Origin of the sequence: Gymnodinialimonas sp. 57CJ19 (assembly GCF_038396845.1) — a bacterium.
Taxonomy (GTDB): Bacteria; Pseudomonadota; Alphaproteobacteria; order Rhodobacterales; family Rhodobacteraceae; genus Gymnodinialimonas.
This window is the reverse complement of record NZ_CP151587.1, coordinates 1,823,680-1,880,277: the sequence shown is the minus strand read 5'-3', so window position 1 is coordinate 1,880,277 and position 56,598 is coordinate 1,823,680. Positions and strand designations below refer to the sequence as shown.

Sequence of the window (56,598 nt, the reverse complement as noted above, 5' to 3'; positions counted from 1 at the left end):
CCAAAGGGTCAATGCGGGCAGAAGGATCACCAGTGCAAGGCGGACAAAGTCCGAGATCAGGAACGGCACGATTCCTTTGTAGATGTCCCCCAAACGGCTGTCGGGTAGCATGGATTTGATAATCAGCGCATTGATCCCGATGGGCGGAGTGATCATTCCGATCTCGATCACCATCACCATGACAATCCCCCACCAGATCGGGTCGAACCCGAGATCCAGGATGAGTGGAAAGACGAACGGCATGGTCAGAACCATCGCCGAGACCGTGTCAAACAAGGCACCCAGGATGATATAGATCACCATGAGGCCCGCGATGATTATCAGCGGATGAACCTCCAGTGCGCCGAGAACCTCGACAATACCGTCAGGCAATCGGGACAATGCCAGCGCATAGCCGAAAACCGTGGCACCGATCAGGATTACGTAGAGCATCGCGCTTGTGGCGGCGGTGGAATAGAGGTTTTGCCAGAACACCTCGAGGCTGATCTTCTCTTTGAAGATGGCGATGGCAACCGCCAATAGCGCCCCGACGGCGGCGGATTCGGTGACTGTGAAAATCCCGGAATAGATGCCGCCCGCCACGACGCCACCCAACAGCAGCGTGGACCAGCTTTCCTTCAGGGCTTGGCCCCGCTCTCGCCATGACGACCGCTCACCAGCCGGCCCGGCATCAGGATTCAGGCCGACGTAGACCCGGATCGCAATCATGTACCCCACCACGGCAATCAACGCCGGAATAAGTGCTGCGGTAAACAACGTCAGAATGAATTGCTCGGCCAACACGGCATAAAGCACGATAATGACCGACGGCGGCACCAGGATCCCCAACGTGCCCCCCGCAGCGATACTGCCGCTGGAAAGCGCCGGAGAATAGCGCCGCTTCACCATTTCCCCATGGGACACTTGCGTCATGGTCGATACTGTCGCGATGGAAGAGCCACAAACAGCGCCGAAGCCCGCACATCCGCCGATGGTCGCCAGCGCGAGTCCGCCCCGATAGTGGCCAAGGAAGGCATAAGCCAGCCGGTAAATATCACGCCCCATGCCACCGGAGGCGGCAAAGCTGCCCATGATCAGGAACAAAGGGATGATCGCAAACTCCAGGCTGGCAAAAACGGTCGACGCTTCGGTGCCAACGATGGAGAACGCCGCGTCCCAGTTGCGCAACACGGCGAAGGTCACAACGCCTGCCACGCCCATGGCAATGCCGATGGGGACGTGAAGGGTGATCATCAACAGCAACCCAACAACGCCTAAAAGGCCGATCATTTCCGATGTCATACGTGATCTTCCTTGGCATCTCTTGTGGATGTACCTGCCGCGATCCGGAGCGTCACAATGACCTGCATCGGAACCGATACGCAGACGATAATCGCCGCCGCCCACCACACCGGCCCAGTGGGGATGCGTGCGACGGTCGTGGTGGAGTTATAGGCTACTTCCTGGCCCGCGATGACGGTCATCTGCCAGGCTAGAACGGCGAGCGCGACAGTGGTGATCACTGCCCCGAAAGTGTCGAGGATGCGTGTCCAGCGAGGCCCGAGAGCCCCGCCAAGAAATTCAATCGCCACGTGTTTCCTGAGCAGAACGCCCGTTGGAAAACACGTAGCGACGACGATGATGATAATCAGGCTGGCCGCATCATGGGCCCAGACAATCGCGCTGTTGAACACCGCGCGTGCCGTCACCGACGCGAGCGTGACGCAGGCGATGGCAAGCAACCCGAGGATGCCAATGATGGCGGTCGGCTTGCTGATTTGCGTCACGACGCGGTGCAACGTGTCGACTATCCGGGACATGATGTGCCTCCCCTCAACGCGATCAGTTGGACTGCGCGCGATGCTCTTCCAGACGCGCCATGTAGGCGTCCATCACCGCATCACCGGCAGTTTCGCGGGCGTTCCCCGCCAAGTCGCCAGTGGCCTCGATCAATGCGTTCACCGCGGCATCCTCTGCTTCCACAATGACGTGGCCGCGACCGGTATATTCCTCGATGATGCTGCCGCGCTCACGTGCATAATAGTCGACGACCATCTGCTGCCAGACGTCACCGGCTTGCGTGAATACGGCCTGGCCTTCCGGGGAAAGCTCGGCGTAGCTGTCGGGGTTCATCACCACGGACATGGCCAGAACGCCCATCGGAAGAGTGTAGGTGTTGTCGGCCACTTCGCCGAGTTGGAACACGTCGAAAACCGCCCAATCCGCGAGAGAGCCATCCAGCGTCCCCCGGCTGATCGCCTCGGGCGTTTCCGTGATGCTGACGGCCTGTGGGACACCGCCCAAAGCCAGCACCGATGCTGTCTGGGTCTGGCCCAGAACGCGCAGTTGTTGGCCGGAAATCTCGGAAATGTCGCCCAAAGGCTCGGAGGTGTGAACCATGTAGGGGTCCGTCGTCCAAACGGTCACGACCTGCAATTCGTCACCTGTCTCAAGCGTACCATCAAGGTGCATCTGCCATGCGGCATAGCTGCCTTCATCAGCGCTGCGGGCGAAACCGGGAAGCTCAAACACCGAGTAGTGCGGGTAGGCGCCCAGGTTACGGCCCGGAACCAGAACAGCCATGTCAGCAATGCCAGAGGACACGATCCGGTCCTGCTGGTTCGGGTCACGACCCAGCGTGCCACCGGCGAAGACTTCAACGGAGAACTCGCCATTCGAGTTTTCAGTAAGCCATTCCGCCCAGGGCGTCAGCAAGTCCGTCACGAATGATGTGCTTGCTGGAATGTAGGTAGCGAGGCTAAATTCGCGCTCCTGCGCGCTTGCCATTCCTGCCGAAAGGGCCATCGCGCTGACAGCCATACCTGCTGCAAAAATGTTCCGGGTATTCATGTGAGATTCTCCCTCAGTTGTCCCGTCTGATTGACGGCTGGCGACCTTAGCGATTCGCCCATTCTCCCGACGTCATAGTGCACTTAACGAACCTTTAGTAAAACCTTTTCTGATCGCCGTGCGAACTTTAAAATCACGCACCAGCAGCTAACAACGGCCTTTAAGCGCACTATTTCAACATCTTGAAAACGATGGAGAGAATATGCCCGCTTACAATAGGTCCATTTATTGTATTTCGCCGTCGACTACCCAAGCTTGCAGTTGCTGGCGCTGGTCGTCTGACAGTGCCACCGATGTTCGCGCGATCGCGTCAATCATGACCTGCGTTGAACGCGCCTTGGCGATCAGCGTGTCTTGCAACCAGATTTCTTGCCGAAATCCAAAACTGCTCCGCCCGATACGGGTGACGCCCAAGCGAATATCGACGGTCGCGGGCCAATGAAGTTCCCGCAGAAACTCAACGGACAGCGCGGCAATCACGACAATCTGACCCGCGGCCAGATTGAACCGCTCGGGGTCGGACTGAAAAGCCACGCGGCTACATTCCAACAGCGTGGAATAGACGGCGTTGTTGATATGGCCCTGCACATCCTGATCGCCGAAGCGCAGCGTTTCTTGGGTGTGGAACGGAAGTGGCAACTGTGTCGACATCATCTCAGGCGTCAGTTTTTTCACGGGTCATAACCTGTTCAACCGCCGCAATTCGGGACTTGAGGAAGTCCAGAACACGCATATTGAAATCGTCAGCATCTTCAGCCCAGCCAAAGTGGCCCACATGGTCCATGCACTGGAATTCTGCATTGGCAATCTTGGTGGACAACTTTTCCATCACCTTCGGTGGCGCAGCAGCCAAATCGTGGCCACCGGCGATGCACAGGACTGGCACATTCATACTTGGCAGCACCTCGCGTGCATCAAACCTTGTGATCGCCTCAATCGCGGCGCGGAAGGTTTCGGGCTTCATCTGCGACACGACGCGGACCACCATATCGGTCGCGTCATTGGACAGTCCTGGCGCAAACATCTTGCCCAGCATCTTGGGTGCGAACTCCTCCAGGGTCCGCCCGGCATCCAGGGGGGCAACGCGGGCGCGAACAAACTCTTTCTGCCAGTCGCCCTCGGATTTGCCAAACGCCGCGCTGGTGGCCGACAAGACAAGGCCGTCGATCATCTCGGGCACCATGCCGTAGGTGCGGATCGCGATCATGCCGCCCATGGAGTGGCCGAGGACGATGTTGGTCTCGGTTTTCTCGTGGGCGATCAGCCTTGCCAGCGCCTCGGCCGCAACTTCAACCGAGAAATTTGCGGGCAACGGGCTGCATCCATACCCCGGCGCATCCCATGCGACGACCCGCAGACCCGCATCACTGAATGCGCGCAATTGATTGCGCCAGTATTCCTTCGCGCCAAACGCTCCGTGGAGCATGAAAACCGTCACGGGGCCTTCGCCGGTTACGGAATAGTCGGGGAGTGTTCGTGTCATAGTGTCATCCATTGTCGGCTTGCGGCGCAAACAGCGCACGCACGGCGGAGGGGTCCGTCTTGCCGCTAGGCAGGACAGGCAGCGCGTCGAGCACACGCAAATGTTCGGGCAGTTTGAAAACGGCGATCTTGGCCTCGGTCTTAAGGTGGTCGCACAGGTCCGGCAGGGTCAGACTGGCGCCGGGGCGCAGGGTGACGGCAACGCCAACCTTCTCGCCCATCTTGTCATCGGGAACAGCGACGGCCACAACCTCGGAGACGGCGGGATGCGACTGCACAAAGGCCTGCACTTCCTCGGCCGAGATGTTCAGACCACCGCGCACGATGATATGCTTCAGGCGGCCAACAAACCTCAGGTAGGCGCAGTTATCGCCTGCATAGGCGAACAGATCGCCGGTGCGAAACCAGCCGTCGGCGTCAAAGGCATCCTGGGTGCCTTTGGGATCGTCCCAATAGTGGCGAAGGATGGTTTGGCATTTGACCCGCAATTCACCGATAACGTCGGCAGAGTGGACTTCGCGTTCAGTGGCCGGGTCCACAAGACGGGTCTGATAATTCGCCAATATCCCCAGTGTCGAGGGGCACGGCCCATTGCCGAGGCGCGGAAAATAGTGCGCGCGGTCTTCCGCGTCGGGGATGTCATCCTCGCTGGCCAGCAGCATCACGCCCTCGCTGGAGCCAAAGACATTGACCAGGGCGATGCCGAAACGGTCGCGGAAGTCGATCATGAGCTGCGGGTTGAGTTGCGCAGAACCCGTGGTGATGTGGTGCAGGCTGGACAGGTCCACTTCGGCGCCTGCGTCAATGCGTTGCAACATGGTCGTCAGGATCGCCGGTGGGCAGCTTGTGACCTCAGGCTTCTCTTGCGCGATCTGCTCGAGGAAGACCTCGATGTCGAAAGGATGATGCAGGATGATCCGGGCCGAGGAATATAGCCACGACGCAATCCCGTTTGCGACGGCCCCGATAGTGTTGAGCATACGGGGACAGAGGAACCCGCCCCCCACCGATAGCCGTGCCGCATCGGTCAGGAACGTGCGCATGTCGAACAGGTCCTGTTGGGTGCGTGGGATTGCCTTGGGTGCGGCAGAGGTGCCCGAGGTGAAGACGATAAACGCGTCATCATCGGGCTGCATATCGGCACGGACGATGGCGGCGTCCAAGCGCGCGGCCTCCTGCTCATCAAGCGCAAGCGCCGCGTTTGCATCCAGATCAACCACGCCATCGGGCACATCGCCGCCGTACGCCATCACCGTGACAGGCGCATCATGAGCATTGGCGATCTGACGCAGCATCGCCGCATGGGCGTGCTTCCCAAGCCGCTTGTGGCCGATCAGCACCCGGGGGCGCAGGCGATCCGTGAAACTGGCTATTTCAGCCTCGCGGTACTGGACTGGAACCTGCGCGAGGATCACCCCAAGGCGCAGGCAGGCCAGTTGCACAACCAGCGTTTCATGAAGCGTTGGGGCCACTGACAGGACAACATCACCCTTCCCGACCTTATGGTCCACAAGGGTCAATGCCATCCGGTCGACGCGCTGGCTGATCTGCGCCCAGGTCAGCCTTTGCGGCACGCCCTCCGCAATCCGTGAACGGTCGGAAGGGTCGACAAGGCATTCTGCATCGGGATAGGCGCGGCAGTTCCGCTCGAACAGGTCGAACAAAAGGCGGGCACCGTCATCAAGCGGAGCCTCGGTTTGCAGCTGTGTGTTCATGCGTTCCATCCCCCGCGTTCGACCTAGATGCCAATCAGTACGACAGCCGCAGGCCACCTGTGACCTCCAGCACTTCACCCGTCACCCACGCGGCCTCGGCTGAGGCCAGGAAAACCACCGGCCCCGCCAGATCGGAGGGCAGGCCCAGACGGCCCAACGGTGTCACATCAGCGACCGAGCCATAGTGCTCGGCGGCGGAGACGGCGTGGAAGTCAGAGTCTACCAGCCCCGGCGCCACCGCGTTCACTCGAATACCCTCGGGCGCCAATTCCCGCGCGAGCGCCCGCGTGAAGCTATCCACCGCCCCCTTTGCGGACGTGTATGCAATGCCGCCCGGCACGCCGCCGACCCGCGTGACCGATGAGGAAATGTTCACAATCGCGCGTCCCTGCCCCTTGCGCAGGAGCGGCAGCGCCGCCTGACACATCAACATCTGGGTGTTGATGTTAATCGCCATGACGCGGTTCCAATCGTCGAACGGCACATCTTCCAGCTTGTTCTTCAACGGCGAGGCCCCGGCGCAATTGACCAACACATCGAGCTTTCCAAACCTTCCCAAGATCCGTTCGATAATCGCTTTCGGTATGGCGGGATCGGTGAGGTCTCCGTCGACCTCCAGCACCTGCACGCCTGCCGCCTGCATCTCCACCGCCAGTTCAGCGGTCTTGGCCGCCTCCCCCATGCCGTGCAGCACGACGTTCGCACCCGCCTTCGCAAAGCGCTGAGCAATCGCGCGACCGATGCCGGATGCGCTTCCTGTGACAAGAACTGTTTGACCGTTGAAGTCCATTCTCAATCCTAAAGTTGAGGGTGTTATGACGGTAGGTATCCTGCCCGAGCGTCAGAAATCGAAGGGTTGCGCGGGCAGTACCGGGGTCGGGTCAGCTGTCGAGGCTGACGCCGTTTTCATAGAGCATGTGCGAGCCCGCCCAGAAGGCATGCGCGCCCGTGGGCACCTGATAGGGCATGATGATCCGGCAGATCGGCCCCTTCTCGATGTTTTGCGCATCGAACAGCACGCATTCGCCTTTGCCCGTGTTCTCGTTCGTCACGAAGGTGACGATGTAGCCGTCATCTTCGGACTTGGCGTTGATGCGGGCGGCAAAAGGCGCCTCGCTGACGAACTCGCCCTTGGGCATCATGAATGTCTTGGTCTCTCCGGTCTGGAAGTCGTACTTCTTCAGACCATCCAGCAACCACTCTCCCCGCACCGGCAGCGCGTTGTAGCTGTAGCGCGTGGGGCGCCCGTTGAAGAGGCCGTTGACCATCGGGAATTCCGAGATCTGGTCGTCCAGCGTTTCTTCCTGCGTCTCACCGGTCTTCATGTTGAAGCGCCAGCGGTGCATGTGGGTGCCTTGCGTGTGCATGTCGAGCATCCGGCACAGGCGGTCGTAGCCTTCCTTGGGCAGATCGCTCATGTCCGGCACAGGATTGGGCATGATGCAGCCTTCCTGCACGACCCAATCGCCATCCTCGTAGCAGTTGGCGAGGTGCAGGATGTAGCACGGCTCGGCGTCGAACCACTTCACGTCCTCATTGGTGCCGAAGCGCGGGATCACGCCGAAGCGCGCGGGGATATCCTTCCAGAACCGCAGGCGGTGGCCGCCTTTCTTCAGGCTCTCCGGGTCGAAGAACATCGGCAGATCGTGCAGGATCGAGTAGTTCTCGGTCATGCCCATGTCATGGGGCCAGCGCGGCCCCGGCAGGTCGATGGGCGCATAGTGAACAAGGTTGTTGTCCCCATCGACGACGCCATAGTTCATGTAAGGCGGCTTTTCGGAGAAGTTAAAGAACATCATATGGCCGGTATGCTCATCCACCTTGAAGTGAGAGCAGATGCCCCGATCTCCAAGCGCAGCGGCCCAGTTGGTGTCCGGCCCGAGGGTCTCCAGCGTTTCCGCGTCGATCCGGTACGGCTCGGAGCATTGGGACATCGCCACGATGATCTTGCCCGCGTGCACGATCACATCGGTGCCGGTGTTGTCCTTCATCGCGTTGATGCTGCCCCACCCGCGGCGCTGACGGCGGCGCGGCTCGATGATGCCGGGCCAGAGGGACTTGCCTGCGCCCTTCTCGGCCAGCCAACCCGTGGTCTGGGTATAGCGGTTGCGGTATTCGACCTTGCCCTCGTTGAACCAGATGGCGTGCAGCATGCCGTCGCCGTCGAAGGGGTGATATTTACCGATGGGCTCATGCACCTGATTGTGGCCGTTGCGCACATACATGCCTTGCAGGTCCTTCGGGATGTCTCCGATCACCTCAAGGTCCGGGCCTTTGGCGGTGTATTCCAGATCAATCGGCTTGTGAGGGCCGTTCAGGTAGGGGTTGTCGTTGGGGTATTCCAGGGTCGAATGACCGTGATTGAAAATATCTACCATGGGTCTTTCCTCCGATGAATTCTGTTCAGGCTTATTGGGGCAAACGTTCGATCACGCAGGCCGAGGCGACACCAGCGGCCCCGGCGATTGCGGCAACCCCATAGCGCAGATCGCGCGCGTCCATTTCGTCCAGCAGCGTGCCGACAAGCATTCCGCCCGTGGCGCCAAGCGGGTGACCCAGGGCGATGGAACTGCCGTTGACGTTGAAGCGGTCAAGGCTCAGGCCGAGGGTGCGGATGTAATGCAGGGTGACGGCGGCGAAGCTGTCGCGTGCCTCCCACAGGTCGATATCCTCGACGCTAAGACCCGCGCGTTTCAGCGCCTTCAGGGTCGCGTCGACGGCGCCCGTCTGGGTAATCGCGACGTTGGCCTCCGCCGTTGCCAAAACGCGCGCCCGGGGGCGCAGGCCGTTTTGCTGCGCGGTCTCGTCATTTGCCAAAAGGATCAGCGACGCACCATCCGCCATGGCAGGTGAGCTGCCGGGGTGGTGGATGTGGCGGATGTCGTCAAGGTCCGGGTATGCGCTTTTGAGGCGCTCCACCTCTTCAGGGTTGCCGATCTTGGGGAAGCTGGCCTCCATGGCGGCCATGCCTTCGGCCGTCGCTCCGGCGCGGATGGTTTCATCTTGCTCCAACAAAACAGTTCCGTCGGCACCCCGCACCGGCACGATTGACGTGAAGCGTCCAGTTGCGCGCGCAGCTTCCGCCCGTTGCTGCGACATCGCGGCGTAGGCATCGCAATCCTCGCGATTGATATCATGCAAAGTGGCGACAAGGTCCGCACCCAGGATAGGATGGACGAACTTGGCAGAGGCAGCCACGTCCTTATCAACGAACAACGCCCCTTTGTCGGCGAACATGGGCGTGCGCGACATCATCTCGACTCCGCCCGCAAGATAGCAGGCATCATTGGCATGAGCTTGCGCGGCGGCGATATTCAACGCCGACAGGCCCGATGCGCAAAAACGATTGACCGTCAGACCTGACACGGTCGCAGGCCAATCCGCGCGGATCGCTGCCGTCTTGGCAACGTTACCCCCCTGATCGCCGAACTGCGTGGCGCAGCCGATGACTGCGTCCTCAACGGCGTCTTCCACACCGGGATGGCGCCGCGCGATTTCGGCAAACAGACCCGCAAGAAGGTCCGATGCACGGATTTCCGTCAGCGCGCCCCCTTTGCTACCGCCGCGCCCACGTGGTGTCCGAATTGCGTCGATGATGAGTGACTGCATGAGCGTGCTCCCTCCGATTCTGACCTTGTTAGTTCAATTAATGGACCATTAAAAATAGACGATCAAGCATTATGTGAGGCGATCACCCCTTAATTACTGAGATTTAATCGCCCTCTCACAGCCATCACGTTCACAACTAAGTCTTTTAAATGAATTCATATCCGCAACGCCGATGACGCAGGCCGCGCTACAGATCAGGCCCGCGCTGCGCCCACCTGGCACTCAACGCTTTGGCAGCCCCGGGAAGAACATCGGCACCCGGCGCACATAGTCATTCCAAGCCTCGCCTCTCGTCTTGGCCATGTGCCGCTCATTCCCCGGCGTGGCCGATCCCCACCCCATGAACCACGTCGTGTAGATTGGCCCGATGATGCTGAGCCAGCCCCACGGATGCGCAAGCGCAAACATGAAATAGCTGAACCAAACCAGCGACTCGCCGAAATAATTGGGGTGACGCGAATACGCCCACAGGCCGCGATCCATGATCCCGCCCTTGTTGGCCGGGTTCGCCTTGAAGGCATTCATTTGACTGTCACTGACGACAAGAAAGCCAAAACCCACAAGCCACACCACCACACCGATCCAGTCCGTCGCGCGCAGTGCCGAGCCTTCGACCGAGGCCGCGAAAGCGAAGGGCATGCACCAGATCCAGATCAGGATGCCCTGCAACATGTAGACAGCAAAAAAGCTCCACAACGGCCAGCGCTTGCCAAACCGCTTGCGGTGCGCGGCGTAAGGCTGCTGCTCGGCGCCGACGTTGGTGCCGTAGGCGTGGTGCACCATGCGCAGCATCCAGATCGCCATCAGCCCCAAAAGCACCACAAGCCGAAGCGTTATCTCAGGGGCGGCCAGCACAACAACCGTCAGGGCGATCCCCAAGCTGATGCACGGATAAACCACATCCATAATGCTATGGTTCTTCTTCGCCATCCCGATAGACCAGCCGATCGCACCGAGCACGCCCATCGCGAGCACACCCCAGAGCCAGAAGCTCAAAGGTTCAGCAAGGGAAGCAGGAGAAGCGTAGTAAACGCAAAGCGCCACCCCCGGCACCGCCATATGCGCATAGCTCCAAGTACGGCCACGGGCCTCTGCGGGCATGGCAATGCGCCATATTGCGGCGAAAACGAGCCAAAATGTGAAAGCGTAAAGCATATCGGACCTCTCCCCGAACCTCATCACGCCCAGGAAAGACCCCGAACGAATGCACGCCTTTCCCCAAAGGCGAATCCCACTTGCTTCACTTATTGAACTATCATCGCGGCTCCGTCAATTACCCCCCAAGGCCTTGGTCGCTTTCGGTGCGCCCATGTCTGGGGACCCTGCCCATCCGACGCCCGGTGAGAAAAGCTGCCAAGCCCCACACCGGCGTCTTCCCGCATGACTTCTTGCAACCGATCGGGCGCTGACTGGCGGGCCGGATCATCCATTTAGTGAAGCGGACTCTCTTTCCGTTTCCAGAAACGCTCGGACCGAGATTGACCGATTTTCGGCTGCGGCGTTGCAGGGCAGCGGGTCCGAGATCATGGGTGGCTGTCTCAAGGATCGCCTTGGCTTCCGCAGGCAGCTACAGGCAATGATTGACGAGAAGGCGCAGAGGTTAACGCGCAAATGGCGGATTGAGCCCTACCAGCCTCCGAACCGCGGCCACACTTTGAGGGCCGCGTCCGTGTTTTTCGGGATCACGTGATACTGGCCGTGCTGAGCGCCCGTGGCACAGGCATGGTTGGGCAAGATGCGTAGCTTGGTTCCCACGGGAAAGTCAGGGATATCGCCGGTATAGTCCGGACGACGCGCGATCACGCCGTGTTCCTGATTGGTTTGGGTTACAATCAGGCCGGGGATCACCCGACCGTCTGCGTCGCACACGACACCATAACCCTGATCGACCCGTTGCGCCGCTGTGCCCCGGTCACGGGACATGGCCATCCATCCGGCATCGCAAATCGTCCAGCCACGCGCCTTCTGGTGGCCGATTACCGTTGTCAAAACACTCAACGCGATGTCGTCGACGTCACAGACCTCGATGCCCGTCATGAACAGGTCGAACATCGCGTAGACGCCGGCGCGCAACTCTGTCACGCCGGTCAGGTCCTGTGCCGCGTGGGCCGTGGGGGTGGAGCCGACGCTGACCACGGGGCAAGGCAATCCGGCGTCTCGCAGCACGTTGGCCGCATTCACCACCGCTTGCCGTTCCTGTTCGGCGCACTCGGCGTGGGCCGCGTGGCCTACTGCGGCGTAGCTGTCGCCTGCGTGGCATAACACACCGCGCAGATCTGCGCCGCCGTCATGCAGGATACGCCCGACTTCGATAAGCGCCGGATCGTCGGAAGTCAGCCCGCTGCGATGGCCATCACAATCAATCTCAATCAGAGCCGGTAGTTTCAAGCCAGAAGCCTTCGACGTTTCAGCGACGGCGCGTGCTTGTTCCGCGTTATCCAGCAGGACCGTCAGGGTGCAGCCCGCGCGGTGCAGGGCCACGACGCGGTCCAACTTGTCGGGGCTGATGCCCACGGCGTATAGGATATCGGTGATGCCCGCGCGCGCAAAAACCTCCGCCTCCGCGAGGGTAGAGACCGTAGCCGGCCCGGTGCCGCCGGTCAGCGTAAGACGCGCAGCATCGACGCTTTTGGTCGTCTTCAGGTGCGGCCTCAGCGTCACGCCAAGATGCGCGGCGCGATCAGCCAACCGATCAATGTTGCGCACCATACGGGCTTCATCCACGAGCAGGCAGGGCGTGGGCAGGGCATCAAGGCGTGAGTCTGTCATGGGTGCACTCTAATAGAGCTGGCAGGCGCCGGAAAGGCCCAGATCAGCGTTGATAAACGACGGGAAACCAGTCCTCTCGCAGTACCTGGCCCGGCGTCATGTCATGGCCGGGAAACGGCGGAGAGGTCGGGCCGGGGCGTTCCCCATAGCGGGCATCATCGCCCAAAAGCCGCAGCGAAAATGCGCGGCGCCGCGTGTCGGTCGTGTTGCCCCGCGCCCCGTGCAGGGTGCCGTAGTTGAAGGCCACCGCGTCGCCCGGCTCCATTTCCCATTCCCGGATATCCATGCCCTCCGCATCGGGGTCCGGGACGGGCATATAGTCGTCCTCATTGGGGTAGAAGCTGGTCTCGGCCAGCCAACGGGTTGGCAACACTTGCTTTTCCCAGGCATGGCTGCCCGCAACGCAGCGCAGGCTGGCGCCTTTTACCGGGTCCATGGGCGACCAGAAGCTGACATTCTGGATGCCATCGACGAAGTAATACGGCCCGTCCTGATGCCAAGGCGTAGGTTTGGATGTGCCGGGCTCTTTCACCAACACATGGTCGTGGAACACCTGCACGCGGCTCGATCCCATCAGGTCGGCGGCAACTTCGGCGGCCGGAGAGGTGCGAATGACCTCCTCGAACTCGGCGATGCGAGTCCAGTTGCAGTAATCGTCGAAGAACCGCCCACCCTCGCCCGCTTTCAGGTTCTCGGCCGCATAGGGGCCGGGCTCTGCCATGTTGCGCTCGATGCCCGCGCGGATCGCGTCGACATGATCGGCGAACAGCCCTTTTACAAGCACAACACCGTCGCGCTGATAGGCATCAATATGGTCTTGGGTCAAAAGGGCGTGCATGGTGGGTTCCTCCGATTTTTATCGTTAGTATGCGGGCCTCTTTTTAGTTTCAAATAATATTACGGCATACTAATATTAGCTTTATGCTATACCTCACCTTGCGCCAATACGAATACATCATCGGAATTGCCGAGGCTGGAAGCCTCACCAAGGCGGCCGCTACGCTTAATGTATCGCAGCCTTCGCTTTCGGTTGCGATCACGCGGGTTGAAGCACGCCTGGGTGCTGCGATCTTCGCGCGCGGTAAAGGCGCGTCAATCACGATCACGCCGTTTGGTCATGGTCTGATTGCGAACGCTCGCAAAGTGTTGGACATGGCGACAGCGATTGAACGAAAGCAGGACGCGCAACCGATTTTCACCCTCGGATGTTTCGAGGATCTGGCCCCGTGGTTTCTGGCGCCTGCCATGGCAACCCTGTCAAAACGCTTCCCGGAAACTTCATTCAAAAGCGCCGAGGGTCGGTTTGCCAGCATTTCCTCCGATCTGGCTGAAGGACGGATGGACCTGGCGATTTGCTACGATGTGGGCTTCGACGCGGCTTTCCAGCGCCGCGTTATCAAAAGCGCACAACCGGTTGCATTCCTCTCGCCGGACAACCCGCTTTCTGATCGCGCGTCATTGGAACTGGACGAAGTTGCACGCCACCCGGTCATCTTGTTCAGCGAGGGACGATCCGACGCGCACATGCGCGATTTATTCGCCCAAGAACACTTGGCGCCAACCGTTTGCCAACAGGTCACATCGTTGGAGCTGATGCGCTCGCTCGCGGCCTACGGCGGCGGGATCGGCATCAGCTATGCGCGTCCACCGTCCGACATCACCTACGATGGCAAGCCGCTTGTAACGATCCCGATCGTGACGCCCGCCGCCAGATCCGACATCGTTCTGGTTTGGTCCGCTCTGCGCGAACGGGACGCTCAGTTTGATGCCATTGTTGATATGCTCTCGTGACCGTCAGCCAAATTTTTCCGTCAGCTGATCCGCGTAGTCGCGGCAATCGCCGATGCACTCGCTGACCCAATCGGCGTTGTAATGGGTGTCGAGGTAGCGCTCTCCACTATCGCAAAGCAGCGTCACGATGGCCCCCTCCTGCCCTGCCTTTTGCATGCCTTCCGCCACTTGCAACGCCCCCCACAGGTTCGTGCCGGTAGACGGCCCCGCCTTGCGCCCGATCAGGCGCTCGAGCCAGCGCATCGCGGCAATGCTGGCGGCATCGGGGACCTGGATCATATGGTCGATCACGCCGGGCTGAAACGAATGCTCTACCTTGGGCCGCCCGATGCCCTCGATCCGACTGGAGGTGTCAGACGTCAGGCTTCGGTCGCCGGTCATGTAACTGTCGTAGAACACCGAATTATCCGGGTCCACGACGGTCAGTTCCGTCCCGTAGCCCTTGTACCGAATGTAGCGCCCCAACGTGGCGGAGGTGCCGCCGGTACCTGCGCTCATGACTAGATGCGCGGGGATGGGATGGGGCTCGCGCTCCATCTGGGTGAACAGGCTTTCAGCGATATTATTGTTGCCGCGCCAGTCCGTCGCGCGTTCGGCGTAGGTGAACTGATCCATGAAGTAGCCGTTCAGCGATGCCGCCAGCGCGACGGCAGCGTCGTGCATCTGCGGAGCTGCATCAACCAGATGGGTCTGGCCGCCATAAAATTCGATCTGCCGGATTTTGCTGCGCGCTGTGCTTTTGGGAACAACCGCAATAAAGGGCACGCCGATCATGCGGGCGAAATAGGCCTCGGACACCGCCGTGCTGCCGGAGGATGCCTCGACGACAGTCGTCGTTTGGCCGATGTGGCCATTGCACAGCGCATAAAGAAACAGCGACCGCGCAAGGCGATGCTTGAGGCTGCCGGTCGGATGCGTGCTCTCATCCTTGAGGTAAATGTCGACATCCAATAGCCGCGGCAGAGGCAGTTTGAACAGATGCGTATCCGCCGAGCGATGCGCGTCGGCGTTGATCTGAGCGATGGCGTTTGCAATCCAGGTGTTCATTACGTGTCCAATCAGGCGCGGTGGGCAATCTGCCGGTGGGGTGCATGTGGTCAGATCGACCGCATCAAAAGCAAAACCGCGCCAGCCGATGCAATGGATAACATCAGGATGCGGCCGATACGGGCGGAAAGATAGCCGCGCACGCGTTTCCCGATCCAAAAGCCCACTGCAAGACCGGGGAGCAATAGCAAGCCAAGCAGCGCCAGACCGACGGAGAACATCCCCGCAACGGCCAAGGCGATCAGCGACACGACATAGGAGAAGGTGAAAACCACCGCCATGGTGGGACGTGTCTTGGAAAGCGGTTCGTGCTGGTACAACACAACCAACGGTGCGCCAGGGATGCCCGTCGTCGTCCCCATGAGACCAGCCGCCGCGCCGCAGATGCCAAGATTGCGGGGCGTCAGCGCAAGGGCGCGGGCGAAAATGGTGATGGCTACGGTCACAAGCACCAAGACGGAAAACAGAATGCCAAGGGTATCGGCTGGCACCAGCAACAAGATCGCAGCGCCCAACATTGTCCCGGCCAAAATCATTGGCAGCAAAACCTTGACCTCTGCCCGGACCACGTGGGCACGTCCGTCACCCAGCATCAGCAGCGAGAGGAAAAGGTTGATGAACAGCATCGGGCCGGGCACGTACTCAAAGCTCACCAACGCAAGCATAGGTGCGGCGATCATCCCGAACCCCATGCCCGTGGAGGTCTGGACCACTGCTGCCAACACGACCACGCAATTGGCGATAACAAGGGACGGGATGGATTGCGTGAGGTCCATGATTGGTTCCATTAGGCCGATGCTGTCCAGTTCATCGTTAGTACCGTGCCGCGGTCAGCCCCTCCATCGAAATCTCAGGCGTTTTGCCAAGCACGACGTCCGCCACAGCGCGGCTCGATCCACAGGCCATGGTCCAACCAAGCGTGCCGTGGCCGGTGTTCAGGAACAGGTTATCGTATTGGGTCGGCCCCAGAACCGGCGTGCCGTCCGGTGTCATCGGGCGCAGGCCCGTCCAGCCTTCGGCCCGAGAGATATCGCCGCCCTTGGGGAACAGATCGCCGATCACGTGCTTCACCGTATCGGTCGCATGGGGGCCAAGGCGGTTGGAATAGCCCGCAATCTCGGCCTGCCCGGCCACACGAATGCGGTCGCCAAGCCGGGTGATGGCGACCTTGTGGGTCTCATCCATGATCGTCGATTGCGGCGCAAAGCGATCGTCGGTGACGGGGAGCGTGACCGAGTAGCCCTTGACCGGATACACTGGCAGTTTGATCCCGATGGGGTTGAGCACATTCACCGCGAAGCTGCCCATGGCGCAGACGTAGGCATCCCCGGTGACGCGGCCCGCAATCTCGGTATCTACGCCTGCAATCTTGCCGTCTTCCACAGCGATAGACTTGATAGACTGGCCGTACTGGAACTCCACCCCCATTTCGACGCACTTTTCAGTCAGGGCGATGGTGAACATCCGGCAATCGCCGGTGCGATCCGCGGTCAGGCGCAGACCGCCGACGAACTTGTTGCGAACCTCGGACAAGGCCGGTTCTGCGGCGATGCAAGCGTCGCGACCAAGCACTTCGTAAGGAGAGCCATATTCCGCCAGCACGTCCTGATCTGCCTTGGACCCCTTCATCTGCTTGGCCGTTCGAAAAAGCTGCAAAGTCCCCTGCTCGCGCCCGTCGTATTCGATGCCCGTATCCGCTATCAAATCCGGCATCACGTCGCGCGAATAGCTAGAGATGCGCACCATGCGCCCCTTGTTGGTGGCATAGGCGTCTTCATTGCAGTTGCGTACCAGTTGCACGCACCATTTCCACATCGTGGGGCTCATCAGTGGCCAGATGAAAAGCGGACGGCGCTTCATGAACATCCATTTGAACGCCTTCATCGGAATGCCCGGTGCCGCCCAGGGCGAAGTCATGCCGTAACTCAGCTGACCCGCGTTGGCGTAGCTGGTCTCCAACCCCGGCCCGGTCTGGCGGTCGATCACCACCACCTCTGCGCCTTGCTTGGCAAGATAATACGCAGTGGTGACACCGATGACGCCCGCGCCCATTACAACGACTTTCATGGATAATGCCTTTCGAGTGCAGCGGCCGACCGAGGGGGCGCGACCGCTGCGTAACAACCTTTGGTGCTGCACCATGGCACGGGAACGATGTCCGCTAAAGGGGCCTAACTGCCTGCGGTAGGTTGCTCCACGCTGATAATGGTCAGCAAGCGCCGTTCATTCTCGCGCGTGTCCCAGTCAAAACTGGACCCCTCGGCCAAACCCAGCAGCGCCACACCAATGGGCGTCATGACAGAGACGCGAAGCTGCGCGATATCCGCCTCTTCGGGGTAAACCAGCGTGACGGTCTTTTCCTGCTGTGTGGTCTCATCGCGGTAGGTTACGGTGCTACCCATGCTGACGACATTGGCCGGCATCTTCGCGGCCGAGACAACGCGCGCACGTGCGATCTCGCCAAACAGACGATCCGCAAGCGCCGCGTTGCGTCTTTGCAAACCGTCTGCCAGCCCCTCCAGATGTTCCATATCATCGGCATTGATGACGACACGGGGGCTGCGCTTGCGCGGCTTGGCGCGCACTTTGGTTTCGGTGGACATGGGAGATATCCTTTCAAGAAATTGGAAAATTGTAGAAAATTCAGACCGATTGGTTGACGTAGGTCACACGCAGTCGCGCAATCGAACCGTCTTCGCAAAGCAGCGCCGCACGCTCACCTTTCCGCATCCCGATCAGCGTCGCGCCAAGCAGGGACGCGACGGGGATGACACCGCTTGAAGCGCCTGCCCTGGCCCGGTGAGTCAGCAACCCCATATACGACGCGCCCGAGTCGATCGCGTAGGTCACAAGGCTGCCGCCCACCACGACATCACGGTCAGACATATCGACCGCTGGCCGCGCGTTCATAAGCTTGTTAGCCAGAACATAGCGCAGGAGCGTCGCGCCACGGTGCGAGGTTCCTTCGAACGCTTCGAGGTGTTCTTGCAATTTGAGGTAGTCCGCCTCGGGCAGAGACAGCGACCTGTTGGCCAACGCCTTCAGGATAGAGGGGGAATGGGTTCGAGTGTCGTTGTGCTGCACAGACAAAAGCATTGTAATCTCCTCGGGCGAAGATCGCCGCGTTCACGTTTCTGGAATGTGAGGAGGCCCCGGGGGTGTGGCGGGCGCACACGCGCCCAAACCGCCCGGGGTTACGGGCGGTTCAGCAGTAGAAAGCGAAAATGATCTACGTGTTCCAACATGCAGCAAATGTAGGCACGACCATGGCAGGGGTCAATCTGGTGGCGTGGAAATCACGCAAACCGGCTGTTTGTGACTTTAATGGCCCAGTTCAACACCGAACGTCGCATATCTTCGGGTGGCCATTGAAAGCCTCCGCGCTTCGGCCCACCTCAGGCCCATGATGTTGGGCAGCTTCCATATAAGGGCTTTGGCTTTCGCCGGGCAGACACTGAACCGCCGGTAGCCCCGGGCGGGGCGCATATCCGTGCTGCCTACGCTTCGGGGCCCCTCAGACCCCTACGGTCTAGCTCAGACAACGTCGGGCCACGTGCAAGGCAATTCAGGCAAACGTTCAATCGCCTGCGCCCCATGATGACCCGGACAAAACGTCATAGTTCACCATATTTTGCCATGGAGGATGACATGAACCCTATCGCATCTCACCGTTATGAACTGGCGCAATCGACCAGCGCATGCGCCACCAATATCAACCATCCACCAAGCCGTTCCGGCATGCTGGCCCGTTTGCTGACCTCCGCGAGCCTGCGTTGGAAACGCAACAGGATGATCTCCGCGTTCAACGCAATGGACGATCACGTACTGCGTGATATCGGCATTCACCGCACCCAGATTGAGCAATTCGTTGACAGCCTGAGCACGCGGGAGCTGGACATGGCGCCACTTGCTCAGACGCCGCCGAAGGTCTCGGAGCCGTGGGATCAAGCGGCATAACTACCTGAGGCCGACCCATGCTGCGCCGTTGAAGTTGACGGCGCAGCTCATATAATCCCGGTGACGACAGGCAAACAGCACGCCCGATAAAACCGGTTTTTCCGACGGTGTCGCTTCGACGAAACAAGGACACCTACCATGAGTATGAAATACCATGCGCGGCGATTGATCCTGCCGATTCTGGTTCTTCTGGCAAGCATCGGGCTTGTCTTCACAAGACAGGCTTACCCTGAAATTGTTCCGGACAGTGAGTTGCTGTCCCTGATCAGCACGGCCGCGATCTACTTTGCAAGCGCTTGGGTGATAAGCCGGATCACGGCGATGGTCCTCGACAAGGCTGGCCGCAACCGTCCCTACCCTCGGTTGCTCAAGGACCTGATCACAGCCTTCCTGTTTCTGTGCGCGTTCATCGCGACCGCTTCCTTCTATATAGGACAGGGCGCATTTGGCGCCGTGGCAGGCTCCACGGTCATTCTGGCCTTGATCGGCTTCGCCATCCGCAACGTCGTCGCCGATACTTTATCCGGCATCGCACTGGCCATTGAGGCCCCGTTTCGGATCGGTGACTGGATCGACATTGACACGCTGGCGCAGGCCAAGGTGATCGAGATCGGCTGGCGTACAACCCGGTTGCAGACCCTCGATGTGACCTACGTCATCCTGCCCAACAGCCAGATATCGCGACAACGCATCACCAACTACTCTGCTCCGAAGCGAGAGTTTCGGGCACAGGTAAAGATCACCCTTGATCACGTTCTGCCCATTGAAAAGGCCCGCGCGATCATGGTGGCGGCCCTGCGCGAGGGTAAACTGATCCAGCAGGATCCAGCCCCGGATATAAGGGTAAACGCCTATGAAGAAGGCGGCATCAGCTATACGATCCGCTACTGGGTGCCGAGGTTTGAGCGTGCCGTGGATTGCCGTGATGAGGTTTTCAGCCTGATTGATGATGGGCTTCGCCGCGCGGGCAGCATCGCCCCCTATCGCCGGATACAGTTGGTCAGCGCCAATGACACGGGTGCTGAAACAGCTGATGAGCCTGCCTAATGGGCATCTCACGATCGGCGCTCACGGAGTAACGGACATGACGAATGCCATCATTCTTGCCGCCGTCGCCAACTTGCCTCAGGACGTCTCCGTCCTTGCACGGGCGGTGGAGATTTCTGCGGCACGCGGCGCCGACCTTCACGTGGCCCACGTTCTGGATTTGCCCGGCGACGTCGCGGATCTTCACGATGGGTCAAGCCTTCTTGGGCAAGCGGCTTTGGCCGCCCGCGAGAAGATTGAGGCTGCGCTTTTCACTCTGGGCACCGATCCGCAGGCTGCTACGATACATATCATGTCGGGATCCCATGCCCTGCAATTGATTGACCTGAGTGCAGAACTTGCGCCGGATTTGATCGTCATGCGTGCGCACCAAAAGTTAAAGATCACCGAGCGCCTGCTTGGCTCCACCACCGACCGCGTCATCGCCGCGGCGGATGTTCCGGTGCTTGTGGTAAAAAGACCGGTCGAGCATCCCTATGGACACGTCGTCTTGGCGACCAACGGCGCGGATGGCGCCTTGGCGATGTCCCGTTTCGTGTCCGAGATCTTGCCGGGTGCGGAGTTGACGCTTGTTCAGGCCGTGCAGATACCGCCGCAACTGAAAGAAGCCATGCTGCGGGTTGGATCACGTAAGGCCGAATTGACGGCGCACCGGAAAAAATTGGTCAAGGCCGCCGAAGATTACCTGGGCGATGTCACCTCAAGACTGAAACGGCGCGTTGCTACAAGGGTTTTGCAGGGCGATCCGCTGCGGACCCTGACTCGGCTTTGCAAGACCCCGGATGTTGATCTGATCACCGTTGGCCAAGGGCGCGACAGCCTGATCCGACGCGCCTTTATCGGCAGCGTTTCCCGGCGGTTGCTACGTGATGCCCGGTGCGACGTGCTGATCTGGTGCCCCTCCCCCGCAGACACGCAAGCCCCGTCATAGCGTCAGCACCAATGTGGCGATGGAGAAGTAGATCAGCACCCCCACGCCGTCCGAGATCGTCGTCACCAGCGGCCCGCTGGCGGTGGCGGGGTCCAGCTTCAGGCGGCTGAGCAGAAACGGTAATGACATCCCCACGAGGCTCCCAATGATCACCACGAAAAACATTGTCAGCCCGACCACGAACGCTACATCCGATCCGCCGCGCCAGATGCCCAATGGGACGACGACCAATGCCATCGTGGCCCCAAGGGCCGCCGCGATGGACAATTCCCGCACGATCAAATCGCGCCAGTCCTTCAGCACCACGTCCCCCGTCGCCATGGCCCGCACCATCAATGTGGCCGATTGCGCGCCCGCGTTCCCGCTGCTGTCGATCAGAAGCGGGAGGAAAAACACAAGAGAGACATAAGCAAGGATCGTTTCCTCGAAATAGGCGATGCCTGCCCCAGAGAACAGGTTGCCGAAGACCAGAAGCGCCAACCATACGATCCGCTTGGAATAGAGCACACGAATACTTGCCTCACGCATGTTTTGCGAGAACGGCAGCACGGTCGAAATCTTCTGAAAGTCTTCTGTCATTTCGGCTTGCATCGCGTCGGTGGCATCATCGTGGGTGACGATGCCGACAAGGGCGCCGTGGGCATCAACGACCGGGATCGCCAGAAGGTCATAGCGCGCGATCAGGTGGGCGACTTCTTCACGACGGGTTTCCGATGTGACTGCGATGGGGTGATGTTCCATGATATCGCGCACCGTTGAGGCGTCCTCTGCCATGACCAGCGCGTGCAGGCGCACGGCGCCAACCAGACGGCCGTCCGCGTCCAAAACATAAGAGCGATAAATCGTCTCTGCGGCCGCAGCCTGATCCCGCAAGGCCGTCAACGCTTGTGTCGCCGTCATGTCAGCGTCCAGGGTGGCGAAGTCCGATGTCATCAAGGCGCCCGCCGCGTGCTCTCCATGGACGGCAAGACGGTGCAGGGCAGCTTGGTCCGCGTCGCTGATATCCCGGATCAGGCGTTGTTGCCGCGTCGGCGGGAGCAAGTTGAAAAGATCCACACGATCGTCGGCATCCATACCGGCCCCAATCCGGGCCAGCTCGTCCTCGGACATTGCATCGGCCAGGGCGACTTGCCTCGATGGCTCAATGGCCGAGAACACCGCGGCACTGCGCGTTGGTTCAAGCGCCTGAAGCTGCGCCAATGCCTCCACGGTCGACAGATGGCCGATCCATGCCGCGACGTCTACGGGATGCGCAGTTCTCAGAAATCGGGTGGTATCGTCTGTCGAGGTCGCGTCAGGAACGGTGTTTGCACGGTGGCCTTGATCTTCAGTCGACATGGACGGCTTCCTTGGTCAGATAATTGGCCTCGGAAGATCGAACCGCGACCGATAAGGCGAATGCACGGTGCGGTCCGCACCCAAAAGGCGGCGAGCCGCCGTGCGACACAACGCTATCGCAAGTCTATGCGTGATGCCCGCAACAAACCACACCGCCAAGCCCGCCTAGTCCGCCATGTCTGTCGCCAAGCGGTCATCTCGGGTCAGCCATTTTGCGACGATCCCGAACAATAGCGCCCAGGCGGCACCAATGATCCAACCCGCAAGAACGTCGGTGGGCCAATGCACCCCAAGATAGACACGGCTGATGCCTACGGCGATCACCACAAGTGTCGCCACCGCGATCACGTAGGCCTTCGCGACTTTGCCGTGCAGGGTTCGGGCAAGAAGCACGGCAAGGGTCAGATACACGATGGCCGCCATCATCGAATGGCCGCTCGGGAAGCTTGCGGTGTAAACCGCAGCCTCCTGGGACACGAGATCCGGGCGCGCGCGATCGAATCCAAACTTGAGAAACTGGCTCAGTGCCGTTCCCGTGGCCACCGCGCTGATCAGGACGACCGCCAGCCTGCGTTGTGCACGTAGCCACAAAAAGCCCGCCGATACGATCACCAGAAGGCTCAGGACAGCCAGACCGCCAAGGCCCGTGATGTCGCGAGCCATTTCCTCCACCCAGATCGGGCCGAAAGGGTCGCTCAGATCGGCGGGATTGCGAAACGCGAGCACCACAAGGGTGTCGAACGTATCTGTCTCATTCTCGAACACGGCATCCGCAAGCGAGAAGAACGTCCACGTCAAACCCGCCAGGATCAAAAAAGCCAGAAGAATGCGGTTTGATAACACCGCGGCGCTTTGCCGAACTTGTCTGCGTATGGTCAAGGCCCGCCCCTCATGGTTTCCCTATCCTGCGACCGCCACCCTACGGCCGCCGCCTATCTGTAACTACTGGAACAGGCCCGGCAAGTGCCACCGTCTTCAGAGAGGGGTGACAAGGACGTCGCAAGGCGGCTCAGTCAGGAGGTCTTCTGCCGTGCTCCCAATCAGCGCTTTGGACAGCCACGATCGCGCGTGGGGCCCGACGCTGACAAGATCTGCCCCCATGCGCCGTGTCGTTTGTTGCAGAACTGCGGTGGGATGGCCCTCGACCAGCACCCATTCAACCGGCTCCGCGATTGCCAGATCGTTTTCGAACGCTGCCATTGGTTCCTTGAGTTCGGCCTCTGCACGTTGCGCGTCCTTCATCGACACTTCACCGGAAGCGGTGGTGTTTGCGGTGAGCATCTTGAACGGAATGTGATACGCATTCACCAAGGTCAGCTTTTGATCGGCGGCCAGCTTCGCAGCCAACCTCGCTGCGTTTCCGGAGCAAACCGAGAAATCCACGCCAACCACAGGCCGCTCATATGCGCCACAGACCGGAGCGGCGACCACCAGTGTCGGAATTTGGCTGGCGGCCGCAATCCGCGCGACCGTTGTGCCGCGAAAACGCTCCAGCAAACCAAGAGCGCGTTGTGTTCCCAGCACGATAAGATCGGCTGACTGTTGCTCGGCGAACGTCAGGATCGCGGTCGACGGATCACCCAGCAGAAGATGGATATTGGTGTCGATATTCGTGAAAGCATCCTGCTTGGCGGTTTGCCGGGTCAACAACGCTTTGACACTGTCGCGCTGCAAATCCACCACCGATTTGGGCAGTTCATCGTCGATAACGTGCACAATATGCAACGCCGCCGAGAACTGACGGGCTAGGTTGGCCGCCCTGTCGATCGCACGGTCGGACCGCGCGGACAGATCGATGCCGACTACAATGTTGCGCATGGTGGATCCCCTTATACTAAATAGCGATGTTACCGTCCAACATCGCGAAATCCCTTGATCTGGATTAAATCAAAGAATGCAGTCCGTCGCGCGCGACCCGTACCAATGGCGAATGACCTTGTCGTGGTGACCACAAGGGACGTTAAACAGTAGACCGTGGCACGACCCGGCCTTAATCTGAGAATCAAATCTCAAAGACGCGGGCGCGGGGGCAGAAAATGAAGACCACGACACTCGTGCTGGGGGCCGGCGGCGCCCGTGGCGTTGCCCACATCCATGCGCTGCGGGCCTTCGACGACCTTGGCATCAAACCCACACTTATTGCCGGGACGTCCATTGGATCCATCATGGGGGCGGCCTACGCGGCCGGCATGTCTGCGGACGAAATCGAAGATCATATCATGGAGAGCTTCAACGACAGAAAGCGGCTTGTAACCCAAGCGTTCAAAGTTCGGCCAAATAGCGTAAAGAGTTTTCTGGCCGATGGCGGTTTGCGCTTGGGGGAGTTTAACCTTGAGACCATCTTCGAGGTTTTTCTGCCCAAGACCATTCCCCAGCGGTTCGATGATCTGTCCATTCCGCTGAAAGTCATCGCGACCGACTACTACGCCGCCCGCACGCAGGTGTTTGACGCCGGGCCGCTGCGCCGCGCTCTCGCGGCCTCGTCTGCGATTCCTGCCGTTTTCCTGCCCGTCAACATCGACGATCGCTATTTCGTGGATGGCAGCACGACCGACCCCTGCCCTTTGACATACGTCCAGGGCACCGGTGACACGGTCATTGCCATCGACGTGTCCGGCGGCCCAAGCGGCGATTCAGCGGAGCGGCCGAGCAAGGTCGAGGTCATGTATACGACCGGCCAAATCATGCAGCAGTCCATCACTCGGGCGCAAGCGGCGCAGTATCCGGACACGCAGGTGTTACGCCCCCCCGTCAACAACTACCGCGCGCTAGATTTTCTGAAAGTCTCGGAAATACTGTCCGAAACGGAGGGGCTGCGAGAACTGGTGAAACGACAAATTGATCCGCGTTAATGCGCCCGATCGCCCTTCGCGGCACTGTGCGGGTTGCAAGGAAAGTATCCTCTGTATCAGCCACGGAGATTTCAAATGTCACAGATGAAAGGGCACAACCGTCCTCCCCTTCGGCCAACGCTGCCGGGCACGGACTTGACGTCCACCGGTGTTCCCACCGCCATCATCTACCGTCCTGCAAAAAGTGCGACGCAATCGGGGCCTCGACCCGATCATTGGCTGCTGAAATTTGTGCCCGCCTCCGGCTCGACCCTGGAGCCGCTCATGGGGTGGACCTCCAGCGATGACCCGTATCAGACGATCAACCTGAGCTTTCCGGACCGCGAAAGTGCGATTGCGTACGCCGCGGACAACGACTGGAGGTACCGCGTGACGGATGATTAGCCCCGCGACAGCAGCAAGCGCGACGGGCTTGGCGTGATTGTTCTAGGCGGCACACCAGCGTACAGCTTTCAACGGCTTTCTACCTTGGGTACACAGGTTTTGGGGGGCATAGCCCCTGCCAATACCTTATCCGCCGACACGGCAGCGAGGCGCTGACCCGGGTTAACAAGGGGCCGATCATTGACCGAATTCACACTGGCCAGCTGGAATATCCGCGCGGGCCTGGGCCGTGACCTGAAGCGGCGGCCCTTGCGCACGATTGAGGTGCTTTCAGGTTTGGATGCGGACATCTGCGTCTTGCAGGAGGCGGACTTCCGTCTCCATCCACGGCCCGCCGCGCTTCCCATCACCGGCGGTCGCGTTGGTCCATTTGATGTGGTCGATCTGACGCCAACCGGCGTAGGGCTTGGCTGGCATGGGATTGCAGTCCTCAAGCGGCCGTCCGTGAAGGTGGAGGCAATCACGCGCATCGACCTGCCCGCGCTTGAGCCGCGCGGTGCGGTGATCCTTGACGTAACCATCAGCGACAGCCCCCTTCGCGTCGTGGGCGTGCACTTGGGTCTGCTGCGGGGCAACCGTCGCAAACAGATCAGCCATATTGCAGAGCGATTGGCCGGCATGGACGCGCGTCCGACCGTCATCGCCGGAGACTTCAATGAATGGCGCGACCGCAAGGGGTTTGAGACCTTGCCCGACTGGCTGCGCATCCATAGCCCCGGTGCAACCTTCCCGGCGGGCCGCCCGTTCCTGCGGCTCGACAAGCTTGTCCTCAGCCGCGATGTCTGTGTTTTGGCCAGCGATGTGATCGGCCACCCTGCCGCCAAGATCGCCTCGGATCATCGGCCCATCCGCGCGCAGTTCCGCATCAGCACCAAATCGAACGGGACGCGTTGAATGATCTTGGGCCTGCTGAAAATTCTGATTGCCGCGTCGGTCCTCGTCGCTTTGGCGATCATTTTGGCGCGGCTCGTGTTCCGCGCCCCGCGCCCGCACACACGGCCGATATGTAACGCCCTGCCCCCCGCCACGACCGGGCCCTTGGCCCGGACCCTAGTCGCGCAACAAGGCGCGCAAATACCTGGATCAAGCGGCATCGCGCCGTTGGAAGACGGCATGGAGGCCTTCGTCACTCGCATGGTGTTGGCCGGCGCGGCGACGACTGCCATTGACGTGCAATACTACATCTGGCGCGATGATATGACCGGGCATCTGCTGCTCAAGGCGCTGTTGCGCGCGGCGGATCGCGGGGTGCGGGTGCGGATCCTTCTGGACGACAACGGGATCGACGGCCTTGATGACGTATTGGCCAGCATGGACGCCCATCCCAATATTGAAGTCCGCCTGTTCAATCCGTTTATGCTGCGCCGCTTCAAGCGTCTGTCCTATGGGTTCGACTTTTTCAGGCTGAACCACCGGATGCACAACAAGGCGTTCACCGTCGACGGCCGCGCAAGCGTTCTGGGCGGCCGCAATGTGGGAGACGAGTATTTCGGCACCGGGGTGAACCCGTTGCAGATTGATCTTGATGTGCTGGCGATGGGCGACGTTGTCTCGCAAATCTCCGATGATTTCGACCGATACTGGAACGCAGCGCCGGTACATGAGGCGTCGCGCATTCTGCGCAAGATCAAACAGCCGGATCTGTTGGCGTCACGCTTGGATCGGTTTGAAGACACGCCTCAATTTTCCGAGTACCGCGGCTATCTGGAAAGCTCGGAGCTTGTGCCAAAGCTGATGCAAGGAACATTGGCGTTGGAATGGACGCGCGCTGAGTTGGTCAGTGACAACCCCGCAACGATCTTCGACAAGGTGCCGAAAAAGCATCTGTTTACCAGTCGCCTGCTGGATGCGGTCGGCCCGATAACGCGTCAATTCGATGGCGTGACGCCCTATTTCGTACCCGGTGCGCCCGGCGTCGGGGCCCTCGCAAAGCTCCGTGGCGACGGGGTCAAGATCCGCATGCTGACCAATTCTCTGGAGGCCACCAACATGCTTCCCGTTCACGCGGGCTACGGCAAACGCAGAAAGGACCTGTTGCGCGCCGGTATCGGTCTATTCGAGTTGCGCGCCCATGCGGCGGGGCCGTCCGAAGACGACAAGCTGCCGCGCCTGGGTTCATCCGGATCAAACCTGCATGCCAAGACCTTCGCCGTCGACGGCGCGCGCATTTTTATCGGCTCGTTCAATTTCGATCCACGATCAGCCACGCTCAATACTGAGATGGGGCTGGTAATCGAAAGCGAAAGCATGGCCAGATCGTTGCATCGTGCCTTTGACCACGGCTTGGGCGGGCTTGCCTGGCAGGTGAGGTTGGATGGCGGCAAGCTGGTATGGGCGCATCCGGGTGATCCCGTGGTCACGCGGCAGGAACCGGGCACGAACCTGGCCAATCGGCTGGCATTGCGCGTCGTGGGATGGCTTCCTGTCGAGTGGCTTCTATAGCGCCAAATCCACGCCCCTACCCAAAACCCACCACCTTGCCGGTGCGCCTCAATGCTGACTGTAGATCGTCCGCCTGCGCGACATGGTGCACTGGCAGCGCACCTGATACGTTACTCGCGGTATGGCCACGCAACGGAAGTCGCAGCAGGCGGTGCAAATATTTGGAGAAGGCACAATATGCGATCTCACGGCAAGCTTTTGAAGCTCCCCTTCACCAAAAACCCCCCAGCCCTCGTTCAGGCATTTTTGCAAGCGCGTCCAAACGCGATTATCGAGGTCGCGCACAAGGGCAAAACGTTGGTTCGGGAAGACGATTTTGCCGATCATTCCATGCTCTTTCTAGAAGGCTGGGTTGCGTTCTCGAAAATGCTGCCCGACGGCGAAACGCAGATCATAGACGTTATGCTGCCGGGAGATTTCGCCTTGGTCGGCGCGGCGCGCGCGCCCGTCGCCGCCTGTTCTGTGGAAGCGTTGAGCGATGTGCGCAACATCAACATCCGTCCGGGCGATCCGAATGGCCCCGAGCCTGAAATGGCCGAGTTGCGGGAAATGCTGTCGGCAGAAATCGTCAGGACACAGTCACGCACATCGGAACTATTGCTGCGTTTGGGACAAAGCTCCTCTGCCAATCGTATCGCTTACGCCCTGCTGGAATTCTATGTGCGGCTGGAAGCGGTTGGCCTTACCGAAGGGGCCTGCTTTGATTTCCCCATGACCCAGCACAAGATTGGAGAATTCACGGGCATGACCAACGTTCATGTCAGCCGCACGATGCGGCGCCTGGAGCGGGACGAGATTATTTCTTATCCCACTCCGGGCCGTATTACGCTGACGGATCTGGATAGCCTGTGCGACATCGCTAAAATTGACCTGAACGCATTTCGGCGTGAGATCCTGATCCAGTAGAGGCGCCCGCATTCACAGCGGTTCGACAATCTCGCCAAGGGTTTCTCCGGCGAGCAATTCGCTGGCATCTCGCGCGATGTCACCCAGGGTTATGATGCCCACCAGTTTACCTGACTGGGCAACAACGACGAGCCTGCGAACCTGCGCGTCAGACATGATATGGGCGGCGTTTTCGACTGTTTGCTCGGGCGCACATGTCACCACGCCTGCGGTCATGATCTCTGCAACCGGGGCATCTGATGCCACCTTCGTCGCCCATCGGGTGACGATATCGCGGTCCGTTACCATTCCAACGGGGCCTGTGTCGTCGCAGATCGGTAGTGCGCCGATGCCCAGTTCCCGCATCAAGGCAGCGGCCGCGCGTACGGACGTGTCAAGACCTGCGGTGGTGACCGGCGCACTCATGACACGAGCGACCAAGATATCTGGGTAGATACAACGCATGATGGTTTCCTCATGGGCGAACCTACGCAATGGTTGAGCGGTCCATTTTAACGCAGCGCAATGCCGGCCCTCGCAATTTGAGGGCAGTGACCCGTTCCAGCCCTGCTCTGCCTGGGTTCGGCCTTGTCTTCAGGAGGGCTAGGGCGCTCAATATCCCATCGAGAATGCAATACCTTTGAGGATCACATGCCACATGCCAATTGAAACACTGGTGCCTACGGACACGCCCGTCCCCTCGACAATGATCGCACGTGCGGGTGGCACAACGCCCTATTGTTCGGAGCAGGTCATATGACGGAAGGCGGCGCAATACGCGGACGTGGGTGGTTCGAGCGGACCGGGCTCTATGCCATGCCCCTCTATCTGGGAATTCTGTTTCTCGCGGGGTCGCTGACCCCCAGCCTGATACCGCGTGATTGGCTTGTTCAGGGAATTCTCGGCGGGCTGGTGATGGCGGTAGGTTATCTGATCGGACGCTTCGCCATCGCGCTCTGGCGACTGCTGGAATTGCCAGAGGTCCAGGGACGGCCGGCGGTGTGGGCTCGTGGTATCCTGGGCGTGCCGACGGCGGTGGTGCTTGCCATCTGCCTTTCGGCGGCAAGGGGGTGGCAAAATAGCATTCGTGCGCCGATGGGGATGGAGTTGGTGGAAACGTCCCATACACCTCAGATGCTGGCACTGGCGGTTGCGGTCTTCATCTTTCTGGTCCTCGTGGGGTATCTGCTGCAATGGGTCTTTAACCGCGTGAGGTTGCGTCTTTATCGCTACATGCCCGCCCGCACGGCAGATGTCGCTGGCTTTCTTCTGACATCCCTGATCCTGATCGTTCTGGCCCGTGACGGCGTATTGAACCGTGTGATCGACGGACTGGACAGCTCTGTAACCCTCGCCCAACGCTTGTTTGACGATGCACCGGCCCCGCCTCGGGCGCGAAACCTGACGGGTGGGGCAGCGTCCCTTGTGAATTGGGGCGCGCTCGGCCAACCCGGTCGCGATTACATCCTCAATGGCCCCACCGCGGGCGATATCGCCACCTTCACCGGCCGCGACGCACGAACGCCAATCCGTGTCTACGTGGGCCGCGCCCAGGCCGACACGCCCCAGGAACGTGCCGATCTGGCGCTGGCAGAGTTGATCCGGCAAGGCGGTTTTGATCGTGAGGTCCTGATCGTCGCCATGCCCACCGGAACCGGATGGATGGACCCGGGCGCCGTTGATCCGGTGGAATATATGCACGGCGGAGATATCGCGACCGTCGCGGTCCAATATTCCTACCTGCAATCCCCCCTCGCGCTCATCCTTGAGACACGAAGCGGCCTTGACCAGGCGGAGGCGTTGATCAGCACCATTCATACACACTGGCGCACCCTTCCCCGCGACGCGCGTCCGCGGCTCTATATGCACGGGTTAAGCTTGGGGGCCTGGTCCTCCATGCACGGTACAGACCTATTTACGCTTCTGGATGATCCAATTGACGGCGCGCTATGGGCAGGCCCCCCGTTTCCATCTGTCCGCTGGCAGCATGTCGTCGCATCGCGCAATGCTGGCAGCCCGTTCATCGTGCCCCTCCTTGGGGACGGGCGCTTGATCCGGTTTGCCTCCCACTATCAAGACGCCGGCGGCTCCGAGGGTTGGGGCGACATGCGGATCGTCTATCTTCAGTATTCCAGCGATCCGATCGTGTTCTTCTCGCCCACTTCTTTGTTTAGCGCCCCGCAATGGATGCGGGAAGCGCCCGGCCCCGATGTCTCGTCGCAGATGCGTTTCATCCCCGTCGTCACACAGCTGCAACTCGCCGTGGACATGGCGCTGGCCAATACCGCACCCGATGGCCACGGCCACGCGTATTACGCACCCGATTACATCGGCCCGTGGGTTGCCGTCACGGACCCGGCGGATTGGACCGAGACGGATACGACACGGCTGATCGCCCATTGCGATGCAGGCTTTCAGCAGGGATGCGGCCACGTTCGGACAAGATGAGGGCTGTTCCAAACACTGCGACGCCTCACGCGGGGGCGGAGGCGTCGCAAGACTTGTTGAGAATCGACGGCTTCTCAGCCCGCTACAGCGATCCAGACACCGCCAACCACGGTCGCCCATCCCAAGCCCTGCACAAGCTTTGATCCGGTCAGAACATGGCCCGCAGCCACTGCAATGGCAACACCTACGCCGTGCAACAGCGCCGTTGCCACCGCAAAGCCAGCTCCAAAGCTAAGCGCCGCCGCGGCCCCCAACTCTCCCCCATGGGCATAGCCATGGAACAGGGCGAACATGCCGACGATGCCTGAAACCGCCGCCACGGGAAGACGCAACGTCAGGGCTACTGCAAGCCCAAGTGCCAGGACGGAGACAAGGATCATCGGCTCCACAAGGGGCAGGCCGAAGCCCATCACTGCCAAGGCGAAACCGGCAATCATCGCACCAACGAAGGCTGTCGGAAGCGCCCAAAGCGCACGGCCGCCAAGCAGCGCAGCCCAAAGCCCGACCGCGATCATGGCAAGGATGTGGTCGAGGCCGAACACGGGGTGAGACAGGCCCGCGGTGAATGATCCGTGCTGCGCAGGGTCCAAGTGTGCAAGCGCCGGGGTGGCCCCCATCATAAGGACCGCAGCTGGTGCAATTCGTTTCATCGTAAGCTCCTTTTCGGATCAGTTTCGGTGACGTTTCAGATGATGGTGACGCGCCGTCTTGCGTGGCGTCGCGGCGCTGGCGTTTCAGCCATGGGAATGAGTGTGGGTATGCCCGTGTTCGTGCCCATGCCCGTGTTCGTGCCCGTGTTCGTGCCCATCGTCATGGGCGTGGTGGTGCGGCGCCATCGGACCCGGATCTTTGGGCGTGTGACCGCCAGAGGCATAGGTCTTGTGCAACCCGCGCACCCAATCGCACAGTTTCTGTGTTGTCTCGGGCAACTTGCGCGACAGGGCCAGAACGGGGTTGCCGTCCCGCGCGTTCGTTGCATCCTCGACCATCTGGTCGACGTCCACGTCCACATGTTCGCCCAGATCGATCTTGTTGATTACCAACAAATCGGCGCCGCTGATCCCAGGCCCCCCCTTGCGCGCCACGTCGCCACCGCCGGCGACATCCAGCACGAAGATCTGCGCATCGACCAGCGCCGGAGAGAACGTCGCCGTCAGGTTATCGCCGCCGCTCTCCACCATCACGATATCAAGCGGGGCGAAGTCGCGCTCCATATCCTCGACTGCAATCAGGTTCATCGTCACGTCGTCACGGATCGCCGTGTGCGGGCAGGATCCGGTTTCCACTGCGCGAATCCGCTCCTCTGGCAGAACGCCCGCGGATTTGAGAAAGCGGGCGTCCTCATCGGTGTAGATGTCGTTGGTGATCACGCCGAGGGCGAATTCATCGCGCAGATGCCTGCAAAGTGTGGCGATCACCGAGCTTTTGCCCGTGCCCACGGGGCCGGCAACACCAAGGCGCAAGGCGCGGGTCTGATTTGTTCTTGTGTCTTCGGTCATTGGTACGTCTCCATTCGTGTCAGATGGGCCAAGGCGCTTTGAGTTCTGTCAGGCCTTGGGTCAAACGTTGGCGTAGCGCTAGGCTGTCCGGAGCCACAGCCCCGATCGCGACACCGGGTCCGGCCAGCGGCGTAAGGGCCGCCTCCGGGTGATAGGGGTTGCCGTCAGGGCGTTTGGGGTCCAGTCCGGATTAACGGCGAGGATGGAGCCAACCGCCCCCCTGCCCCCCAAGACGGCAGCGCCGTTGCAACCGTCGGCCGCGGGTCCAACTTTCAGGTCTTGGTCATAGAGGGCGGCCCCATCACGGGTGATCCGCAAACGGCTGGCGAAATCCCCCGGCGCTTCCTTGTGGCGGCCCAACAACATTTCCTCGCGCAGAATCATCCGCGCCGTCGGGGCCAAGGCAATGCGCACGTCATGGCGATGATTGCACCGATGCGCGGCAATGATCGGCTCTGCCCACCAGAAAAATGTCGCGCCGTCATCGACAGTAATTCTAACGGTCATCTGCGACTGCCCACCGCCCAGACCGGGGAGAACCAGCATGTGCGAAACCTCGGTCAAAACCAGCGTGCTGCCTGCACCCACGTGGACATCCAGCCGATAGTGATCGCCGCCAATTGGCCCCGCTGTTCCCGCCGCCAACGCCACGCGGGCCACGTCGCGTCGGTGATGGGTCAACGGCTCACGCGCTTTGGGATTACAGGGGCGCAGAACCAACGGGCCATCATTGCGGAGTGTTTTGACACGGCTGGTCAGCGCACCGGGTGCCGGTTCAGTCGCCAAAACCGCATGGGCGGACATCGCACCGATTACGGGATTGGACGCTTTAGGAGGCGAAGAGTCGTACATCGGACCTCCGGTGGTGCTCTGCGGCGATATCCGACAGGGGCGATCCACCAGCGGGCAGATCGGCGGGGTCACGGTCGGCATAGGATGCGGCGGTGTCGGCAAGACGGTCCAGCCGCGCGGTGGCACGCGCAAGGATGGCGTGGACGTGAAACGGATCGACACGCATTACCTTGGCCGCCGCCGCAGCCGCGCCCGAGTTGTTTTCATGCAGGATCGCAAGCGCCGCGTCACCGGGCCCTAATCCAAGAGCCGCCGCCGCGACCCCCATGACGATCGGCTGATGAGGCATATTGCCCAATTTTGCGTAATCGGCATGTGGATGGATGCTCTCCATCGCGCGGCGTAGTTGCCGCCCCAGATTGCGCGAGACATTGCGCAATTCGGGCGATGGGATGCGCGCGTCCAACTCGGCTTCAAGCAATGGCATCTCTGACAGATCATCGCGCACGGCCCGTGCACAGGCCGCCGCAGCAAACGCCGCCGCGATCAGTCCCGCCGTTTCCGCTCGGCCGATCAGGAACTGCTCTAGCCCCTCCATATCGGTAACGCGCCCCGCCGTGACGGCCGGTTCCAGCCCGCCAGAGTGCGCATATCCGCCCGCAGGCAGACGACCATCCGCGAGCAGCAAAAGTGCCGCCTGTTTCCCCATCCCCGTGCTCATGGCTCAGAACAGGAAGTAGCGCTGTGCCATGGGCACTTCGGTCGCGGGCTCATGATCCGCAATTTCACCATCAATCTTCACCGAATAGGTATCCGGATCGACCTCGATATTGGGCAGGGCGGTGTTCTCGGGCATGTCTTCCTTGCCACGTCCCCTTGTGCTCTCGATGGCGACGAACTTGCGATTGGTATTGATGCGATCGGCCAAACCGTCGTCGATGGCCGCTTGTGAGACAAACGCCAGAGACGTCGCGCCCGAGGCGGGCGTGTTCACGTTGAACCCCGTGCGCTCCATCACCGGCTGTGGCGTCGGGATCGAGGCGTTCGGATCGCCCAAGGCCGCTGTCGCCACCATGCCGCCGGTAAACACCGTGTGCGGGCGCACGCCGAACAGCGCCGGTTGCCACATGACGATATCAGCCTTCTTGCCGACCTCGATGGACCCGATTTCGCGTTCCATCCCGTGGGCGACTGCCGGGCAAATGGTGTATTTCGCCACATAGCGACGCGCGCGATGGTTGTCGGCGCGGTCATCACCCGGCAAGGAGCCGCGCAGCTTCTTCATCTCATGGGCGGTCTGCCAGGACCGCATGACCGTTTCGCCGATCCGGCCCATTGCCTGGGCATCGGACGACATGATCGAAATCGCCCCCATATCCTGGAGGATGTCTTCGGCGGCGATGGTCCCCGCACGCACGCGGCTTTCCGCAAACGCCAGATCGTTGGGAACCTGGGGGTTCAGGTGATGGGCCACCATCACCATGTCCAGATGCTCGGCGATTGTGTTCTTCGTGAACGGCCGCGTCGGGTTGGTCGAGGCCGGCAGCACATTACGCTCCCCCGCGATGGAGATGATGTCAGGCGCATGCCCACCACCTGCCCCTTCGGTGTGGAACGCGTGGAAGGTTCGGCCATCGACCGCTTTCAGCAAATCTTCGACAAATCCGGCCTCGTTGAGGGTATCGGAGTGGATCGCGACCTGCACGCCGGAGTCCTCGGCGACTGACAAGCAGGCGTCGATCACGGCAGGCGTGGCGCCCCAGTCTTCGTGCACCTTGAAGCCGCCGACGCCGCCACGCAACTGCTCCCACATCGCCTCTTTCGACATGGTGTTGCCGCGCCCCAAAAACAGCACGTTGACAGGCCAGGGGTCGAACCCTTCCAGCATCCGTTCCATCCACCACGCGCCGGGTGTGGCGAGGGTGGCCTTGGACCCTTCGGTCGGCCCCGTGCCGCCACCGGTCACGGTGGTTACCCCGGACGCCAAGGCGATCTGCAACATCTGAGGGCCGACGAAATGCACGTGGGTGTCGATGGCGCCGGCGGTGGCGATCAAGCCATTGCCCGCCATGATCTCGGTCGAGGGCCCGATGACCAGCGCCGGATCGACACCATCCATCGTGTCGGGGTTGCCCGATTTGCCGATGCCCACGATACGCCCGTCGCGCACGCCGATGTCGGCCTTGATGATCCCCCAATGGTCCAGAATGACCGCGCCGGTGATGACCAAGTCAGGTGTGCCCTCGGCCCGGGTGTGTGACGACTGCGCCATGGATTCGCGTATCGACTTGCCGCCGCCGAATACGGATTCGTCACCGCCGCCGGAGCGGTCTTCTTCCACCTCGATGGTCAGGCAGGTGTCGGCCAGACGAATGCGATCGCCCTTGGTGGGGCCGTAGGACGCCACATATTCACGACGATCAATCTTTTGCATTGTCTAGCTCCCCGCCACAAAGTCCACGTAGTCCCAAAACGATGCGCTTGCCCTGTATCGGGATCAGGTCGACTTCTTCCACTGCGCCCGGCTCAAACCGTTCTGCGCCCCCAGACAGCACGGCAAGCCGCTTTCCCCAGGCGGCATCGCGGTCAAATTCCAGCGCCGCATTGACCTCGGCAAAATGGAAATGCGATCCGATCTGAATTGGGCGGTCAGACGTGTTGGCCACGCGAATGGTTGTCACCTCAAGACCCTCGTTGATGATAACGTCCCCCTCTCCGTAGAGGATTTCTCCGGGGACGATCGGATCGCGCTCTGTGTCGAGGGCGTCCTCGGATTTACGCCGAGGCGCTTGCCGGATGCCGCCGCCGGGACGGCGCGGCGTACTTGGTCCGCTGACACCGGATGATTTGGTTTGTTCGGGCGCGTCGGAACTCGTCTGGTCATAGTCGCGACCAGGATCATCAGACCGGTGTTTCGCTTTTGCGGAATCGGCGTGGTCCGACACAAGTTGTGCGAATGGATTGAGTTTCTTGGTCATCGGATCGGCTCCATCACTGTCACGAGTTTCGTGCCGTCCGGAAATGTCGCCTCGACCTGCACCTGCGCGATCATTTCAGGAACGCCTTCCATGACATCTTCGCGGCTCAGGACGTTGCGGCCCGACTCCATCAGGTCGGTCACGGTTTCACCGTCGCGAGCACCTTCCAGAAGGAAAGACGTTATGATCGCAGTCGCCTCGGGAAGGTTGAGCTTCAGTCCCCGTTCCAAACGTTCCAGCGCAAGTTTACCGGCGGTGTAAATCATGAGCCGTTCTTGCTCATGCATACTGAGTAACATCGGCAGCCCCCTCTTTGGATCAATCAACTATTTCTGACAGTGACACTTTTCTCTAATTTTGTCCCAAGTTAATGCGCTGGCGATTCCCAAGATGCCGGTGCCGCATTTTCGCTGACCGCCGGGAGTTGCCCTTTTCCCCTGGACCGCATCGGGGCCAGTGGCAGTGGTCCACATATTCTGAAGCACTGGGTAAGGTTTTTGCCTCTGCCTTGGGATGAATGTGCGCGATCCGCCATTCGCCGCCCCCGATACGGGCCGCAAACCGTCGTTGCGACGTGGTGTCGGTGCGCATTGCCCCCTATGCTGGCAGTCGCCATAGCGCGATGGCAACGCCAATCCCAACGCCATTCCGGAGACCTCTTTGCAAATTCTTGTCCCTGCATTTGCCTCTGTCACATTGGGAATTACCGTGTTTTTCGTGGGCGCGTTTCTGACCCGCTCGGTCGGTTTTCTGAAAGACTACAATATCCCCGAACCCGTGTCCGGCGGGTTGGCCGTCGCCACGTTGACGTGGATGTACTTCTATCTCACAGGAGACCAGATCGTTTTTGATCTGGCGGTCCGCGACTATCTTTTGGTGCTGTTTTTCGCGACCATCGGACTAAATGCCCGCGTGGCGGACTTGCTCAAGGGGGGACGGCTTCTGATGGCGCTTTTAATGCTGACCGTCGGGTTCATCGTCGCGCAAAACGCCGTTGGTTATCTGGGCACGGTGCTGTTTGACCTTCCCACTCCGATCGCAGTGCTGCTGGGCTCGGCTGCGCTGATTGGCGGCCACGGCACCGCGATCGCCTGGGGCCCGCAGATCGAGGCGACCACCGGGTTTGCCGCTGCCAACGAGATCGGCATCGCGACGGCAACGCTTGGCCTTGTACTTGCGGCGTTGATCGGTGGTCCGATTGCAAAACGTTTGATTGACCGGCATGGCCTGGAGGGCTCCCACGACACGTCCCCCATCGTCGGGTTGGAATTCAAGGAGAAGGGAGAGGCCCCCGATCTGGTCAATCACATCAGCCTGATGCGGTCGACGCTGGCCGCCCACGTAGCCATCTTGTTGGGCTATTTCCTGCATGACGGCTTGGACGATGCGGGCCTGAAACTCCCACTCTTCGTGCCGTGTCTGCTGATGGGCATCGTTATGTCCAACACCCTACCCTACGCACTCCCTCGCCTGACATGGCCTGCGGGGAGCAAGGCGCTGGCAATCATTTCAGACGTCAGCCTGTCGGTGTTTCTTGCCATGTCATTGATGAGCATGCAGTTATGGACACTGGCGGAGCTTGGCGGGCCACTTGTCGCCGTGTTGGCGATGCAGTTGGTGCTTACCGTCTGCTTTATCGGCTTCGTCGTGTTTCGCGGGCTCGGTCGCACATACGCCGCCGCCGTTCTCAGCGCAGGATTTGCGGGGTTTGCGTTAGGGGCCACACCGACTGCCATCGCCAACATGTCGTCCGTGACCAAACGCTATGGCGCGGCACCTTTGGCCTTCATCGTGCTGCCGTTGGTCTCGGCGTTTTTCGTTGATTTGGCCAATGCCCTTGTCATCCAGCTCTTTATCGGCCTCTGAGACACCAACAGGAACAAACTCGCCATGCCCCAGCTCCACCTTGTACAGAGACTGTTCAACGCGCTCGCACCCGACACCGATGGTGATGGCGGTCTATCGCAGGCCCAAGCCCGGCATGAACCTGCAAACTTTCTGCGCCATGCTGGCGCCTTGTCGATGACGAAAATCGCCGATGGTCTGATTGATCCGAAGCTGGTGTTGTCGTGGCTGCTCAGCCATCTGGGCGCACATGGGTTTTTCGTGGGCCTCCTCGTCCCGATACGCGAGGCGGGCGCGCTTCTGCCGCAACTGTTCACCGCGCCGCGGGTTCAAGCCATGGCTCGGCGCAAGTGGGCCTGGGTTGCGGGGAGTATCGGACAAGGGGCCGCGATGGCTGGTGTGGTCCTGACCGCCCTGACCCTTTCGGGTGTTGCCGCAGGCATCGTGATCTGTTCGCTGCTGGCGGTTTTCGCCGTATCTCGCTCCATCTGCTCGGTCAGCTACAGTGACGTTTTGGGCAAGACGGTGGGCCAGACCAGGCGCGGGGCCGCTACGGGATCAGCGACCTCGCTGGGGGCCGGCGCCGTCGTCATCTTCGCGCTGATCCTCATGTCTGGGTGGGGGGACCGAGCCGTTATCGTTCTCGTCGCGCTGGCCCTCGCATCAGCGCTTTGGTTTTCGGCGGCAACGCTGTTCTCCACCCTGTGGGAAGAGGCCGAGCCGGGCACGACCGACACGCAGGCCTTGGACCAGTTGGACATCCTGCGCCGCGACCCGTTGCTGCGCCGTTTCATTCTTGTGCGCGGGCTTTTGACGTCGACGGCGCTGGCCCCTCCTTACATCGTTCTGCTGGGGGCCGAGGCCGGGCAAGCCACCTTCGATCGCTTGGGCGCACTCGTGCTGGCATCGTCCATCGCATCGCTGGTCAGTTCGTGGATCTGGGGCCGGATGGCAGACAGATCCAGCCGACGTGTGCTCATGGTGTCGGGTATCTGCGGGTCTTTGGCCCTGCTTGCCGCAGTGCTTATGGATCTGACGGAAATCTCGGATCAGATTTGGGCTTTGCCCATCGTGCTGTTTGCGCTGATGATCTCCTACCATGGCGTGCGTCAAGGGCGGGTCATCTACCTTGTGGATATGGCACCCGAGGATCAACGCGCGTCTTACACGGCGATTTCCAACACCGTGATCGGCGTGGTTCTCTTGGGATCGGGCCTGATGGGGGCGCTGGCCGCGCTGATCGGGGCGCAGACCACGCTTGTGATTTTTGCGGCAATGGCCGCCGGGGCCACGCTGATGGCGCGTGGCCTCAAGGAGTTTGGGGACTAAACCGCCCGGCGCAACCGCAAGGACAGCAGGATGAACAGAACGCCAAAAGCGATGGCCCAGAACCCGATGATCCACGCGATGGACACCAACCCCGCGTGGGGCAGCGCCACAATGGCGACACCGAACGCGATGGACAAAAGGCCAGAGACGACAAGCAGCCACTCCCCCTCGATCTCTTTGCGCAACTGAACCGCAAGGAGGATGCGCAAGGCGCCCCCCAGTATGGACCACGCGGCCAGGAAGACCAGCATCACGAGGGCCGTAATCCCCGGCATGAACAGCATCAATCCGCCCGCCACAATCCCGAGTAGCCCGTCCAGAAGGCCAAGCCACCACTTATCCACCTCATTTCGGAGCCGTATCGCATCAATCGTGCTGAAAACCCCGTCCGCCAGAATGTATGCCCCGAACAAGATTACCAATACTGACAGTGTCAGGACCGGCCAAACGAACGCCATTAGGCCGAAAACGATGGCCGCGATCCCGCGCAGCAGGACCAACCACCAGTTGCGGGCGAAAAAATTCAAAGTCGTATCCATGATGTGTTCCTATGGTTGGGTCCGGCTGGGGGCACCCCCCCCTTAGAACCGATAGATCGCGGCAAGTCCGGTGTCGGACGGCATGCGCTCAGGCGGAACAATCACCACCTCACCACCGGTTTTGATAGTCCGCTCGCTCAGGTCATCCAATACGTCATCGACACTGGGATCCTCAAGCCGGGCGAATTCAATGAACCCGGTCTTCGCGTTGACGTGCCCCGGAACGACACGGTCGGCGTCCAGCAGCAAGGTCTCGATCCGCCCTGCTACCGCAGCTTTGCCGATCTCTGACAGGTCCGCGCTGCCACGTTCTGTGGCCGCTGCGGCTTCGAACCGTTCTACAAGGTGGTCGAGCCGCTCCAGGTAAGTTGGCAGTACGATATCCCACGCCCGCGCACGGAGGTCTTCCAAAGAGACAGAGGCAGGATCCACGTCTATAGCCTGGGCCATCAACAAGGGGTTATCGCTGACCTCGCGGAACAGGTGGTGATGCTCGGGCAGCGCCGCGAGCAACAAGGGCATACCGGTTGGGCGGGAATAGTTTCGCGTCACCGCCTCGGCCACGGCACGGAAGAACTGCTGGGTCTCGTTATCTGCAAGGTCTTGCCGCACGTCCGTCCCGTGCCGGGTGATCTTCCCCGTGCCGGACGGGCCATGGCTGCGCTTCGTTCGCTCCGGCTCCCCGGCAAAAGTACCGGTCACGGCCTCGATGCTCGCAGGGAACCGGTCATCTGTCGGCATCACATCGACGGCAAATCGGTTGCCTTCGAACAGTGTGGCAGACCGCCGGTTGAGACCCAGAATGTGATAACGGTCCGACGATTGCAGCACTCGGACCAAGGGCTTGGTATGGAAGCTTTCGGCCACAATCGCCCGCTCCGGCACCGAGCGTTGCAGGTTATAGATCTTGAAGACATCGGCGGTCGCAAAGACAGCGATCCCGTCGAGGGTGTGTTTCCAGAATTGTGAATCCTCAGCCAATTCAACGAACGGGCGCAGCAAGGCGGCACTGTCCTGATCCGAGTATTGGCGGGCAAGCGATTGCGATAGCTCCTTCACCAGGTTGCCGAAGCGGATCGGATCCTGTTGCCTATCGGGGAAACTGCGGTGGGTCGGCTGGTAAAGCGACAGGCAAGGTCCATCGCGTTCAGCCAGCAATACAGATTTGTAATCATGTTCAAGTGTGGTCATCTCAAGCCTCCAATCCGTCCGGGCGGTTACCTTGAGAGTCAGCGCTCACGCTGGAAACTGTAAGGTCCGCGGATGTTCTCGATTGCGTTGAGAGCAGGATATCTGCGACTGTTTCGCGTGCATTAATCGGGGTTAACACGGGGCACCGCTTTTGCTGGTCTGAAAGACGAAACCAACTTTGAAAGGACGACAAGATGCGACATCTGCTACTGGGGTTGATCGTGGCGACAGGGCCGGCGACAGGGGCGCTGGCGGATACGTCGCTTTCCATCAACATCGAGCTTGAGGACGCGCTGGTCACCACAACCTCCTACCAGTGCGGGTCGGAGGGGGCTTTGACCATCCACTACATCACAACCAATGACGATATCCTTGCACTGGTTCCCGTCGACGATGACCCTCGTGTGTTCGCAGGCGTGGTCTCGGCTTCGGGGTCACGCTACGTTTCCGGTCAGTTCGAGTGGTGGTCGCATGGCGCCGAGGGCACCCTGCGTAACGTGATCTCGGAAGAGACGCTTCTGGATTGCACCGCCCCGCAATAACCCGGCGGTGCGCCTCTACTTTGCTGCGACCGAACCCCGCCCTTGCGGCTCGGCGCGCTTGGCCCGGCACTCTCCCAGCAACAAAATGGCGGGGGTCAGCACAACTGCGATGACAAGGCCGCCCGCGATGGCCGACGCTGGGTGACGGTTTCAGATCTTCGTGGTCAGCTGTTCAAGCGAGATACCGCGAATACGCGCGCTCTCGTGCACAGCCCGTTGCAGGGCGGTGCTGCGCTTGAGCAAGCGCAAGAACCGATCCTGATCCAGAACCAACAGGGTCGACGGCGCGATTGCGCGCACATCTGTGCGCAGCGGTCGTTTCATCAACAGGCCCATTTGTCCGAACATGTCCCCGCGCCCAAGCCGCCAGGTCTGGCCCGCTGCCGCAAGTTCCACCGCGCCTGACGCCACGAAATAGACGCTTCTATTGGTATTCTCCCGGCGCAAGACCATGTCGCCCTCGTCGACGTACCGCGTAACCAGCGCTTTGGCCAAACGGTGCAGAACGGCATCGTCCATTTCTGCGAAAAGCGGGAACTGGCGGACAAGCTCGGTCTTCTGCACCGCAAGGTCCAGCCGCGGCGCAGCCTCTGCCTCGTCGCGTCGGCTGCCCACATCCTGGGTCAGGGCGCTATGCACTTCCTCTCCGATCAGGCCGTCCTCCAGAAGCGTGTCGTACTCGCGTTCTTCCAGCCGCAGGGCCGTGCGCCGGATGATGCGGCGTTCCATCTCCTCGGCGTAACCAGGAAATTGCAGACGCAAGCCTTCCAGGGCCTGTTCGACCGCGTCGATCCGATTATCCAGCATCGTGTGCAGAAGCTCGGCCACGCGGCGGCCGTGAATGCGGCGGATGCGCCCGTCGATGAACCCGTGCAGGTCGCGCAGGATCAGCCGTTTCGACAACAACAGCCCGAAGCGTGTCGCGGTGATGTTGGCAAGCGGTGTCGAGTATCGCAGGCGATTGTGTAGCCGGAACGCCAATCGCAGCCCGACCCCCTGCCCCAGAGAGCGGCGCGCCGCCTCTTTGTAGCCACTGCGCCCCGAGAACCGGGAGGCCTCCATCAACGCGTCTGCATCCGACAACAGACGCTCGGACAAGGCGGCGGAAATTGTTCGCTCCCTGAACCGCCCCAGGATCGCGTCCCTCTCTGCACTGGCCAGCGCGATCAGGCCTAGGCTGATGCGGTCACGGTCCAGCACGTCCGTGTTGGCCTCGGCCGATCTGACGGCCACGCTCAGGCGTTCACCAAACTGCTTGGCCTCGTCCCGGACGGTCTCCTTCGTCAGATCGTAGTTTTCCGTGACGCGTGACATGTCCTCGCGCACGGTTTGAAGCGCCACGGCGATCACCTGATTGTAAAGTGCGCTATCGAGCGGTGACAGCTTGTCCAGACCCAGCCGCTTGATCACCCAGCGTAGCGTCGTGCCCTGCACCAGTAGCGTGAACAAAGTGAAGCCCGTGGCAAGGATCGCAACTTGTCGCTTGGTCTCCACCGGGACCGCCGCGCTTTCGGTGACGGCCAATGCCAGCGCCAAGGTGACAGCCCCCCGCAAGCCCCCCCAGAGGATCGCCACGCGGAAGGGACGCTCCACCACCGGCGAAAGCCTGAGCCGTGTCAAGACAGGCAGCACCAGGTACAGGATCAACGCGCGCGCTACGATGGCGGCGATCACGACCACGACGATCAAGCCCAGGTCCCGCCATGTTACCGTCTCCAACATGCGTGGAATCAGCAGCGCTGCGAGGACGAAGATCAACGCGCCCGCCCAATGTGCCAACAGATCCCAGACCTCGCGCAAGTTGATCCACGTCAGCGGCGGCAAACGGCGCGGCCCGGTAAGTTGAAGGGTCATGGCCGCCGCAACGACGGCAATCACGCCAGAAGCCCCGACGCTTTGTTCCGCGAATATATAGGCAAGGTAGGGCAACGCGATGGAGATCGAGATCACCGCAAGCTCGTAGCGGCCAAACAGCGCCATGATCCAGATCGCTATGCGTGCGGCGAACCAGCCAACAGCCGCACCGCCCAGCAGCAGGACAGGAAACTGCGCCAGTGCGCTTTGTACAGACGGGTCCGGCACGTTCGCCATGACGAACTCCAGAAACAGGGCCGCCAGCGCAATGGCTGCGGCGTCGTTCAGTAGGCTTTCACCTTCGATGATCCGTGCAAGCCGTCGCGGGGCCGAGATGGACCGGAAGATGCTGACCACCGCCGAAGGGTCCGTTGTTGACACAATCGCACCGACCAGCAGGGCCGCCGAAAGGGTCAGCGTGCTCACCAGCGCCAGCGCGTAGCCGACAACGAACGTCGCCACGAATACCGCCACCACCGCCAGTACCAGGATCGGGACCCAATCGTCCGCCATTCGGCGAAGGTTCAGACCGAGCGTGACCTGAAAGACAAGGGTCGGCAGAAATACATAAAGGAACACATCAGAACTGATCGGGAACGCCAGAATGGCCTCGGCCACCGGGTTCAACGCATCGGTCAGAGGCGTGAAAAGAAAGAAGCTTGCCGCAACGCCAATCAGGATGCCGAAACAGGCAATGATCACGGCAAAGGGCAGTCGTAGATAGGTCGCCAAAGGCTCCGCCGCGCCAATCAGCAGGAACAAAGAAGCAATGATCGTGGTGACGAGGATGATGTCCATGGGATTTCATCTAACAGGTATTTAAAATGAGGTCAGTGGCGCAGTTGAAGTTGCAGGCACGGTCACAAGTCAATGCGCCTGAAGGGACCTTTCAGGCAAGCAGTCAGACAGGCAATCCCCGGCCAAAATGGTGCGGCAAACACGCCCTCTTGCCTCGCCTCAAACGACTAAAACCAAGAAAGCTTTACCGGAAGGCTCCCGCACCGGGCCTTGCAGCAGGCTGGCTGATTGCCTCATCGCCGCGCGTCCCCGAGAAGGCCAGGCTTAACGCGGGTTAATGCGCCCGCCCGCGCGTCGGCTACCCATAGCGCAGCACAATTGAAAATGCTGGGAGGACGTCGCCATGACAACAGAACTGAACCGCAACGCCGAGGACGCCGTCGCAGATATCTCCAACGTGAAATCTGTGACTGATGCTTTGTCGGAAGTCCTGTCCGACACCTACAGATTGATATTGAAGACCCAGACCTACCACTGGAACGTGATGGGCCCCCTTTTCCACCCGGTCCATGTCATGACCGAGGAGCAATATACCGACATGTTCGCGGCGGTGGATGAACTGGCCGAGCGGATCAGGGCTTTGGGCAAGCCCGCCGTTGTCAACCCGACGGCTCTCTCGGCAGGCCCCGACGGCACGCATCCCGATGCGACTTTGCCCGCGACCGATATGGTCAAGGATCTTGCTTCGGATCACGAGGCTCTGGCCCGCCGCCTGCGGGCGCTTGTCGATACGGCCGAGGACGCGCGCGATCCGGTCACCGCAGACTTGGCGACCGTACGCGCCACATTCCACGAAAAAGCAGCCTGGATGCTGAACGCCACTGCTGCATAGCGTGGGTTAGCCCCCGGCCCGAACAACAACATCAGGCCCGGAGGGAATAGCAATTGTTGATCAAGGACAGTTCTTGAATCTTTGGCCTCAATGAAAGCTGGCCTGAAAACTCGTGGCAGTCAGCGACACATGGGCGTCGAGCGGCGGGCGCAGTTCAAACGCCTTCGGCTCCCGTGAAAAGTGATAGAGCCGCATGAGGCACCAGTCCGCCCGCCGTTCGTCGGCGACAGCCAGCTCATTTCGCGAAATATGGAATGGTGTGCGTTCCCAGCTGTTCGTCGTCTTCACTTCGATCAGACGGGGCCGACCATCCGGCGCATAGCTGGCGATATCATACCCAGCGCCATCGCCATCCTCCTCCGAGACCCATCGCACTTTTGACGCAAGATCAGAGCGTCCGGCACCAGCCAGCACCGCTTTCTCATGGGCCAGCGCACGTTCCTCTCCCGCCCGGCCAAGCGCGCGGTTGCGCTCGTCACGCTCCGCCACATCGAATTTGCGGGCGGTGGAGATGGTTTTCTCTAGCTCAGGCGGGGGCGGCTGGTTGCTCAGCGTCGGGGGCGATCCGATCCACAGTTGAGCCGCCTCGCGCAGACCCATCACGGGCCGGTCGGGAATGCGGGACAGCCAGCCGGGGTTGATGTCCAGCCAACGCGCCACCGCGTCTTCCAGTGTGCCCTGATAGTTTTGCGCAGGCTTGTAGCCGGGGATCCAGTCCTCTCCGAGGGCCCTGAGAACCGCGCTGATGTTCTGGTGCTTGAACTCGATCGAACTGCGGTTGCGCTCGATCCGGGTTTGAAGATCGCGATTGTGCGCGGCTTTGTTGTAGGACTGGCCAGCGAAGTCCGCAGCCAGCATCGCGAAGTAGTCCGCAACGATCAGGTCGTTCTCTGCATCTGTCCAAGGCCCGGTCGGCATGTGGCCAGGCTAGGCACGCGAAAATCATTTGTCATCAAGAGTTTCGTGCCGGGAATGGAAGGCAAACCCAGCCAAGAATTCCGCCGGTCTGCGCTGGCATTCCAAGCAACACGCGGACCGAGCGTTCCGCCCAAGTTGCCATCGCTTTCTTTCGGAACGCGCAAAGCGATTTTGGCGGATCTCGGATGCAGTTTTCGGAAACAGAACGAAAAAAGGACCGAACCGCAACAGCCGCAGTTTACCCGAACTGAGGCTGAGGGCCATTCTGTGCCCGTCCTCGGGCGGGCAACGCGTCTACGGGTGGGACCCCTAAATCTCTTTAATAACATGGCAAACTACATGTTGCGCCGGCACCACATTTCTCAGGCACATGAGAGCTCGCGTGCCTGAGATGATGAAAGCAAGGCGTTACGTTGTATGGTCATGGCATTAAATCTTAGGGGGATTCTTATGCTGTATCATCGCATTGCCGTTGCACTCGGGGTCGCTGTGGCCACTGTCAGTTCCGTTCAAGCCGAAGACACGCATTGGTCCGGGTTTTACGCGGGTGGCGTCATTGGGTACGGCTCGGGCGCGGTCGAGCAAACGGATACCTTTGCAGCCCTTGAGAATACCGTTGACATTGATGGCGTGGTCGGCGGCTTGTTTGCCGGATACAATGAGCAAAACGGATCTACGGTTTATGGCATTGAAGTCGATGCTTTGATTTCAGGCATCGAGGGAACGTTGCCAGCTAGGTCCGGTCGAACCTGCTACGGCGGCCTGCCGGATTGCCATCAAAGCATCCAAGGACTTTATTCTGCCCGAGCGCGCCTCGGTGTCGACATGGGCGACCTATTGCTATTCGTAACCGCAGGGATCGCGGGCGCCGAGATTGTGGAAGATACCGGAAATTCGAGCACTGACATTGAAGGTTTTGAGTTTGGCTGGGTCATCGGCTTGGGTGCCGATTATCGAGTATCGGACGACTTTTCCCTCCGTGCCGATTTCCTGTTAATGGACTTTCCGAGCCAAGTTAGAGACCGCGGAAGCGCCATTGGCACTAACGAAACTGAAACGCTGGGGGTACTGCGCATCGGTGGTGCGTTTCACTTCTAGCCGCGAGGCCGATGGCGGATCCTTGCAGCAACCTGATACTGCCATGATCCGCCGTTGGGGGCGATCCGAAGCCTGCGCCGGGTGCGTCTGCGTCAAAGCCATGGCATCGGCGCTGTGGTTTCTGCCAAGCCGCAACCACAGCCTCCATTCCTGTCAGGCTGATATCCGTGACACGGCGCGCGCCAGAACTTTCAAGCCGGCGCTAAGGTCAGCCTCATCGGTGTCTTCATCAAAAGCGTGGCTTATGCCGTTGATGGACGGAACGAAGAGCATGGCGACCGGCATCAGGCGTGCCACGTTGGTCGCGTCATGGAGGGCACCAGAGGGAAGCACCCCCCAATTACCCGGTGCGACGTCCTCGGCTCCGGCTTCGAGAGCGCCGCGCAGATTGTCGTTCATTGTCTCGGGTTCAAGCCCAAGAAGGTCACCAAACTCCACAGTCAGGCCCGTCCGGTCGGCGATCTCATCGGCCGCAGTGCGGATGATTTTCTCCATTCTATCCAACCGGTCCGCATCCCCGTCGCGCCATTGCATGGAAAACGTGGCACGGCCGGGCACGATAGACGAGGCGTTGGGATGCAGCACGGCATGGCCAATGGTCCAAACTGTGTGCGGTGTGACAACGTTGGCGAACCGATCGTTGATTTCTGCATTGAATGCCGACAGGGCCTGAAACGCATCCCTGCGCAAATGCATCGGTGTGGTGCCAGCGTGGTTTTGCTGCCCATTGAACGTGATACGCATGTCACGGATGCCAACGATATCGCTGACGACGCCGATTTGAGTGTTTGAGCTGTCGAGGGACGGCCCCTGTTCGATATGCATCTCGATGTAGCCGGTGAACTGTTCCGGGTCCACGAACCCCGATGAGAGGTCGGCCATCCGTGCGCGCGCGTCCGCGAAGGTGAGGCCAGTATCATCGGTCAGTGCATCGGCCGTTTGCAGATCAATCTTGCCGCCCCAGACCGCGCTGCCGGTCAGGACGCCAAAGCGCCCCTCCTCATCCTGAAAACTGACGACAGAAACGGACGGCCCCCCCGCTTCCTTCGCCGCGCGCGCGACTTCAAGCCCCGCAATCACCCCCAGGGCACCATCCAACCACCCGCCCTCAGGCTGGCTGTCAGTATGAGAGCCGAGAAGAATGGAGGGGCCGTCGGCCAGACCGAAAAGGTTCCCAACCGGATCGAAATGAACCCGCAGGCCTGCGTCTTTCATCTGTTCGGCCAGCCATTTCCGGGCGGCGATGTCGGCATCAGAATAAGCAGGGCGAATGACGCCCTTTCCGATGCCCGATGCACCGAACTCACGCAGCTTGTGCAAGTCACTCAAGAAACGCTCTGGATCAATTTTCATGTACTGTCCCTTTTCAATCCTGCCAGAATTCATCAATCGCTGGTCGGCCCGCCCGCTTGCAGCGCCCGAGGTTGCAGCAACAGCATCCCGATGGCCAATGCCGGTCCAATGCCAAAGGCATAAAAAACCGTGCCCAACCCGAGTGTGCCGCCAAGCAGCCAACCGATCATCACAACGCTCAATTCAAGTCCGGTCCGCACGAGGGCGATTGGCTTGCCTGTGACAGTCTGAAGCCCGGTCATAAGGCCGTCCCGCGGGCCCGGCCCAAGGTTCGCCACCAGATAAATCGCACCGCCAAGACCGGTGACCAAGACACCGACAATGGCCAGCAGTGCATTTGCGGCGTAGGTCTCGAATGTTGGCAGGAAAGGCAGCACATATTCCAGCATCAGCGCGATGATGACGGCATTGAGCACCGTGCCAATACCGGGCGTTTGTCTGAGCGGAATCCACAGAAGCAGGACAAAGACGCTGATGACAAATGCCGCAAAGCCCAGACTCCGGCCCGTCACATTGGTCACACCTTGCGCAAACACCGTCCACGGGCTTACGCCAACGCCGGCGGCAACAAGGATCGCTTCTCCAAGGCCGAACAACATCAATCCGATAATCAGGCCGATGACAGACGCCAGTGGCGGCCGCAGCGTTAGCGCTTTGGGGGAACTCCAGCGCAGACGCGGGACGGATGTGACGGAAAGGATCTTCATAGTCAAAGCCACTCTGGTGTGATGGTTGGGGTGCTCAACACTTGTTTACAATCCTTGCCCTAGTGTCCATCCGTGCCGATTAACAGCACCCCCGTGAACACCAAGATCACGCTCGGAGCGTCAACGGGCCCGGACGGGCGGCACGAGCAGTGTCACCCAACGCAAAAGTCATGCCCAACCCGCGCCCCTACCCCGTGGACTCCATCATGAGCGCGATCACGGGAGGTGTGTGGTCAACCGCGCCTTGACCAGTTCCAGAAAGCGACTGGCCACGCGGGAGGGCTGCCGCATGGCGGGAAACAGGATGTCGTAGCGGAACGGCTGCTCTGGGCGTAGGGGACGCGTGACGACCCGCCCGGCCAACGCGAAATACGTTGCGGTGACAGGCTCCACGATTGCGAGCCCGGTGCCCGCGGCAACCATCTCGCAGATCGACGTGGAAAGTTGAGCTTCGGCGACGATCCGGGGCCGCGAAGACCCGACGGTCAGAAACGTGTCGGTTTCCGAGCGCGTCCCAATTTCCGCGCCAAGGGCGATGAAGGCACGCTGGTCGAAATCCATCGGTTCCAGATAATCTTTCTGGGCCAGTTCATGGCCGGGCGGCAGAACTGCCAGCATGGCCGTCTCGCGGATCGGTTGCCGGATGACCGCCGGATGATCCCGGTCCAATGCGGCAAACCCAAGGTCGAATTGTTGTGAACTGAGGTGGCGAAGGACGGCTTGCGAGCTGCGCGCACGCAAGGAAATCGTGATGCCCGGCTCTTCCGAAATAAATTCGGCAATGACATCGGGCAGGAATTTCAACGCCAACGCGGGCATCCCTGCGATCGTCAGGCTGCCTTTGCGAAAATCGCGAATGTCCTCGATGACACGTGAAATTTCGGAGATGCCGACGAAGGACCGCTCAACCTCCTCATAAAGCGCCAGCGCCTCGGAGGTGGGAAAGACCTGCCGCCCACGGCGCTCCAGTAGATCGAAGCCCGCAACATGCTCCAGGTCAGCAATCATCTTGCTGACCGAGGGCTGGGTAGTCCCCAGGACTTCCGCCGCCGCCGTAATTTGCCCGGTTTCGATCACGGCCCGGAATGCTTCCAGTTGACGATGGGTGAGGCGTTGCAGCATCGCCCATGCATATCCCCAAGGAATGAATAACGCAAATCTTACGATTATTTTTATATCAACACGTTTGCCATGTTTGATGCGGGAGAATCGAATGCCAGCAAGTCACTCGGAAATCACAATCATAGGCGGCGGCGTTGTTGGGCTGTCTGTGGCTATTGGTCTGCTTCAGGCAGGCCGCCGGGTGCGTATTCTTGACGGCGCGGACAGTGACGCGCGGGCCTCGCAGGGCAATTTCGGCCTGGTCTGGGGTCAGGGCAAGGGCTGGGACTTTGCGCCCTACGCGAAGTGGACCGCCGAGGCCTTGGCGGCGTGGCCAGACTTCGCGGCCAATCTGGCCGAAATGTCGGGCATAGACGTGGCGCTGGAACAATCGGGCGGCTTCGAATTCTTCACAGATGCTGGCGAGTTGGACGATTTTGCCAGCATGTTGGCCCGCCAAAAAAACCACCTCGGCAATCGGTTCAGCTACGACGTCTTGACGGGCGATGACCTGCGCCGGGACATGGCCGGGATTGGCGCTGATGTTGTCGGTGCCACCTTTTCTCAACTGGATGGGCATGTAAATCCGCTACGCTTTCTGCGAGCATTGCGCCTATCCGTGACGGCTTTGGGCGGGCAGATCCTGACGGACTCGCGCGTGGACAGCATCCAGCCAGCCCATGGCGGTGGCTTTGACCTGACGTTGGCGCGCGGAGATACCATTACCACCGACAAGGTTCTGCTTTGTGCTGGATTGGGGGCCGCGACGCTGGCGAAGGACCTTGGGTTCCAGACTCAGGTGCGCCCACAACGCGGCGAATTGCTGATTACCGAAAAGCTGGACGCGCGGTTGCCGTTTCTATCCAGCACGATCCGGCAGGTCGACGAAGGCGGCGTCCAGATTGGCGGCACCAAGGCGGACGCCGGTATGGATGACAGCGAAACCCTGGATGTCATGGCCGGTCTCGCGCGGCATGCGGTGCAGGTGTTCCCAGAGCTCGCCAACGTTCGCGTTGTGCGGGCATGGGGTGCTTTGCGCGTCATGTCCCCCGACGGCCACCCTGTTTACGCGCGGTCCTCGCAGCATCCCGGCGCATTTCTCATTACCTGCCACAGTGGTGTGACCCTCGCCTCACTGCACGCCTCAAGCCTCGCCGATTGGGTTGAGGATACACCCGCAACCCCTGATCTGGAGGCTTTCGATGAACATCGCTTCGCGCTTTCAAACGCAGCCTGAAGAAGGCCCTCTTGTGCAGATCACGGTCGATGGCACGCCTGTGACGGCCGCCGCAAACATGACCTTGGCCGCGGCGCTTCTGGCACATTCCGGTGAGGCCAGCCGTCAAACCATGAGCGGCGCGGGCCGCACGGCGTTTTGCATGATGGGCGTATGTTTCGATTGTCTGGTCGACGTTGACGGCACGCCGAACACCCAAGCCTGCATGACAATCGTGCGCGATGGCATGGTAGTGAAACGCCAATCCGGCCTGCGTGGGCTTGGCGGAGGTCGCGGGGATGTCTGAGGTTGATCTGATCATTGTCGGCGCAGGCCCTGCTGGCATGTCGGCTGCCGCAACGGCGGCCCATGGCGGGCTTCGCGTGCTCTTGCTTGATGAACAGCCCCGCGCGGGCGGACAGATCTTTCGCAACGTCGGTGAAAACCGGGCAACGCGCGGATGGTTGGGCAAGGACTATGCCAGTGGCGCACGCTTCGTGGACGCACTCGCCCATCCGCAGATCGCCACGCAGTTCGGCGCAACGGTTTGGCGGATTGAACCGGGACCGCGGGTGGTGTGGTCGCAAGATGGCGTCAGTCATGTCTCGGACGCCCCCCACGTCTTGCTGGCGGGCGGTGCTCAGGAACGCCCGGTGCCGTTTCCGGGCTGGACCTTGCCCGGTGTGATGACCGCAGGCGCCGCGCAGATCCTGATGAAGTCGTCGGGAATGCTGCCCAAGGACGCGGTTCTGGCCGGGTCCGGCCCGTTGCTGTACCTCGTCGCGGCCCAGATGATCGACGCCGGATGCCCGCCCAAGGCGCTCGTTGAAACCCAAACGCTTGGGATGATGGCCAAGGCGCTTCAACATCTGCCACGCGCCGTGTTCGGGCTGCCCACGCTGCTGAAAGGGTTGGGGCTGATCCGCAAAATCCGCGCCGCTGGCGTGCCAAGGTTCACAGGCGCCACCCAGTTTGAGGCGCGGGCCGTCGATAACGCGGACATTGCGTTTTCCTTCTCCCACAAGGGCCGTCGGCACAGCCTGACGAGCCCTCTGTTGCTGACCCATCAAGGGGTTATCCCCTCCACGCACATGAGCCGGGCCGCGGGCATAAAGCACGTGTGGAACGCCACTCAGCAGGCGTTTGAACCCGTCACGGATGCTTGGGGCGCCACCAACGTGCCCGGCCTGCACGTCGCGGGCGATGGGGCCGGTATCGGGGGCGCGGAAACTGCCGCCGCCTCCGGCAAATTGGCTGCGATCAATGTCTTGCACGAATTGGGCCGCATCAGCGCCGATCAGCGCGGACAACGGGCGGCCGCAGCGAAGGGCGCGAAGTTCCGGTCCCGCGCGATCCGCCCGTTTCTGGACGCGGCCTATGCCCCACCGGCAGAGTTTTTCGCGCCCAACGACGCGACCATCGTGTGCCGCTGCGAGGAAATTACCGCAGGCGCGATCCGCCAGGGCATTGCTGAGGGCGCGTCGGGCCCCCGTCAGGTCAAGACATCCCTGCGCACAGGTATGGGGCCCTGTCAGGGCCGCATGTGCGACGCAACCGTGCGCGGCATTTTGTCGGCTGTGACAGGCAACGCCGCCGACATCGCCCCCCCGAGGGCGCGCTCCCCAATCAAGCCCATCATGCTTGGCGAACTTGCCGCCATGGCACCAGATCAGGAGGAAATGGCATGAGCGATCCTGCTGCACTCAAAGTTGACAACCTGCACAAGAGCTTTGGGGCCCATGAGGTCATCAAAGGTGTCTCGATGGAGGCGCAGAAGGGCGATGTCATTGCGATCCTCGGTGCGTCCGGATCGGGCAAGAGCACATTTTTGCGCTGTATCAACCTGCTGGAAACGCCGAACTCCGGCGACGTCTACCTGGCCGGTGAGAAGCTTCGGATGAAGCAGAACCGCCACGGCGAGGCCGTGCCCGCAGACATCAAGCAGGTCGAGCGGATGCGGTCGCGTTTGGCGATGGTGTTTCAGGGCTTCAACCTCTGGCAGCACATGACCGTGATGGAGAACGTGCTGGAAGGCCCCGTCTACGTGCAGAAAAAGCCAAAGGCTGAAGCGCGCGAAAAGGCCGAAGCGCTTTTGGCCAAGGTCGGGCTGTCTGACCGTGCCGATTACTATCCCGCCCATCTGTCCGGCGGTCAGCAGCAACGTGTCGCCATCGCCCGCGCCTTGGCGATGGACCCTGACGTCATGCTTTTTGACGAGCCGACCTCGGCGCTTGACCCTGAATTGGTGGGCGAGGTTCTGAGTGTCATGCGTGATCTGGCCGAAGAAGGCCGCACGATGCTGGTCGTAACCCACGAGATGGGGTTTGCCCGCGACGTATCGTCGAAGACCGTCTTCCTGCACCAGGGCGAGGTCTGTGAACAGGGCCCGCCCGCGACGCTGTTTTCCAATCCACAAACCGACCAATTCCGGGCGTTTTTGTCCCGGATGAACTGACAATCCACCTAAAACAGAGAGGAGATCACAATGATCCGTAACGCTATTCTTTCCACCGTGGCCACTTTGGCCCTGACCCTGCCCGCTGCTGCGCAAGACACACTGCGCATCGGCGTCGAAGGGGCGTACCCTCCGTTCTCGTTCCAGCAAGCAGATGGCACGCTGGCCGGGTTCGACATCGACATCGCCATGGCACTCTGCGCCGAAATGGAGCGCGAATGCGAATTGGTTGAGCAAGATTGGGACGGCATGATCCCCGCCCTGCTTGGCCGTCGTTTTGACGCCATCGTGGCCTCCATGTCGATCACGGAAGAGCGCCGCCGCCAGATTGATTTCTCGGACCGTTACTACCAGACCCCGGCCCGTGTCGTGGCCGCCGCCGACGCGGACTTCACCGATACGCCAGAAGGCTTGGCGGGCCGCCGGTTGGGCGTGCAGCGCGGCGCGACGCATCAGTGCTATGCCGAAAGCATGTTCCCCGATGCCGAGATCGTCCTTTATGGCACCCAGGAGGAAGTGTTCCGCGATCTCGTTCTTGGGCGTATCGACGCGCAGCTTTCCGACAGTCTGATCGCCCAGGAATCCTTCCTGTCGTCCGATGAAGGCGCGGACTATGCGTTTCTTGGCGGCGATCACCTGGACGTGGCGTGCTACGGCGAGGGTGTCGGTGTCGCGGTGCGGCAAAACGAGGAAGAGCTGCGCGATGCGATCAGCGCGGCGATCGTCGCCATTCGTGAAGACGGCACCTACGCCGCCATCAACGATGCGTATTTCCCCTTCGACATCTATGGCGGTCGCCCTGCCGGGAACTGACGCAGGCATCTTCTGAAACGCGACGGGCCGCGCCTCTGCGGCCCGTCGACGACCTGAGCCCGAAAGGGGCCCTCCGATGGATCTTCTTGTAGAATATCAGTCCCAACTGCTTTCCGGCACATGGATGACGGTCAAGCTTGCCCTTGTGTCCCTGGCCCTCGCGCTGGTCTTCGGGCTACTGGGGGCCTGGGCAAAGCTGTCGTCCAGCCGCCTCGCGCGCCGTTCAGCCGAGATTTACACGACACTCGTGCGCGGTGTGCCAGATCTGGTGTTGATCCTGCTGGTCTTCTTTGGGGGACAGGTGGCGTTCAACTGGTTCGGCTACGTCACCGGACTCTGGGACTTCGTGGAGATCAGCAAATTCGTCGCTGGCGCGGCGACAATCGGGGTAATCTTCGGGGCCTACTTTACCGAGACCTTCCGCGGCGCGATCATGGCAATCCCGCGCGGCCAGATCGAGGCAGGCATCAGCTGCGGCATGCCTCGTCAATTGATATTCCGCCACATCATCTGGCCGCAGATGGTGCGCTATGCGCTTCCGGGCTTTACAAACAACTGGCTGGTGCAACTGAAGACCACGGCTCTGGTGTCGGTGATCGGGCTGCAAGACCTTGTGTACAACGCGTTCACCGCGGGTCGGTCCACCGGGCAGTTGTTCACCTTCATGGCAGCCGCGTTCGTCATATACCTGATCTTGACCGGTATCTCGGACCTTGTCCTGCGCGCGGTCGAGCGGCGCTACAGCCGCGGCGTTGTGAGGGCCTGAGCCATGGAACAAATCCTCTCTTATATCCCCCTCGATATTGCCCTGATCGCCGAGAACTTCGACAGGTTCCTGTACGGTGTCTGGATGACGCTGAACCTGACGGTTCTGGCGCTTGTATTCGGCGGTTTGTTGGCCATCCCCTTGGCAATTGCACGGGCATCGAAGCATCCGATCTTCAACCCGATCGTCTGGGGCTACACCTATGTTCTGCGCGGCACGCCGCTGTTGGTGCAGGTCTACCTGATCTACTTCGGACTGGGACAGTTCGAGGTAATCCGCGAAAGCTGGCTTTGGGACCCGATCCTGTCGTCAGCCTGGTGGTGCGCGTTGATCGCGTTCACCCTGAACACCTCGGCGTACACCACCGAACTGTTGCGCGGCGCCATCGCCGACACCCCCAAAGGTGAGGTCGAAGCAGCCATCGCGACGGGCCACTCGTACCGCTC

The 56,598-nt window shown here is 60.7% G+C and carries 57 protein-coding genes (2 of these 57 cut by a window edge); 22 read left to right on the top strand and 35 right to left on the bottom strand.

Annotated features, from left to right (window positions below; genetic code table 11):
* From AADW23_RS09245 to AADW23_RS09190, 12 genes are all read right to left on the bottom strand, one after another.
* Positions 1–1,281: the 5' portion of a TRAP transporter large permease gene (locus AADW23_RS09245; RefSeq protein ID WP_341864213.1), read on the bottom strand. 30 nt of this gene lie to the left of the window's left edge; the window shows 1,281 of its 1,311 coding nt (coding positions 1–1,281); its start codon is at positions 1,279–1,281; the stop codon falls past the left edge of the window.
* Positions 1,278–1,799, bottom strand: coding sequence for a TRAP transporter small permease (locus AADW23_RS09240; RefSeq protein ID WP_341864212.1), 522 nt, complete (start codon positions 1,797–1,799; stop codon positions 1,278–1,280). Before AADW23_RS09240 ends, AADW23_RS09245 begins: the two co-directional genes overlap by 4 nt.
* Before the next feature lie 22 nt (positions 1,800–1,821).
* A complete protein-coding gene (gene dctP / locus AADW23_RS09235; RefSeq protein WP_341864211.1) occupies positions 1,822–2,829 on the bottom strand; it encodes a TRAP transporter substrate-binding protein DctP in 1,008 nt (335 codons plus the stop codon).
* Positions 2,830–3,054: 225 nt separating this feature from the next.
* On the bottom strand, positions 3,055–3,504 hold the full coding sequence (locus tag AADW23_RS09230) for a thioesterase family protein (protein WP_341864210.1): 450 nt from the start codon (positions 3,502–3,504) through the stop codon (positions 3,055–3,057).
* Positions 3,485–4,312: an alpha/beta hydrolase gene (locus AADW23_RS09225; protein WP_341864209.1), complete on the bottom strand. Its 828-nt coding sequence runs from the start codon at positions 4,310–4,312 to the stop codon at positions 3,485–3,487. Before AADW23_RS09225 ends, AADW23_RS09230 begins: the two co-directional genes overlap by 20 nt.
* A gap of 4 nt (positions 4,313–4,316) precedes the next feature.
* On the bottom strand, positions 4,317–6,026 hold the full coding sequence (locus AADW23_RS09220) for a class I adenylate-forming enzyme family protein (protein WP_341864208.1): 1,710 nt from the start codon (positions 6,024–6,026) through the stop codon (positions 4,317–4,319).
* 34 nt (positions 6,027–6,060) lie between these two features.
* Positions 6,061–6,816, bottom strand: coding sequence for a glucose 1-dehydrogenase (locus AADW23_RS09215; protein WP_341864207.1), 756 nt, complete (start codon positions 6,814–6,816; stop codon positions 6,061–6,063).
* 91 nt (positions 6,817–6,907) lie between these two features.
* Positions 6,908–8,404: a carotenoid oxygenase family protein gene (locus AADW23_RS09210; RefSeq protein WP_341864206.1), complete on the bottom strand. Its 1,497-nt coding sequence runs from the start codon at positions 8,402–8,404 to the stop codon at positions 6,908–6,910.
* A 31-nt stretch (positions 8,405–8,435) separates the two neighbouring features.
* Positions 8,436–9,635 (bottom strand): acetyl-CoA C-acyltransferase, encoded by a 1,200-nt coding sequence (locus AADW23_RS09205; protein ID WP_341864205.1) that lies wholly within the window; start codon positions 9,633–9,635, stop codon positions 8,436–8,438.
* 222 nt (positions 9,636–9,857) lie between these two features.
* Positions 9,858–10,790 (bottom strand): DUF1295 domain-containing protein, encoded by a 933-nt coding sequence (locus AADW23_RS09200; protein ID WP_341864204.1) that lies wholly within the window; start codon positions 10,788–10,790, stop codon positions 9,858–9,860.
* Between the two features lie 471 nt (positions 10,791–11,261).
* Entirely contained in the window at positions 11,262–12,404 is a 1,143-nt protein-coding gene (locus AADW23_RS09195; protein ID WP_341864203.1) for a DSD1 family PLP-dependent enzyme, read from the bottom strand.
* A 43-nt stretch (positions 12,405–12,447) separates the two neighbouring features.
* Positions 12,448–13,242, bottom strand: coding sequence for a phytanoyl-CoA dioxygenase family protein (locus AADW23_RS09190; protein WP_341864202.1), 795 nt, complete (start codon positions 13,240–13,242; stop codon positions 12,448–12,450).
* Positions 13,243–13,325: 83 nt separating this feature from the next.
* Here AADW23_RS09190 and AADW23_RS09185 point away from each other — a divergent pair, with 83 nt between their 5' ends.
* Positions 13,326–14,195, top strand: coding sequence for a LysR family transcriptional regulator (locus AADW23_RS09185; RefSeq protein WP_341864201.1), 870 nt, complete (start codon positions 13,326–13,328; stop codon positions 14,193–14,195).
* A gap of 3 nt (positions 14,196–14,198) precedes the next feature.
* Here the strand turns inward: AADW23_RS09185 and AADW23_RS09180 are convergent, their stop codons facing one another.
* From AADW23_RS09180 to AADW23_RS09160, 5 genes are read right to left on the bottom strand one after another with little or no spacing between them, the layout of a single operon-like run.
* Positions 14,199–15,242, bottom strand: a complete 1,044-nt coding sequence (locus AADW23_RS09180; protein ID WP_341864200.1) for a PLP-dependent cysteine synthase family protein — start codon at positions 15,240–15,242, stop codon at positions 14,199–14,201.
* Between the two features lie 50 nt (positions 15,243–15,292).
* Positions 15,293–16,018, bottom strand: a complete 726-nt coding sequence (locus AADW23_RS09175; RefSeq protein ID WP_341864199.1) for a sulfite exporter TauE/SafE family protein — start codon at positions 16,016–16,018, stop codon at positions 15,293–15,295.
* Between the two features lie 37 nt (positions 16,019–16,055).
* Complete coding sequence (locus tag AADW23_RS09170) at positions 16,056–17,384, bottom strand: D-amino acid dehydrogenase (RefSeq protein ID WP_341864198.1); 1,329 nt, start codon at positions 17,382–17,384, stop codon at positions 16,056–16,058.
* Between the two features lie 29 nt (positions 17,385–17,413).
* Positions 17,414–17,845, bottom strand: coding sequence for a nucleoside diphosphate kinase regulator (gene rnk / locus AADW23_RS09165; protein ID WP_341864197.1), 432 nt, complete (start codon positions 17,843–17,845; stop codon positions 17,414–17,416).
* 40 nt (positions 17,846–17,885) lie between these two features.
* Positions 17,886–18,338, bottom strand: a complete 453-nt coding sequence (locus AADW23_RS09160) for a hypothetical protein (RefSeq protein ID WP_341864196.1) — start codon at positions 18,336–18,338, stop codon at positions 17,886–17,888.
* A 552-nt stretch (positions 18,339–18,890) separates the two neighbouring features.
* Between AADW23_RS09160 and AADW23_RS09155 the strand changes: the two genes are divergently transcribed.
* The 3 genes from AADW23_RS09155 (at position 18,891) to AADW23_RS09145 (ending at position 21,177) form a co-directional block, all read left to right on the top strand.
* Positions 18,891–19,199 (top strand): DUF1127 domain-containing protein, encoded by a 309-nt coding sequence (locus AADW23_RS09155; protein ID WP_341864195.1) that lies wholly within the window; start codon positions 18,891–18,893, stop codon positions 19,197–19,199.
* A 138-nt stretch (positions 19,200–19,337) separates the two neighbouring features.
* Entirely contained in the window at positions 19,338–20,246 is a 909-nt protein-coding gene (locus AADW23_RS09150) for a mechanosensitive ion channel domain-containing protein (RefSeq protein ID WP_341864194.1), read from the top strand.
* A gap of 37 nt (positions 20,247–20,283) precedes the next feature.
* Entirely contained in the window at positions 20,284–21,177 is an 894-nt protein-coding gene (locus AADW23_RS09145; protein WP_341864193.1) for a universal stress protein, read from the top strand.
* Here AADW23_RS09145 and mgtE read toward each other — a convergent pair.
* The 3 genes from mgtE to AADW23_RS09130 form a co-directional block, all read right to left on the bottom strand.
* On the bottom strand, positions 21,172–22,515 hold the full coding sequence (gene mgtE, locus AADW23_RS09140; protein ID WP_341864192.1) for a magnesium transporter: 1,344 nt from the start codon (positions 22,513–22,515) through the stop codon (positions 21,172–21,174). The genes AADW23_RS09145 and mgtE overlap by 6 nt on opposite strands.
* A 165-nt stretch (positions 22,516–22,680) precedes the next feature.
* Positions 22,681–23,394, bottom strand: coding sequence for a phosphatase PAP2 family protein (locus tag AADW23_RS09135; protein ID WP_341864191.1), 714 nt, complete (start codon positions 23,392–23,394; stop codon positions 22,681–22,683).
* 96 nt (positions 23,395–23,490) lie between these two features.
* Positions 23,491–24,333, bottom strand: coding sequence for a universal stress protein (locus tag AADW23_RS09130; protein ID WP_341864190.1), 843 nt, complete (start codon positions 24,331–24,333; stop codon positions 23,491–23,493).
* Between the two features lie 218 nt (positions 24,334–24,551).
* Between AADW23_RS09130 and AADW23_RS09125 the strand changes: the two genes are divergently transcribed.
* From AADW23_RS09125 to AADW23_RS09105, 5 genes are all read left to right on the top strand, one after another.
* Entirely contained in the window at positions 24,552–25,367 is an 816-nt protein-coding gene (locus AADW23_RS09125) for a patatin-like phospholipase family protein (protein ID WP_341864189.1), read from the top strand.
* A 75-nt stretch (positions 25,368–25,442) separates the two neighbouring features.
* Positions 25,443–25,751 (top strand): NADH dehydrogenase ubiquinone Fe-S protein 4, encoded by a 309-nt coding sequence (locus tag AADW23_RS09120; RefSeq protein ID WP_341864188.1) that lies wholly within the window; start codon positions 25,443–25,445, stop codon positions 25,749–25,751.
* A 180-nt stretch (positions 25,752–25,931) separates the two neighbouring features.
* Entirely contained in the window at positions 25,932–26,645 is a 714-nt protein-coding gene (locus AADW23_RS09115) for an endonuclease/exonuclease/phosphatase family protein (RefSeq protein WP_341864187.1), read from the top strand.
* The gene (locus AADW23_RS09110; RefSeq protein ID WP_341864186.1) at positions 26,646–28,193 is read left to right on the top strand and encodes a phospholipase D family protein; all 1,548 of its coding nucleotides are present in this window, start codon (positions 26,646–26,648) and stop codon (positions 28,191–28,193) included. It abuts the gene before it with no gap.
* Positions 28,194–28,244: 51 nt separating this feature from the next.
* Positions 28,245–29,099 carry a Crp/Fnr family transcriptional regulator gene (locus AADW23_RS09105; RefSeq protein ID WP_341864185.1) on the top strand — a complete coding sequence of 285 codons (855 nt, stop codon included), beginning with the start codon at positions 28,245–28,247 and terminating at the stop codon, positions 29,097–29,099.
* A 12-nt stretch (positions 29,100–29,111) separates the two neighbouring features.
* Here the strand turns inward: AADW23_RS09105 and AADW23_RS09100 are convergent, their stop codons facing one another.
* Positions 29,112–29,543, bottom strand: a complete 432-nt coding sequence (locus AADW23_RS09100; protein ID WP_341864184.1) for a CBS domain-containing protein — start codon at positions 29,541–29,543, stop codon at positions 29,112–29,114.
* 291 nt (positions 29,544–29,834) lie between these two features.
* On the opposite strand from AADW23_RS09100, the gene AADW23_RS09095 reads away from it, so the two are divergent.
* Positions 29,835–31,526: an alpha/beta-hydrolase family protein gene (locus tag AADW23_RS09095; protein WP_341864183.1), complete on the top strand. Its 1,692-nt coding sequence runs from the start codon at positions 29,835–29,837 to the stop codon at positions 31,524–31,526.
* Between the two features lie 74 nt (positions 31,527–31,600).
* On the opposite strand, the gene AADW23_RS09090 is transcribed toward AADW23_RS09095, so the two are convergent.
* The 7 genes from AADW23_RS09090 to AADW23_RS09060 form a co-directional block, all read right to left on the bottom strand.
* Positions 31,601–32,176: a HupE/UreJ family protein gene (locus AADW23_RS09090; protein WP_341864182.1), complete on the bottom strand. Its 576-nt coding sequence runs from the start codon at positions 32,174–32,176 to the stop codon at positions 31,601–31,603.
* Between the two features lie 84 nt (positions 32,177–32,260).
* The gene (gene ureG, locus AADW23_RS09085; RefSeq protein ID WP_341864181.1) at positions 32,261–33,025 is read right to left on the bottom strand and encodes an urease accessory protein UreG; all 765 of its coding nucleotides are present in this window, start codon (positions 33,023–33,025) and stop codon (positions 32,261–32,263) included.
* 78 nt (positions 33,026–33,103) lie between these two features.
* A complete protein-coding gene (locus tag AADW23_RS09080) occupies positions 33,104–33,877 on the bottom strand; it encodes an urease accessory protein UreD (protein ID WP_341864180.1) in 774 nt (257 codons plus the stop codon).
* A complete protein-coding gene (locus tag AADW23_RS09075; protein WP_341864179.1) occupies positions 33,855–34,526 on the bottom strand; it encodes an urease accessory UreF family protein in 672 nt (223 codons plus the stop codon). Before AADW23_RS09075 ends, AADW23_RS09080 begins: the two co-directional genes overlap by 23 nt.
* 15 nt (positions 34,527–34,541) lie before the next feature.
* Complete coding sequence (locus AADW23_RS09070) at positions 34,542–36,251, bottom strand: urease subunit alpha (protein ID WP_341864178.1); 1,710 nt, start codon at positions 36,249–36,251, stop codon at positions 34,542–34,544.
* A complete protein-coding gene (locus tag AADW23_RS09065) occupies positions 36,238–36,558 on the bottom strand; it encodes an urease subunit beta (protein ID WP_341864309.1) in 321 nt (106 codons plus the stop codon). Before AADW23_RS09065 ends, AADW23_RS09070 begins: the two co-directional genes overlap by 14 nt.
* 233 nt (positions 36,559–36,791) lie before the next feature.
* Entirely contained in the window at positions 36,792–37,094 is a 303-nt protein-coding gene (locus AADW23_RS09060) for an urease subunit gamma (protein ID WP_341864177.1), read from the bottom strand.
* 361 nt (positions 37,095–37,455) lie between these two features.
* Here AADW23_RS09060 and gltS point away from each other — a divergent pair, with 361 nt between their 5' ends.
* Both gltS and AADW23_RS09050 read left to right on the top strand, forming a co-directional pair.
* Complete coding sequence (gltS, locus tag AADW23_RS09055) at positions 37,456–38,661, top strand: sodium/glutamate symporter (RefSeq protein ID WP_341864176.1); 1,206 nt, start codon at positions 37,456–37,458, stop codon at positions 38,659–38,661.
* Between the two features lie 24 nt (positions 38,662–38,685).
* The gene (locus AADW23_RS09050; RefSeq protein ID WP_341864175.1) at positions 38,686–39,969 is read left to right on the top strand and encodes an MFS transporter; all 1,284 of its coding nucleotides are present in this window, start codon (positions 38,686–38,688) and stop codon (positions 39,967–39,969) included.
* On the opposite strand, the gene AADW23_RS09045 is transcribed toward AADW23_RS09050, so the two are convergent.
* Positions 39,966–40,508 carry an HdeD family acid-resistance protein gene (locus AADW23_RS09045; protein WP_341864174.1) on the bottom strand — a complete coding sequence of 181 codons (543 nt, stop codon included), beginning with the start codon at positions 40,506–40,508 and terminating at the stop codon, positions 39,966–39,968. The two genes, AADW23_RS09050 and AADW23_RS09045, sit on opposite strands and share 4 nt — an antisense overlap.
* Before the next feature lie 42 nt (positions 40,509–40,550).
* The gene (locus AADW23_RS09040) at positions 40,551–41,699 is read right to left on the bottom strand and encodes a hypothetical protein (RefSeq protein WP_341864173.1); all 1,149 of its coding nucleotides are present in this window, start codon (positions 41,697–41,699) and stop codon (positions 40,551–40,553) included.
* Positions 41,700–41,893: 194 nt separating this feature from the next.
* On the opposite strand from AADW23_RS09040, the gene AADW23_RS09035 reads away from it, so the two are divergent.
* On the top strand, positions 41,894–42,241 hold the full coding sequence (locus tag AADW23_RS09035; protein WP_341864172.1) for an MliC family protein: 348 nt from the start codon (positions 41,894–41,896) through the stop codon (positions 42,239–42,241).
* Positions 42,242–42,391: 150 nt separating this feature from the next.
* Here the strand turns inward: AADW23_RS09035 and AADW23_RS09030 are convergent, their stop codons facing one another.
* Positions 42,392–44,893, bottom strand: a complete 2,502-nt coding sequence (locus AADW23_RS09030) for a cation:proton antiporter (RefSeq protein WP_341864171.1) — start codon at positions 44,891–44,893, stop codon at positions 42,392–42,394.
* A gap of 343 nt (positions 44,894–45,236) precedes the next feature.
* Here AADW23_RS09030 and AADW23_RS09025 point away from each other — a divergent pair, with 343 nt between their 5' ends.
* The gene (locus AADW23_RS09025) at positions 45,237–45,725 is read left to right on the top strand and encodes a DNA starvation/stationary phase protection protein (RefSeq protein ID WP_341864170.1); all 489 of its coding nucleotides are present in this window, start codon (positions 45,237–45,239) and stop codon (positions 45,723–45,725) included.
* Positions 45,726–45,812: 87 nt separating this feature from the next.
* Here AADW23_RS09025 and AADW23_RS09020 read toward each other — a convergent pair whose 3' ends face one another.
* Positions 45,813–46,643, bottom strand: coding sequence for a DUF3883 domain-containing protein (locus AADW23_RS09020; protein WP_341864169.1), 831 nt, complete (start codon positions 46,641–46,643; stop codon positions 45,813–45,815).
* A 450-nt stretch (positions 46,644–47,093) separates the two neighbouring features.
* On the opposite strand from AADW23_RS09020, the gene AADW23_RS09015 reads away from it, so the two are divergent.
* Positions 47,094–47,741 carry an outer membrane beta-barrel protein gene (locus AADW23_RS09015; RefSeq protein ID WP_341864168.1) on the top strand — a complete coding sequence of 216 codons (648 nt, stop codon included), beginning with the start codon at positions 47,094–47,096 and terminating at the stop codon, positions 47,739–47,741.
* 153 nt (positions 47,742–47,894) lie between these two features.
* On the opposite strand, the gene AADW23_RS09010 is transcribed toward AADW23_RS09015, so the two are convergent.
* From AADW23_RS09010 to AADW23_RS09000, 3 genes are all read right to left on the bottom strand, one after another.
* Positions 47,895–49,094, bottom strand: coding sequence for a Zn-dependent hydrolase (locus AADW23_RS09010; protein WP_341864167.1), 1,200 nt, complete (start codon positions 49,092–49,094; stop codon positions 47,895–47,897).
* Between the two features lie 32 nt (positions 49,095–49,126).
* Positions 49,127–49,801, bottom strand: coding sequence for a hypothetical protein (locus AADW23_RS09005; RefSeq protein WP_341864166.1), 675 nt, complete (start codon positions 49,799–49,801; stop codon positions 49,127–49,129).
* A 216-nt stretch (positions 49,802–50,017) separates the two neighbouring features.
* A complete protein-coding gene (locus tag AADW23_RS09000) occupies positions 50,018–50,923 on the bottom strand; it encodes a LysR substrate-binding domain-containing protein (protein ID WP_341864165.1) in 906 nt (301 codons plus the stop codon).
* Between the two features lie 91 nt (positions 50,924–51,014).
* On the opposite strand from AADW23_RS09000, the gene AADW23_RS08995 reads away from it, so the two are divergent.
* The 7 genes from AADW23_RS08995 to AADW23_RS08965 form a co-directional block, all read left to right on the top strand.
* Positions 51,015–52,139 carry an FAD-dependent oxidoreductase gene (locus tag AADW23_RS08995; protein WP_341864164.1) on the top strand — a complete coding sequence of 375 codons (1,125 nt, stop codon included), beginning with the start codon at positions 51,015–51,017 and terminating at the stop codon, positions 52,137–52,139.
* Positions 52,105–52,425 (top strand): (2Fe-2S)-binding protein, encoded by a 321-nt coding sequence (locus tag AADW23_RS08990; RefSeq protein WP_341864163.1) that lies wholly within the window; start codon positions 52,105–52,107, stop codon positions 52,423–52,425. The genes AADW23_RS08995 and AADW23_RS08990 overlap by 35 nt, the downstream gene beginning before the upstream one ends.
* Positions 52,418–53,806 carry an NAD(P)/FAD-dependent oxidoreductase gene (locus AADW23_RS08985; protein ID WP_341864162.1) on the top strand — a complete coding sequence of 463 codons (1,389 nt, stop codon included), beginning with the start codon at positions 52,418–52,420 and terminating at the stop codon, positions 53,804–53,806. The genes AADW23_RS08990 and AADW23_RS08985 overlap by 8 nt, the downstream gene beginning before the upstream one ends.
* Entirely contained in the window at positions 53,803–54,573 is a 771-nt protein-coding gene (locus AADW23_RS08980) for an ATP-binding cassette domain-containing protein (protein ID WP_341864161.1), read from the top strand. Before AADW23_RS08985 ends, AADW23_RS08980 begins: the two co-directional genes overlap by 4 nt.
* A 30-nt stretch (positions 54,574–54,603) precedes the next feature.
* The gene (locus tag AADW23_RS08975; protein WP_341864160.1) at positions 54,604–55,386 is read left to right on the top strand and encodes a transporter substrate-binding domain-containing protein; all 783 of its coding nucleotides are present in this window, start codon (positions 54,604–54,606) and stop codon (positions 55,384–55,386) included.
* 76 nt (positions 55,387–55,462) lie between these two features.
* The gene (locus AADW23_RS08970) at positions 55,463–56,152 is read left to right on the top strand and encodes an ABC transporter permease (protein WP_341864159.1); all 690 of its coding nucleotides are present in this window, start codon (positions 55,463–55,465) and stop codon (positions 56,150–56,152) included.
* A 3-nt stretch (positions 56,153–56,155) separates the two neighbouring features.
* On the top strand, positions 56,156–56,598 hold the 5' portion of the coding sequence (locus AADW23_RS08965; protein WP_341864158.1) for an ABC transporter permease. Its footprint extends 316 nt past the window's final position; only the first 443 of its 759 coding nucleotides appear in the window; its start codon is at positions 56,156–56,158; its stop codon lies beyond the right edge, outside the window.

Coding starts and splice junctions, on each gene's coding strand:
- AADW23_RS09000 (WP_341864165.1), bottom strand. CDS start 50,923: ATGCTGCAACGCCTCACCCATCGTCAACTGGAAGCATTCCGGGCCGTG.
- AADW23_RS09210 (WP_341864206.1), bottom strand. CDS start 8,404: ATGGTAGATATTTTCAATCACGGTCATTCGACCCTGGAATACCCCAAC.
- AADW23_RS09200 (WP_341864204.1), bottom strand. CDS start 10,790: ATGCTTTACGCTTTCACATTTTGGCTCGTTTTCGCCGCAATATGGCGC.
- AADW23_RS09040 (WP_341864173.1), bottom strand. CDS start 41,699: ATGACCACACTTGAACATGATTACAAATCTGTATTGCTGGCTGAACGC.
- AADW23_RS09030 (WP_341864171.1), bottom strand. CDS start 44,893: ATGGACATCATCCTCGTCACCACGATCATTGCTTCTTTGTTCCTGCTG.
- AADW23_RS09010 (WP_341864167.1), bottom strand. CDS start 49,094: ATGAAAATTGATCCAGAGCGTTTCTTGAGTGACTTGCACAAGCTGCGT.
- AADW23_RS09160 (WP_341864196.1), bottom strand. CDS start 18,338: ATGCTTTTGTCTGTGCAGCACAACGACACTCGAACCCATTCCCCCTCT.
- AADW23_RS09080 (WP_341864180.1), bottom strand. CDS start 33,877: ATGTACGACTCTTCGCCTCCTAAAGCGTCCAATCCCGTAATCGGTGCG.
- AADW23_RS08975 (WP_341864160.1), top strand. CDS start 54,604: ATGATCCGTAACGCTATTCTTTCCACCGTGGCCACTTTGGCCCTGACC.
- AADW23_RS09155 (WP_341864195.1), top strand. CDS start 18,891: ATGAACCCTATCGCATCTCACCGTTATGAACTGGCGCAATCGACCAGC.
- AADW23_RS09025 (WP_341864170.1), top strand. CDS start 45,237: ATGACAACAGAACTGAACCGCAACGCCGAGGACGCCGTCGCAGATATC.
- AADW23_RS09125 (WP_341864189.1), top strand. CDS start 24,552: ATGAAGACCACGACACTCGTGCTGGGGGCCGGCGGCGCCCGTGGCGTT.
- AADW23_RS09195 (WP_341864203.1), bottom strand. CDS start 12,404: ATGACAGACTCACGCCTTGATGCCCTGCCCACGCCCTGCCTGCTCGTG.
- AADW23_RS09050 (WP_341864175.1), top strand. CDS start 38,686: ATGCCCCAGCTCCACCTTGTACAGAGACTGTTCAACGCGCTCGCACCC.
- AADW23_RS09070 (WP_341864178.1), bottom strand. CDS start 36,251: ATGCAAAAGATTGATCGTCGTGAATATGTGGCGTCCTACGGCCCCACC.
- AADW23_RS09215 (WP_341864207.1), bottom strand. CDS start 6,816: ATGGACTTCAACGGTCAAACAGTTCTTGTCACAGGAAGCGCATCCGGC.
- AADW23_RS09225 (WP_341864209.1), bottom strand. CDS start 4,312: ATGACACGAACACTCCCCGACTATTCCGTAACCGGCGAAGGCCCCGTG.
- ureG (WP_341864181.1), bottom strand. CDS start 33,025: ATGACCGAAGACACAAGAACAAATCAGACCCGCGCCTTGCGCCTTGGT.
- AADW23_RS09100 (WP_341864184.1), bottom strand. CDS start 29,543: ATGCGTTGTATCTACCCAGATATCTTGGTCGCTCGTGTCATGAGTGCG.
- AADW23_RS09145 (WP_341864193.1), top strand. CDS start 20,284: ATGACGAATGCCATCATTCTTGCCGCCGTCGCCAACTTGCCTCAGGAC.
- AADW23_RS09175 (WP_341864199.1), bottom strand. CDS start 16,018: ATGGACCTCACGCAATCCATCCCGTCCCTTGTTATCGCCAATTGCGTG.
- AADW23_RS09130 (WP_341864190.1), bottom strand. CDS start 24,333: ATGCGCAACATTGTAGTCGGCATCGATCTGTCCGCGCGGTCCGACCGT.
- AADW23_RS08990 (WP_341864163.1), top strand. CDS start 52,105: ATGAACATCGCTTCGCGCTTTCAAACGCAGCCTGAAGAAGGCCCTCTT.
- AADW23_RS09185 (WP_341864201.1), top strand. CDS start 13,326: ATGCTATACCTCACCTTGCGCCAATACGAATACATCATCGGAATTGCC.
- dctP (WP_341864211.1), bottom strand. CDS start 2,829: ATGAATACCCGGAACATTTTTGCAGCAGGTATGGCTGTCAGCGCGATG.
- AADW23_RS09205 (WP_341864205.1), bottom strand. CDS start 9,635: ATGCAGTCACTCATCATCGACGCAATTCGGACACCACGTGGGCGCGGC.
- AADW23_RS09110 (WP_341864186.1), top strand. CDS start 26,646: ATGATCTTGGGCCTGCTGAAAATTCTGATTGCCGCGTCGGTCCTCGTC.
- AADW23_RS09020 (WP_341864169.1), bottom strand. CDS start 46,643: ATGCCGACCGGGCCTTGGACAGATGCAGAGAACGACCTGATCGTTGCG.
- AADW23_RS09035 (WP_341864172.1), top strand. CDS start 41,894: ATGCGACATCTGCTACTGGGGTTGATCGTGGCGACAGGGCCGGCGACA.
- AADW23_RS09120 (WP_341864188.1), top strand. CDS start 25,443: ATGTCACAGATGAAAGGGCACAACCGTCCTCCCCTTCGGCCAACGCTG.
- mgtE (WP_341864192.1), bottom strand. CDS start 22,515: ATGTCGACTGAAGATCAAGGCCACCGTGCAAACACCGTTCCTGACGCG.
- rnk (WP_341864197.1), bottom strand. CDS start 17,845: ATGTCCACCGAAACCAAAGTGCGCGCCAAGCCGCGCAAGCGCAGCCCC.
- AADW23_RS09095 (WP_341864183.1), top strand. CDS start 29,835: ATGACGGAAGGCGGCGCAATACGCGGACGTGGGTGGTTCGAGCGGACC.
- AADW23_RS09060 (WP_341864177.1), bottom strand. CDS start 37,094: ATGTTACTCAGTATGCATGAGCAAGAACGGCTCATGATTTACACCGCC.
- AADW23_RS09180 (WP_341864200.1), bottom strand. CDS start 15,242: ATGAACACCTGGATTGCAAACGCCATCGCTCAGATCAACGCCGACGCG.
- AADW23_RS09105 (WP_341864185.1), top strand. CDS start 28,245: ATGCTGACTGTAGATCGTCCGCCTGCGCGACATGGTGCACTGGCAGCG.
- AADW23_RS09045 (WP_341864174.1), bottom strand. CDS start 40,508: ATGGATACGACTTTGAATTTTTTCGCCCGCAACTGGTGGTTGGTCCTG.
- AADW23_RS09190 (WP_341864202.1), bottom strand. CDS start 13,242: ATGCACGCCCTTTTGACCCAAGACCATATTGATGCCTATCAGCGCGAC.
- AADW23_RS09150 (WP_341864194.1), top strand. CDS start 19,338: ATGAGTATGAAATACCATGCGCGGCGATTGATCCTGCCGATTCTGGTT.
- AADW23_RS08980 (WP_341864161.1), top strand. CDS start 53,803: ATGAGCGATCCTGCTGCACTCAAAGTTGACAACCTGCACAAGAGCTTT.
- AADW23_RS09240 (WP_341864212.1), bottom strand. CDS start 1,799: ATGTCCCGGATAGTCGACACGTTGCACCGCGTCGTGACGCAAATCAGC.
- AADW23_RS09075 (WP_341864179.1), bottom strand. CDS start 34,526: ATGGGGAAACAGGCGGCACTTTTGCTGCTCGCGGATGGTCGTCTGCCT.
- AADW23_RS09170 (WP_341864198.1), bottom strand. CDS start 17,384: ATGGTGCAGCACCAAAGGTTGTTACGCAGCGGTCGCGCCCCCTCGGTC.
- AADW23_RS08995 (WP_341864164.1), top strand. CDS start 51,015: ATGCCAGCAAGTCACTCGGAAATCACAATCATAGGCGGCGGCGTTGTT.
- AADW23_RS09015 (WP_341864168.1), top strand. CDS start 47,094: ATGCTGTATCATCGCATTGCCGTTGCACTCGGGGTCGCTGTGGCCACT.
- AADW23_RS09220 (WP_341864208.1), bottom strand. CDS start 6,026: ATGAACACACAGCTGCAAACCGAGGCTCCGCTTGATGACGGTGCCCGC.
- AADW23_RS08970 (WP_341864159.1), top strand. CDS start 55,463: ATGGATCTTCTTGTAGAATATCAGTCCCAACTGCTTTCCGGCACATGG.
- AADW23_RS09090 (WP_341864182.1), bottom strand. CDS start 32,176: ATGAAACGAATTGCACCAGCTGCGGTCCTTATGATGGGGGCCACCCCG.
- AADW23_RS09005 (WP_341864166.1), bottom strand. CDS start 49,801: ATGAAGATCCTTTCCGTCACATCCGTCCCGCGTCTGCGCTGGAGTTCC.
- AADW23_RS08985 (WP_341864162.1), top strand. CDS start 52,418: ATGTCTGAGGTTGATCTGATCATTGTCGGCGCAGGCCCTGCTGGCATG.